Below are 57,671 nucleotides of genomic sequence, written 5' to 3'. Positions count from 1 at the left end.
ATGGTTCTGCACGGGATTGGGGACGCTATAACAATGGCGGAACGCCGCAAAACCAGTGAAGAAGATTTAGTTAAAATCAAGCAAGCCAAAGCTGTAGGGGAATCATTTGGCTATTACTTCAACGAAGGCGGCGAGGTTGTACATAAGGTTCAGACCATCGGCCTTCAGCTGGATGACTTATCAGAAATTGAACATGTCGTTGCAGTGGCAGGCGGCTCCACAAAGGCTAAGGCCATCGCTGCATACATGAAACGGGCACCATCCTCTACCATTTTAGTGACAGATGAAGGTGCAGCAAAACAGTTGATAAAAGGGTAATCCCTTTTCAAATATAAAATCTACCTTTTCAAGGAGGAAATAATCATGGCAGTTAAAGTTGGTATAAACGGATTTGGAAGAATCGGGCGCGTTGTTTTCCGTGCAGCTCTTAAAAACCCTAACGTAGAGGTTGTAGCAGTAAATGACCTTACAGATGCAAACATGCTTGCACACCTTTTAAAATATGATTCCGTACACGGAACTCTAAATGAAGAAGTAACAGTTGACGGCGATTACTTAGTAGTAGGCGGACATAAAGTAAAAGTTCTTGCTGAGCGCGATCCTGCTCAATTAGGCTGGGGAGATCTTGGCGTAGAAGTAGTAGTAGAATCTACTGGCCGTTTCACAAAGCGTGCAGACGCTGCTAAACATCTTGAAGCTGGTGCGAAGAAAGTAATCATCTCAGCTCCTGCCTCTGACGAAGATATTACAGTTGTTATGGGTGTTAACCATGAGAAATATGATGCTGCAAACCACCATGTAATCTCTAACGCATCTTGTACAACAAACTGCTTGGCTCCATTTGCAAAAGTATTGAACGACAGCTTCGGAATCAGACGCGGTATGATGACAACTGTTCACTCATACACAAATGACCAGCAAATCCTTGACTTGCCGCACAAGGACTACCGCCGTGCACGTGCAGCAGCAGAGAACATCATTCCTACAACTACTGGAGCTGCAAAAGCAGTATCTCTAGTATTGCCTGAACTAAAAGGCAAATTGAATGGTGGAGCTATGCGTGTTCCAACTCCAAACGTTTCTCTTGTTGACCTTGTTGCTGAGCTTGACAAAGACGTAACAGCTGAAGAAGTAAACAATGCTCTAAAAGCTGCTGCTGAAGGAGACCTGAAAGGCATCCTTGCTTACAGTGAAGAGCCATTAGTATCTGGCGACTACAACGGAAACCCTGCATCTTCTACAATCGATGCACTTTCTACAATGGTTATGGAAGGCAACATGGTAAAAGTAATCTCTTGGTATGACAACGAAACTGGTTACTCTAACCGTGTAGTTGACCTTGTTGACTATATCGCTCAAAAGGGACTTTAATCAAAAATATTCGTTTTGCGAAGCATTAACAAGCTGAATTTTTTCTCTGGAAAAACACCTCGACTTGTTGGATATTCAAATCGCTAGCGTCTATAATGGATAAGGGTAAAAGGGGAGCAGGGAAACATTCCCTCTCCCTTTTGTTTTAAGTAAAACTATTTAACTGGGATGGTGCTCAGCTCCGGAACCTGGAGGCTTGAATCTATGAGCCGTCAGGCAAGGCGTTCCCGCTTTTCCTGGTAAGGAGGTCCTTTTGCTATGAACAAAAAAAGCGTTAAAGATGTGGAGTTAAAAGGTAAGCGTGTTTTCTGCCGGGTTGATTTCAACGTTCCGATGAAAGAGGGGCAAGTAACGGATGAAACTCGCATCAAAGCAGCTCTTCCAACAATTGAATACTTGATGAACCAGGGTGCAAAAGTGATTTTAGCCAGCCATTTGGGCCGTCCGAAGGGTTCAGTAGTTGAAGAATTGCGATTAACACCAGTAGCAAAGCGTTTGTCAGAGCTTCTTGGCAAAGAAGTGAAGAAGGCGGATGAAGCATATGGCGATTCTGTAAAAGCTATGGTTGACACGTTAAATGAAGGCGATGTTCTGCTTCTTGAAAACGTGCGTTTCTATGCTGGCGAGGAAAAGAATGATCCTGAGCTTGCAAAAGCATTTGCTGAGCTTGCAGATGTGTATGTGAATGATGCATTCGGAGCAGCACACCGTGCCCATGCTTCAACGGAAGGAATTGCTCATCATCTTCCTGCTGTATCAGGCCTTTTAATGGAAAAAGAACTTGATGTACTTGGAAAAGCTCTTTCAAATCCTGAACGCCCATTTACAGCTATTATTGGCGGAGCAAAAGTTAAAGATAAAATTGGCGTAATCGAAAACCTGCTTGAAAAGGTCGACAACCTGATCATTGGCGGCGGATTAGCTTATACCTTTGTAAAAGCAAATGGCCATGAAGTAGGAAAATCACTATTAGAAGAAGATAAAATTGACCTTGCAAAATCGTTCATGGAAAAAGCGAAAGAAAAAGGCGTGAACTTCTACATGCCTGTTGATGTCGTGGTTGCAGACGATTTTTCTGAAGAAGCCAATATTAAAACAGTAGCAATTGAAGAAATCCCTTCTGACTGGGAAGCGCTTGATATCGGACCTAAAACGCGCGATATCTACAGCGATGTAATCCAGAATTCAAAGCTTGTCATCTGGAACGGACCCATGGGTGTATTCGAATTGAATAAATTTGCAGGCGGTACAAGAGCAGTGGCTGAGGCTTTAGCAGAAGCAAACGATACATATTCAGTCATTGGCGGCGGCGATTCTGCAGCTGCAGTTGAAAAATTCCACCTTGCTGACCGCATGAGCCATATCTCAACAGGAGGCGGTGCTTCCCTTGAGTTTATGGAAGGAAAAGCCCTGCCTGGCGTTGTTGCTTTAAACGATAAATAATTATGGTGACAGGCACCACCCGAAATTTGTCGAATATAGGACATTAATAAAAATGCATGAAAGGACGTGCAACATGCGTAAACCAATTATCGCAGGAAACTGGAAAATGCATAAAACACTTCCGGAAGCGAAAGTCTTTCTTGAAGAAATCAATGGCTTAGTGCCTGGGAAAGAGCAGGTAGATACAGTTGTATGTGCACCTGCACTATTCCTGGAGCGCCTGGTTGAAAACTCAAAGGGTTCAGATGTTGAAATCGGCGCACAAAATATGCACTTTGAAGAAAACGGCGCTTTTACTGGCGAAATCAGCCCGGCAGCTCTTGAAGACCTAGGGGTGAAATACGTAATCCTCGGCCATTCCGAACGCCGTGAAATGTTCAATGAAACAGACGAGTCCGTTAATAAAAAGACTTTGGCTGCTTTCAAATACAACTTAACTCCAATCGTTTGTGTCGGTGAATCCTTAGAACAGCGGGAAAACGGCGAGACAATGGATCTTGTAGGCTCCCAAGTTGAAAAGGCCCTTAATGGCTTAACTGAAGAGCAAGTAAAGCAGACTGTCATTGCGTATGAGCCAATCTGGGCAATCGGAACAGGCAAATCTTCTACATCTGCAGATGCGAATGAGGTATGTGCCCATATCCGTTCAGTCGTGGCTAAGCAATTTTCACAGGCTGCGGCAGATGCAATCCGCATTCAGTACGGCGGCAGCGTAAAGCCTGCAAATATTAAAGAATATATGAGCCAGCCTGATATTGATGGAGCTCTTGTAGGCGGCGCCAGCTTACAGCCTACAGACTTTCTTCAATTATTGGAGGCAGGCAAGAATGAGTAAATCTCCAGTTGCATTAATCATCTTAGATGGTTTCGCATTGCGTGGCGAACGGATGGGAAATGCCGTTGCCCAGGCAAAGAAGCCAAACTTCGAACGCTACTGGAATACCTACCCTAACGCAACGCTGACAGCAAGCGGCGAAGCAGTAGGTCTTCCGGAAGGGCAAATGGGTAACTCTGAAGTTGGCCACTTAAACATCGGTGCTGGCCGCATTGTTTATCAGAGCTTAACAAGAGTGAACGTGGCCATCCGCGAAGGACATTTTGAGAAAAACGAAACGTTCCGTTCTGCGATTGACCATGTGAAAAAGAATGGCACGGATCTTCATTTGATGGGACTTCTATCAGATGGCGGTGTGCACAGCCATATTCAGCACTTATTTGCGCTGCTTCGTATGGCCGCTGAGGAAGGCGTGAAGAATGTCTATGTCCATGGATTCCTGGATGGACGTGATGTTGGCCCGCAAACAGCAGCAGGCTACATTAAAGAAGCGCAGGGAAAAATGAAGGAATACGGAGTCGGAGAATTTGCGACGATTTCCGGACGCTATTATTCGATGGACCGCGACAAACGCTGGGAGCGTGTTGAAAAGTCTTACCGTTCCATGGTGTATGGTGCTGGCCCTTCATACAGCGATCCATTGGATTTGGTTGAAGATAACTATAAAAATGGTATCTTTGATGAGTTCATCATTCCATCTGTCATAACAGCTGAAGATGGGAAGCCGGTTGCAACGATTAAGAAGAATGATGCAGTTATTTTCTATAACTTCCGTCCGGACCGGGCCATTCAGATTTCGAACACGTTTACAAACAAAGACTTCCGTTCCTTTGATAGAGGGCCAGGACATCCTGAGAACTTATTCTTCGTTTGTTTGACCCACTTCAGTGAAACCGTTGACGGATATGTTGCGTTCAAACCGACGAACCTTGATAACACCCTGGGTGAGGTCTTGGCGCAAAATGGAAAAACGCAGCTCCGCATTGCTGAAACAGAGAAATACCCTCATGTGACGTTCTTTATGAGCGGCGGGCGTGAAGAGAAGTTCCCTGGTGAAGAGCGGATCCTGATCGACTCACCGAAAGTAGCTACTTATGACCTTAAGCCTGAAATGAGTGCTTATGAAGTGACGGACGCGTTGCTGAAGGAAATAGAGGCTGACAATTTCGATGCGATCATCCTGAACTTTGCCAACCCGGACATGGTGGGGCACTCAGGCATGCTTGAGCCAACGATCAAGGCAGTTGAAACGGTTGACGAATGCCTTGGCAAAATTGTTGACCTGATTATTTCAAAAGGCGGAAAAGCGATCATCACAGCTGACCACGGAAATGCCGATGAGGTAGTTACGTTAGAAGGCAGCCCGATGACCGCCCACACAACAAATCCGGTTCCAGTCATCGTCACACAGGATGGCGGAGAACTCCGTACAGACGGAATTTTAGGAGACCTTGCTCCAACTGTTCTGGACCTGCTTGGACTGGAAAAACCGGCAGAAATGACAGGAACTACTTTATTGAAAAAGTAATCGGTGACAGGTACCACCCGAATATTGTCGAAAATGATTTTTCATAAAAAAGGAGAGAATTACTATGCCATTTATCGAACAAGTATATGCACGTGAAGTATTGGATTCCCGCGGTAATCCAACAGTTGAAGTTGAAGTTTTAACAGAATCAGGATTCTTTGGACGCGCGATTGTTCCTTCTGGAGCATCAACTGGTGAGCACGAAGCAGTAGAACTTCGTGACGGTGACAAGTCCCGCTACCTTGGAAAAGGAGTTCAAAAAGCGGTAGACAACGTGAACAACCTGATTGCAGATGCTGTTATCGGCTTGGACGTAACAGACCAGGTTGGCATCGACCGCACAATGATCGCGTTAGATGGAACTGAAAACAAAGGCAAGCTGGGCGCTAACGCAATCCTTGGCGTATCCATGGCTTGTGCACATGCAGCTGCTGAGTCTGTAGGACTTCCTTTATACCGTTATCTTGGCGGCTTCAACGCAAAGCAGCTTCCAACACCGATGATGAACATCATCAACGGCGGATCTCATGCTGACAACAACGTGGACTTCCAGGAATTCATGATCATGCCTGTAGGCGCTCCTACTTTCAAGGAAGCCATCCGCATGGGTGCTGAAGTATTCCATTCATTGAAAAAAGTTTTATCTGGCAAAGGCCTGAACACTGCTGTAGGTGACGAAGGCGGATTTGCTCCAAACCTTGGTTCTAACCGTGAAGCTCTTGAAGTTATCATCGAAGCGATCTCTAACGCTGGCTACGAAGCTGGCAAAGACATCTACCTTGCAATGGACGTTGCTTCTTCTGAGTTCTATAACAAAGAAACTGGCAAATACGATCTTGCAGGCGAAGGCCGCACTGGTTTAACTTCAGAAGATATGGTTAACTTCTACGAAGAGCTTGTAAACGAGTTCCCAATCATCTCAATTGAAGATGGTCTTGACGAAAATGACTGGGAAGGTCATAAGCTATTAACTGACCGCATCGGCGGAAAAGTTCAGCTTGTTGGTGACGACTTATTCGTTACAAACACGAAGAAACTTGCTCAAGGAATCGAGCAGGGCGTAGGCAACTCAATCCTGATCAAAGTAAACCAGATCGGTACATTAACAGAAACTTTCGAAGCAATCGAAATGGCGAAGCGTGCCGGCTACACTGCAGTTGTATCCCACCGCTCCGGTGAAACAGAAGATGCTACAATCGCTGACATCGCTGTTGCAACAAACGCTGGCCAGATCAAGACTGGTTCCATGTCACGTACTGATCGTATTGCGAAATACAACCAGCTTCTTCGCATCGAAGACGAGCTTGGCGACTTAGCTGTATACGATGGCTTAAAATCTTTCTATAACTTGAGCAAGTAATCTTGCTTGTGCAGCCGTCCCGGGTGGGGCGGCTGTTTTTTTAATTAGATTGGCAAAGAGCTCTGAACGCACATAAACTATTTTTTAAATCTAAATGTAAAGCAGAAATGGGTAAATTAATTTAAGGACAGGATTTGATAGATGGAATCTGCCAGAGAAAATCACCAGATAGGCACTATTTAGCCGGTGCTCTTGTTCTGAGCCTTAAAATCTTATTGTTTATACAATCAAAATGTGATAAATTAATAATAATGTGATTGTACGTTTTCAGGAGGTGGCTTCATGCATACATTATTGATTACTCTTTTAGTCATTGTTTCGATTGCCCTTATTGTAGTTGTACTCCTTCAGTCTGGTAAAAGCGCAGGTCTTTCCGGTGCCATTTCAGGGGGAGCTGAGCAGCTTTTTGGAAAGCAAAAAGCTCGCGGAATTGATCTGGTTCTTCACCGCATCACGGTTGTTCTTTCTGTCTTATTCTTTGTACTTACTGTTTTAGTTTCTTATTTTGCGATATAAATGAATGCAGCGCCTGGCCTTCAGAAGGTCAGGCTTTTATTTTTCTTCGGCAGTTTTCGCTTAAGAAAGCTTTTTATTGGCATGTTCCCCCGCTGTTTGCTAAAAATAAGGAATGCAGATTCAATCAAACGTTTGATTATTAAAATTATAGGAATCATAAGATAAAAGGAGTTTTATCAATGAGAGTTGTTGCACCAAAACCGTTTACATTTGGAAATGGAAAAAGAGCAGTCCTGCTGCTGCACGGTTTTACCGGAAATACAGCAGATGTAAGAATGATGGCAAGGTTTCTAGAAACAAAGGGCTACACCTGCCATGCACCGCAATATAAGGGACATGGGGTTCCGCCCGAAGAGCTTGTTCATACAGGGCCGGAAGACTGGTGGAAAGATGTGATGGAAGGGTACGAATTTCTAAAAAACAAGGGACATAAAGAAATTGCAGTGGCCGGACTTTCCCTTGGCGGCGTATTTTCCCTTAAATTGGGTTACACTGTACCTGTAAAGGGTATTGTCCCGATGTGCGCACCTATGTACATAAAAAGCGAAGAAGTCATGTATGAAGGAATTCTGAGCTACGCAAGAGAATATAAAAGGCTTGAAGGAAAGACGGAAGACCAAATTGAGCAGGAAATGGATGAGTTCCAAAAAACACCGATGAATACATTAAAGGCACTCCAGGAGCTTATCGCGGATGTGCGCAATCATGTGGATATGATTTACTCCCCGACATTTGTTGTACAGGCACGACATGACCATATGATCAACACGGACAGTGCGAATATTATTTTCAATGAAGTGGAGAATGACTTAAAGAAGCTCAAGTGGTACGAAGAATCCGGGCACGTCATTACTCTTGATAAAGAGCGTGACCAGCTGCATGAAGATGTATATGAGTTTTTAGAAAAGCTTGATTGGGAAGAATAATAACAAAAGAAAATCTCCCTGAGGAGGGATGAAGATATGGAAAATAATATACAACAGCTGATCGACAAGCTGCTTCATTATATGAAGGATGAAGCCTATAAGCCATTGACGGTCCAGGAGCTGGAAGCCGCATTTGGAATTGAGGATTCCACAGGCTTCAAAGATTTCGTCAAGGCGCTTGTTGTCATGGAGGAAAAAGGGCTTGTTGTCAGAACGAGAAGCAATCGCTATGGCCTGCCTGAAAAAATGAACCTGATCCGCGGGAAGCTTTCCGGCCATGCAAAGGGATTTGCCTTTGTTATTCCGGAAGAGCAGGGAATGGATGACATATTTATACCGCCCAATGAAACAAATAATGCCTTAAATGGCGATATCGTTCTGGCCCGTGTGACGACTGAAAGTTCTGGCCAGAGGCGGGAAGGCACGATTGTGCGCATCTTAGAGCGCGGTGTGACACAAATTGTCGGAACGTATACGGAAAGCAAGCACTTTGGATTTGTTATTCCGGATGATAAAAAGTTTGCCAGCGACATTTTTATCCCTAAAGCAGCATCAAAAGGTGCGGTTGAAGGGCATAAGGTCGTTGTAAAACTGACCACTTATCCAGAAGGCAGAAAGAGCGCAGAAGGAGAAGTTATAGACATACTTGGGCATAAAAACGACCCGGGTGTGGATATCCTTTCTGTTATTCACAAGCATGGCCTTCCGCTTGAGTTTCCTGATGAGGTGCTTAAGCAGGCTGAAGAAACGCCGGATACGATTGATCCAAGTGAGCTTGAAAACCGCCGTGATTTGAGAAACGAAGTTATTGTCACAATAGACGGTGCGGATGCAAAGGATCTTGATGATGCAGTAATGGTTAAAAAAATGGATAACGGCAATTACAAACTTGGCGTTCATATTGCCGATGTCACATACTATGTCCGTGAGGATTCCCCGATTGACAGGGAAGCGGAAGAGCGGGCAACCTCTGTGTATTTAGTGGACCGGGTTATCCCGATGATACCGCATCGCTTATCAAATGGCATTTGCTCATTGAATCCAAAAGTGGACCGGCTTACCCTTTCTTGTGAGATGGAAATCACATCGGATGGAGAAGTAGTGAATCACGAGATTTTCCAGAGTGTGATTAAAACAACGGAACGAATGACTTATTCAGATGTGAATAAGATTTTAGAAGAGCAGGACGAAGAACTTATCAACAGATACCAACCGCTTGTGCCTATGTTCGAACTGATGAAGGAGCTTTCTCTAATCCTGCGTAAAAAGAGAATGCATCGCGGAGCCATCGACTTTGATTTTAAAGAAGCGAAGGTCATTGTGGATGAAGAGGGCAACCCGACAGAAGTCGCATTGCGCGAACGCTCGATTGCAGAGCGCCTGATTGAAGAGTTTATGCTCGCAGCCAATGAAACTGTTGCTGAGCACTTCCATTGGATGGATGTACCGTTCATCTATCGAATTCATGAAGATCCGAAGGAAGATAAGCTTAGAAGATTCTTCGAGTTTATCACCAACTTTGGCTATATCGTAAAAGGAACAGCCAATTCCGTTCACCCGCGGGCCCTTCAGGAAATCATCGAAGAGGTTCAGGGAAAACCGGAAGAAATGGTTGTCAGCACAGTGATGCTGCGCTCTATGCAGCAGGCGAAATACTTTGAAGAGAGCCTTGGGCACTTCGGGTTATCAACAGAGTTTTACACACACTTCACATCACCGATCCGCCGTTACCCGGACTTAATTGTCCACAGACTTATCCGCACCTACTTAATTGAAGGCAAGCTGGATCAGGCGACAAGGGAAAAATGGAATGTACAGCTGCCTGATATTGCTGAGCACTCTTCCAATATGGAGCGCCGTGCAGTTGAAGCAGAACGCGAAACAGATGAACTGAAGAAAGCGGAATATATGGCTGACAAAATCGGCGAGGAATATGATGGGATCATCAGCTCTGTTACAAACTTTGGCATGTTTGTCGAGCTTCCAAACACGATTGAAGGACTTATCCATGTCAGCTATATGACAGACGATTATTACCGCTATGACGAGCGCCAGATGGCGATGATCGGGGAGCGTACAGGCAATGTCTACCGCATTGGCGACGAGATTACAGTCCGTGTCGTTAATGTAAACAAAGACGAACGCTCGATTGATTTTGAAATCGTCGGCATGAAGGGCACCCGCAGACGGGAAACTCGGGAAGCGCCAAAAGTGTTCAAGACTGGCAGCACCGAGAAAAAGCCGCGCAGAGGGAAGTCTGATCAGGGCAAAGGAAACAGTTCAGGCGGTCCAAGAAAGAAAAAAGAGAAAAAGCATTACGAAAATGCGCCAAAAGCAAAGCGGAAGAAAAAGAAGCGGTAAAAGCGGGAGGGCCTTAAAGGCTCTCTCTTTCCTTCCCGGCAGGGCTCCTCGTTGAGAGGGGCACGCAATTTTGCTATAATAGAAGAACCGCTAGAGAACGGATGCTGCATTTCCTGATAACAGGAAAGGGGAGCAAAGGGGGATTCAACATGCCAAAAGGAACTGGCAAAATGGTTGCGCAAAATAAAAAGGCCTATCATGACTATGCTATAGAAGAAACATATGAAGCGGGAATTGTTCTGCAGGGGACGGAGATTAAATCGATCCGAGCGGGCAAGGTGAATCTGAAGGACTCATATGCAAGAATTCAAAACAATGAAATCTATCTTTTCGGCATGCATGTCAGTCCTTATGAGCAGGGAAACCGTTACAATCACGATCCGCTAAGGACCAGAAAGCTTCTCCTGCACAGAAAAGAAATCAGCAAGCTGATTGGTGAGTCGAAGGAAGTCGGCTACTCGATCGTTCCATTAAAAATGTACCTCAAGAATGGTTATGCAAAAGTTTTAATTGGCCTGGCGAGGGGTAAAAAGAAATATGACAAGCGTGAGGATCTGAAGAAGAAAGAAGCCAAGCGTGAAGTAGAGCGTGCTTTCCGTGAAAGGCAGAAAATGTAAATCCAGAACCTTACAATTGAAAAATCAGCTCAGTGTGCTATAATAGTAATTGTCACAGTGAGTGACACAAAACTTTAGCTCATCTATTTCGAGCTTATCCGAACGTCAGCGTGCTGAATAAGATTCTGCGCAGACCTATTATAATGGGGACGCTACGGATTCGACAGGGATAGTTCGAGCTTAGGTTGCGAGTCGAGGGGATCGGCCTCGTTAAAACGTCAAAGCCAATAACTGGCAAAACTCAAAACAACTTCGCTTTAGCTGCCTAATAGGCCTTTAGCGGTTCGCCCCTCCATCGCCCATGTGGTAGGGTAGCGGACTCACTCTTAGTGGGCTACGCCGGATTCCACCGCCTGAGGATGAAGGAAGAGAACAACCAGGCTAGCTGGCCGGACGCCCGTCGATAGGCATAAGGATCAGCGAATCGCGAATATATCGACTACACTCGTAGAAGCTTAAGTGCCGATATTTCTGGACGTGGGTTCGATTAATTATTAGTCGCCTTGTGTGGCAACACACAAGTGAAAATTCGGCTTTATCGGTGAAACCTAAGTCGCCTGACTGGCGATAAGGCAATGCCGAGCGGTATGTGGAGCAATCCAACAGCCGTGTATCGACTTATAGGCTGCCACAGAAGTGGTAGTACTAGGATGCGGAATTCTGCCTGATCATCAGGTAAATTTATATTTCGCATAATACGCCGAAGGACCTGTTAAGACAGGTTCAAGATATAGTCAGTGCCATGTCGAAAGCATGGAAGTGCACGTCCCACCGTCTCCACCAAATACATATTTGGTGGTTTTTTATTTGTCATTTTATATCTTAAAAAAGTCTTCTTCGAATAAAATCTTCAGTTTCAACTTCTCCACATCATATTTGCCATTTCTCGGAGTTACTCTATCATAATTATCAAGTATCCACAAAGCCCTGTTTCTCTTTTTATCCACTCTTAAGTAAGGTGATACTTGTTTTAGTACGAACATAACTTTTTCCTTTTGTTTAATATTCAGAGAGAAAGAATTTTTGTGAATACCCGGCTTGTAATTCTTTTTATTAATTATTGTCCCACCTGTTAATGTATGTAAATAGACTAGCAGCTCCTTATCAGTAGATGCTATTGTTATACAGGGCCGGCGATGCTCACTCGCATGCATCCTGGTTAGAGTGATTGTTCCTTCACCGTCTATAATTCCTGCAATATAAGCTGCTTCAAAACTTTCCATTTCCCATCCCCCAGTGTAAAATAAGAATATATGTTCCCTTTTTAGTATAACATAATATTTATAAATTTAAAATTCAGATAATTAGTTGACTTTCCCAATAGTGATAGTAGATAATACTTGTGAGTAATATAATGCAGACGGAGCTGTTATTTATGGGGCACAGAGGACGGAAAATAGGGGCCAGCGGGGAGCAGAGCCGCGCATTGCTTCTTGAAGTTGCCGCGGAGGAATTTGCGCAGAAAGGCTATTTTCATACAAAAATCAGCGATATTGTGAAAAGGGCAGGTCTGACCCAGCCCTCCTTTTACCTATACTTTGAAAGCAAAGATGCCATTTTCCAAGAACTGGTCGACTTGTTTCGCAGGCGGATATCTGAGCTTACTTCCAAGAGCCGTGTGGAAACTGGCGTTGATTTGTCATCATTGCCTGAACGAATAACAACAGGCTTAACTTCTATCTTTACATTTTTTATGGAAAACCAGAATTTGACCCGCATCGGTTTTTTTATGGCTTCGGATGCCGGCGAATTTAAGGAGATACTTGCTGGTCAAATTGAAGCCAACCTCTTGTCAGAACAGCAGGCAGGATACTTCAGGGAAGATGTTGATATGGGAATTGTCGCAGAGAGTCTGACAGGGATTATTGAACGCCTGACATTAACCAGATTATTTAAAGGGATAAAGACTCCAGAAGATTTAGCAAAAGAAATTGTCCATTTATTCCTTTATGGAATGATTAATAAAAGCAGCACTCAATGAAGACTTCTGAGGGGAACAGAATCTTTACGGGAGAGTGGAAAAGGGAATGGAAACCTGTGAGGGGAAAATTGATAAAGAATGGGTAGAGCTCATATTGACAGCCAAACAGCTGGGGTTAACAATTGAGGAAATACAGGACTTTATTAAACAATCCAAAAGTGGGTCTAATAAAGGCAGGATTCACGAAAATCATAAATAGCTTGATTATCCTCAGAACAATGGGAAGGATAGGAACAAATGAGGAAACTTTGGATACGGGGCACTTTTACGGGACTGCTGTCTGGAACTTTTCTGGGCTTATTTCTGAAAATGATTGAGATATCCACAGGTATAAAAGTGTACACATTGCTATTAAATGTGGATTACTTTCCGATTTTAAAAAACTATCATTTTCCCGAATTAGTCGAATTTGGATTTCATCTGATCATTTCAGTTATAGTGGCAATCAGCTTATTATTAATAATAAAAAAATACTGCTGGAACAGGACCCAAATCATCGTCCGTACATTATTTATCACCTTTTCCATAGGATTTCTTCTTTATCCGACGACTGGCTTATCTGATCGAACCCCTGAACTTACATCTTTACCTGCCCTATTTTTCTGGCTTCTAGGCCATCTGTTATATGGTCTGCTGCTTTCTTCGCTGTTTATAAAAAAGGGGAATTCTTAACTGAATTAGGGATAAAGGTCTTTTAATCCTTGTTAATATGTTTTATAGTGTTAGTAAAGATTTGTCTTATTAGGTGATGGAGTTCACCTTTAACCGCCTTTTGGCTAATGACTCCTGTCAGTTATGTGGTAACTGGCAGGAGTCTTTTTGTTTTGGGTAAACTAAGAGAAATGGAGGGTTCTGGATGGTTTATATACTGGTTGGCGCAGCAGGGTTTTTAGGTGCCTCATTACGTTACAGCATGGGTGTTTTTCTTTTTCAGGAAAGTGCGGTTTTTCCTTTCGCGACTTTGACGGTTAATCTTCTGGGAAGTTTTCTCCTGGCTTGGCTGACGACGGGCCTGATGGTTCGTTTTTCTTTGCCAGCTCATCTAAAAACAGCACTAGGAACTGGTTTTGTGGGATCCTTTACCACTTTTTCAACTTTAAGCGTTGAAACGGCAGCACTCTTTCTCGATGGAAAAACAGCTCTGGCCGTTTTGTATATCGCAGCAAGCATTTTTGGCGGATTATGGATGAGCCGATTGGGGTTTCAGGTCAGGAAAGGAGAAGAAACGGGATGAGTTCATTTCACGTTCTTCTAGTGGGGATTGGCGGTTTCTTTGGAGCAATTTCCCGGCTTTGGGTCAGTCAGTTCATTAGTAAAAGGTTTGTGTCGGGTTTCCCTGCTGCCACGCTTATTATTAATTTAATGGGTTCACTGCTTCTCGGAATCATGGTGGGCTCAGGAATAAAAGGCAGCCTTTTTATGCTTCTTGGCACAGGATTTATGGGAGCTTTCACTACTTTTTCTACATTTAAGCTGGAAGCGATACAGCTGCAATTCGATAAAAGGAAAAAGGATTTTATTCTCTATAATATATTGGGCTATGGAGGAGGAATTCTTTTGGCTTTTCTTGGTATTGAACTGGGATCCCTTTTTAGGTGAAGAGCAAGTGTTTATAGACATGTACTTAGGGAATTTTGTATGATAACCTGCCTCGAAGAATTATGTTATGATAACAAATAGCATCAAGGAGGTAATAAAATGTTTTGGGAATCTTATATAACAAATGATAAATTAGTCGATTTGGGAATCTCTATTGGAATACTTCTGCTTTTTCTCATTTTCCGCAAACTTTTTACTAAATATGTATTTGTTCTTTTATTAAAGCTGAGCAGAAAAGCGCCAAATGACTTTTTCTCTCATATATTTATTTCATTTCAGAAGCCGATTCAGTGGTTATTTATCATTATAGGAATCTATTTTTCAGTTGGCTATTTTCCATATCTAAATCAGCATAATTCCTTATTTCGAGATATAATAAGTTCTTCATTCATAATCTTGCTCACGTGGGGATTGTACAATATGGCAGCTGCATCATCTGCCCTTTTTACCAGCCTAAAGGTTAGGTACGGCCTGGAAATTGATGATATTCTCATTCCATTTATTTCAAAGGCTTTAAGGGTCGTAATTGTGGCGATCAGTTTTAGCATTGTCGCCCAGGAGTTTGGTTATGATGTGAATGGCTTTGTGGCAGGTCTTGGATTAGGCGGAGTCGCCATTGCGTTTGCAGCAAAGGATGTACTTGGCAATTTGTTTGGCGGATTCGTCATTATTACAGAAAAGCCATTCACAATTGGTGATTGGATTATGACGCCGAGTGTGGAGGGAACAGTTGAAGATATTTCTTTCCGAAGCACGAGAGTAAGAACATTCGCTCAGGCGCTTGTTACAGTGCCAAATGCTACGTTAGCAAATGAATCGATTACAAACTGGAGCAAGATGGGAAAAAGGCAAATCAGCTTCAGATTGCGCGTTACTCATGATACGACAAAAGATCAAATGGCGAATGTGGTAGGACAGATTGAGTATCTGTTAAAAAATCATCCGGATATACATCCGGAAACCATTCTTGTTACCTTTGACGACTACAAAGAAAATGGGCTCGATATATTCCTTTATTTCTTCACTAAAACAACAAACTGGGGAGAATTCCTTAAAATAAAGGAAGAAATCAACTTTGAGATTATGGACATTCTTGAAAAATGAGCGTGTTTATGTCGCTATGCCAAGCAGGAAGTTATACTTGGAACCTGAAGGCGAAAATCAGCTGAAAAAAGATTCCAGGGTGAGACAGGAATCATCCAGATAAAAAGGCGGGACCCTTGAGTCCGCCTTTTTATTTTGAAAATAGTTTATTCCACTCTTCGGCTTTCGCTGAAGCAAAAGAATCTTCTTTTACTTCTCCAGGCTTTACTCCGCTCCTCCAATGCCCAAGCAAAGGAATATCTAGGAATAAAATCAAGAGACTCCGTTAAAAGGCTTCTCCAATCTGTTAGCGGGAAGAAGGGAGGTGCGAACCGTGGAACTAAATATACATTGGATTTTTTTATTGACAATCCAAGTTCCCTCCATTAAAGTTAACTACGTTAATAGTTAAACAGTTGAACAGTTAAACGATAGAATAATCACACTGTGAGGTGAATATATAAGTGAGTGTGCAAGATATTAAGGATTTGGTCGACCGGTATATTGCCGTTTCTTTTTCTGTTGAGAAAAAGGCTGCGTCACTTGTAAAAAATCAGATTGGCAGCGATCTGACCAATGATCAGCATTTTACTCTGAGGTACATAAATCAGGCAGGCTCCTGTACTTCGTCAGAGCTTGCGGAAGTGTTTGATGTAAAAAAGAGTGCGATCACAGCCATGATTACGCGCATGTGGGAAAAGGGTCTGATTCAGCGGACACGTGATGAAAATGATCGCAGGGTAGTCTATCTGACACTTACCGAAAAAGGGAATGAGCTGTACGTCAAAGCAGAAGAAAAGATTCATAATCTTGTAGAGTCACTGATAAACAGATTTGATCAGGCTGAAATTCAGCAGTTCATTGAAACCTTTGAGAAATTGGATAAAGTATTATCGCAGTCTAACGGGCAGTGAGACTGCCGCCTCTAGACTCCTGGTAATCGAAGAATATGGCGGAAGACTAACAATCTGTGGGGGAAAAGTACCCGCTGATTGAGGTTTCACTTTATCAGAAAACAAAGCGGGGGATTAAAAAGTGTATTCAATTATTAAAAGAAAATGGCTTGTCATTGCCGTCTGGATCGCAGTGGCTGCCGGCTTATTTATGGCAGCACCAAACATGGCTGATCTGGTCCGTGATAAAGGGCAGATTACTGTTCCTGAAGAGTATTCATCCACACTTGCCGGGGATATCATGCAAGAAGTGCAGAAACAGGAAGGCGGCGGGGATGAGACCCAGGTCGCACTTGTTTTCCATAATGATAAAAAGCTCACAGGAGAAGAAATCAAAGAAGCGGAGAAAGCTATCCGGACGCTTGAAGACAAAAGTTCAGAAATGGGAATTACTGAAATTCTTACCCATTTTAATGAAGAAAGCTTAAAAGAACAGCTTGTTTCAGAGGATGGCAAGTCGATTCTTGCTTCTGTCAATGTAAGCTGGAACGATCGTGAGCCAGCAGAGCTGAGTGAAGAGCTTTATTCAGCTATTGATGATGCTGAGGTAGATCACTACTATACGAGTGAATGGCTGATCAATGAAGATCTCATGAACAGTTCTCAGGAAGGACTGAAAAAGACGGAAGGGATCACAGTCGTCTTTATTCTGGTCGTTTTGCTGCTGGTATTCCGATCAGTGGTTGCGCCAATTATTCCGCTCCTGACAGTGGGATTCACTTATCTTGCTTCACAATCTATTGTGGCATTTTTAGTAGATAAGCTGGATTTTCCGATTTCAAACTATACCCAGATTTTCCTTGTAGCGATTCTGTTTGGGATTGGAACAGACTATTGCATCCTGCTGCTTAGCCGTTTTAAAGAAGAGCTTTCCTATAATGAAAGCACAGCGGACGCCATTGTGGCAACATACCGCAATGCGGGGCGCACAGTATTTTTCAGCGGCCTGGCTGTTATGATTGGCTTTGCTGCAATTGGCTTCTCGCAGTTTATTCTTTACCAGTCAGCAGCAGCTGTGGCCATTGGTGTAGCGATCCTCTTAATTGCTTTATTTACGATTGTGCCATTCTTTATGGCGGTGCTGGGACAGAAAGTTTTCTGGCCTTCGAAAAAGAGTGCCGAGCATGGTGAAAGCAAGCTATGGGGTACGGCCGGCCGATTCTCGCTGGCGCGTCCATTTCTGGCATTGCTTATCGTGGCAGCTGTTTGTGTGCCATTCCTGGTGACGTATGACGGAGACCTTTCCTACAACTCCCTTGAGGAAATCGGCGGGGATGTTAATTCCATTAAGGCGTTTAATGCCATAGCTGACAGCTTTGGGCCGGGAGAATCCATGCCAACGCAGATCGTCTTGAAAAACGATGAGGAAATGGATTCAGCAGAATATGTAGGCCTGGCTGAAAAAATTAGCCGGGAGGTTGAAAAAACAGACTTGGTGGATACAGTTCGTTCTGTCACAAGACCAACTGGAGAGCCGATCGAAGACTTCTTTGTTGCCAAACAAGCTGAAACGCTTGAAGAAGGGCTTGGGGAAGGAAAAGATGGACTGAACAAAATTTCAGATGGCTTGAATGAAGCAAGCAGCGAACTGTCCAAATCAGAACCTGAGCTGCAGAATGCCACAAAAGGAATCAATGACTTGATTTCCGGCACCAATGAAATCAAGTCGGGTCTTGGAGAAATTCAGACAAACCTGGCAAAAATCGAAGATGGTATTCGTCAGGGATCTGCAGGTTCGGATCAAATTAAAGAGGGATTGGAAAAATCCAAGGCCGGTGCCGAAGAGCTTCTCGCTGGATATCAGCAGCTGCTAGTTGGGTATCAGTCAGCAGAAGAGGCCATTCCTTCCTTAATGGCGGGCTATAAAGAAATCCAGACGAACTTAAATCAGTTATCGGATGGCATCAGACAGGCAAATGAAGCACTGTTTGGCTATGTTGAAACAAAGGACCCTGAGTTGGCCCAAGACCCTCAATACCAAGCAATTAAAGGTCAAGTAGCTGGCCTTCAGCAGCAGCTTCCAAAAGTTTCAGAAGGTATCAATGCTGCTAATAGGGGGTTAACACAGCTGCAAAACGGCTTGGCGGAGGCAAATAAAAACTTCGGAACCGCCATATCCGGCCAAAAGGAATTAACTTCAGGGCTCCAGCAGCTTATTAAAGGAATCGAAGCCCAGCAGGCAGGACTCAATCAGCTTGCAGACGGTCAGGGACAAATCGTTAATAATTTTCCAAAGCTGACAAATGGTTTAGCCGGAATCAATGGAGGACAGGAACAGCTTCTTGCCGGATTTGGCGATCTTGGCGGACAAATCAGTCAGCTGACAGATGGCCTTGGCCAGAGTGCAGATGGGCTTGAGCAGGTATCTGAAGGACTCGGTTCTGCACAGGACTACCTGGCAGGTCTTTCAAACTCGGATAATATGGATGGTTTCTATCTGCCGCCTGAGGTTTTGGAGGATGAAGAATTTGCCCAGGTGTTTGATGTCTATTTGTCTGAGGACCGTAAAGTTATGACAATGGATGTTGTGCTTGAAGCAAATCCTTATTCTAATGAAGCCATTAACCAGGTAGATGAAATCAAGGAAGCTGTGGAAAGAGCGACAAAGGGGACTAAGCTTGAAAATGCGATTGTCGCAGTAGGCGGGATTACAAGTACCAATGCTGATTTAAGCACAATGTCTGATCAGGATTATTCCCGTACAGTCGTATTGATGCTGCTTGGCATTTCCATCATCCTTGTGTTCCTTTTCAGGTCTATCATCATGCCAATCTATTTAATTGGTTCATTGATTCTGACCTACTATACAAGTATGGCAATGAACGAAGCGATTTTTGTGAATCTGCTTGGATATACAGGCATCAGCTGGGCGGTTCCATTCTTTGCTTTCGTTATTCTCGTTGCACTTGGCGTCGACTACAGTATTTTCTTAATGGACCGCTTTAATGAATATCGTGACCTTTCAATCGCAGATGCAATGCTGTTATCCATGAAAAAGATGGGCACTGTTATTATTTCAGCTGCTGTAATCCTTGGCGGAACATTCGCGGCAATGATGCCATCCGGAATGCTGTCACTATTGCAGATCGCGTCCATCGTTCTGATCGGTTTAATGCTTTACGCACTGGTTGTGCTGCCGCTATTTATACCGGTCATGGTCAAGAACTTCGGCCAGGCAAACTGGTGGCCGTTTAAAAGAAGTGCAAATTAATTAAGTTGAGACTGTCTTTATGGCAGTCTTTTTTTGATGGTTAAATTTAAGCAGAAGCATAAAGCCCCAATTATCAGCATTGGGGCTTTCAGCTAAATCTTATGGATTTGTCGACCACATGCCGGCTGTTTTCACAAACACCCGAGGGTTCAATTTCAGCTGTGCTACCATGAATTCTGCCAGATCTTCCGGCTGCATGACTTTTTCAGGGTTGCCGTCTGTCAGGTTTGTTTCAATCGCAAGGTCAGTGGCAACCGTGCTTGGAGTTAACGCGCTAACTCGGATATTGTGTTTTCTAACCTCAAGCATCAGGGACTCTGTTAAGCCTAAAACGGCAAATTTGGATGCGCTGTATGCACTGGTGACAGGCGCACCTTTCTGGCCTGCTGTGGATGCAATGTTGATAATGTCTCCGGACTTCTGTTCAATCATTTCAGGGAGAACGGCTCTTGTAACATTATAAACACCCATTAAGTTGACTTTGATGATGCTTTCCCACTCAGCGGGAGAAAGCTCCAGAAATCCTCCAAACTTGGCGATTCCGGCATTGTTAATCAGGATATCCACAGAGCCAAGGTCTGACTTAATATGCTCGACTGCATGAGTAACAGCTTCAAGGTCGGCAACATCGGCTGCTGCAGCAGATACATTCACATCGTACTGGCTAAGTTCATCCGCCATTTTTTCCAGATTTTCAATCGTGCGCCCAAGCAAACCAATATGGACGCCTTCTTTTGCGAGCGCTATGGCTGCTGCACGGCCGATCCCTCTGCCTGCTCCCGTGATGAGAGCTGTTTTGCCTTTTAATGTATGCATCGTTTTTCCTCCTCTAAAAAAATCATTCATATACTACCAGAAAGGAGGTGAATTTCCTAATAAACCGCTTGCGCAGGTGGCACGTTTGAGGAAGCTGCAGGCATTATGATAAGATCACTTCAAATGAAAGGGGGAGATCTAGTGAAGCTCAGTGTATTGGATCAATCAGTCGTGGCGAAAGGGGATACTGCCGCTGAAACTTTTCGTAAAACAGTTAAGCTAGCTCAAATGGCAGAACAGCTTGGCTACACTCGTTTTTGGGTGGCTGAGCATCATAATTCAAATGGAATGGCTGGCTCCTCACCGGAAATTCTTATCTCACATATTGCATCAAGCACGAGTCAAATCAGGGTTGGTTCGGGCGGAGTTCTTTTGCCGCAATACAGTCCTTATAAAATTGCCGAAAACTTTAATGTTCTCCAGACATTATTTCCAGGAAGAATCGATTTAGGCGTTGGGAAATCCCCCGGAGGATCCGCATCCACCCGGCTTGCCCTGACAGATGGCGCAAGGAAAAGTCTGAATGAATTCCCGAGACAGCTTAGGGATTTGCAGGGGTTTTTGAACAAGGAGCTTCCAGAAGGACATCCTTATCAGCAAGTCAAAGCTTTTCCAGAGACTGAAGACCCTGCACTATTGTGGCTTCTTGGAATCACACATCGCGGAGCAAGGCTGGCTGCGGAAACGGGAGCTGCCTTTACCTATGGGCACTTTATCAATCCTGCCAATGGAAAGAGAGCAATGGATACATATTTCAGTCAATTCCAGCCTTCAGCAGCTTTGGCTGAACCGAAAGCAAATGTGTGTATTTTTATTGTATGCGCTGAGACACAGGAAGAGGCTGAAAAACTGGCATTGAGCCAGGATATGTGGCTTCTGGCAGTTGAAAAAGGGAGGGATACGAGATTAATCCCAAGCATAGAAGCTGAAGATATCCAGCTGACACATGATGAAAAAGAAAAAATTACTGAAAACCGCAAGCGGATGTTAGTTGGCACTCCGGCAACAGTAAAGGAAGAATTGAAGCTGCTGAGCGAAATCTACGGAACAGAGGAATTTATGGTCATTACCAATATTCATGACTTTCAAGGCAAGCTGAATTCGTACACACTGCTGGCCGAAGCTATCGGCTTAAGTGAAAATTAGTATTCACAATTCATCCACGGATTGAGGATTATTTTCATTTTGAACATCTCATTATTTCAAAATGTGCATAACTAATTCATTGATTTTTTTAATTTTTCAGAAGTATCCACAATTAAAGGCGTTTTTTGCCCGTTTCATCCACACAGCGTGGATAATTCAATGAGGCAATAGAGTTATCCACAAAAGAAATAATGATCGGAACAAAAAGTTATCCCCATACATACCCGTCTTTTTATTTATCCACATAAGTGATTGCCTGTCTCCCTATTTGTTCCTATCCGGCAATGAAGCTGTCTTAATCCTCATTCGTCATCAAAAAAGCCCGGTTTCCCGGGCTTTGATACAGCAGTTAATTAATTTCGGCTTTCCCGCTGGATACAGAGATGCGGATGTCATGTTCACCTGATCCATGCCTGCCTGAAATATCATTTTTATCCCGCTTTTCATCATCCAATTCGAAAGTGCTGCTGATATGGCCGCTGCTTGCTTTGCCTTTTAAGGTGAAGTCTGCATCATCAGGCAAATCAAGGCGGACAAAGCCTGAACTGGCTTCCACTTTAATAGAGTCAATCAGTTTGCCGACCATTATATCGAGATGTCCAGATGAGACCCCGGCGTCAAGCTTGCCCTGGTAGTTGCGGATCTTCACTTTGCCTGAACTCATATCTATATCGCCTGATCGGGCAAATAAGTGATCTGCATCCATCATTCCCGAGGAGCCTTCATGCTCAAATTCATCCGTCTTAATGTTGGCCAGGCTGACTTTTCCCGAGCTCATATTAACATCCAGGCTCTTAAGCTCGAAAGGTTTGCTCTCAGATTCACCGGCGAAATTCAAACTGCCGGAACCGATGTCAATGGACATGGATTTATTAAAATCTTCAGGAACGTAAACTTTCAGATTGCTTTTGTTATTGAAAAACTGAAAGCCATCCAGCCACTTTCTTTTGTATTCTACACGAACTTCGTTTCCTGATTTATTTACGGTAACTTTGCCTTTACCGTCTAGCTCCGCTCTAACATCATTCCTCTTTTCAGGAATAATGACTGTATCTGAGCTTGATACATCTATGCTGATATGGTCTGTCCTCTTGCTGAGAGAAGCTTCGGTACTGCTTCCTCCAAAGCTGAGCCAGCTGTTCACGCCGGTAAAGAGCAAATAGGAACAGACTAAAATGATAAAAATGGTGAAGATCCTTTTCACTATGAATCCCTGCTTTCCCTCAATAATTTCTTAATTATATTTTATGCTAATCTCCATTCATGCACATTGAGCCCCAGGTTTAATTTCAGCTAAGACCTGAGTCTTACGGAATATAATATATAGCTTTTTGTCCGGCGAAAGATGTGCAAACTTGAATATGTACACTGCAGCAGAAGTTGTAGAGAGGGGCTCTGCCTATAGTAACTCTCTAAAAAGAATTTTCTTTTCACTGCTAATATCTTATTATAAAAGGAAAAAACAGGAGAATCTATGAAAATCAAAAATGTTATTGGAAATGTCGGCAAGCCTGAGGTATGCGATAAAAAGCTGACTGCGCTTGAGCTGAAATGATTCAATCGCATATAAAGATTGTACCGATCTCAAAAGATCACGAAACTGCTGCAAAAGAATTAATATTGAAAGGATTCGAGGAACGCTCCGGATTTATTGACCATTCGTTAAATCCTGATTTGAACTGCCTTACAGAAACATACAGCGCTGAAGGTGCATTTTTTCTGGCTGGTTTAATTGATAATGAACTGGTGTGTACGGGTGCAATTACCAATGAAGGCAATGGGGAGTGCAGGCTGCAGCGAATGTCTGTAAAAGCGGTTATAAGGAGTATAAAATGGAAGCTGAGATGATCCACCTATCTAAAGAAATTTAGCGGATTTGCCTAAGGGCAAGTCCGATTTTTTTAAAAAAAGCATGCATATGAAGTGAGATGTTACATAATATATGTTATAATGTATTTGTGTTACATTGAAAAAACGATAAAGACAGTGGAAGCGGCAAAAGATAACAAAGCCAACGTCTCAGTCTCACTGTCACTTCTTTCGAATAGCAGCTTTGCACTATGCTAAAGATCCGCAATGAGCTGCTGTCATCATCTCTCCTGGCATTATCCTGTTCCTGGTGCAATAAAAAGAGATCCTCAACAAAGAAAGAACATTTTTTATAACCTATATCCTTTAATTAAATCTGAATAAAGAAGGTGATCGTATTGGCTGAATTTATTTGGCAGACTGATGCACTTATCCTGCTGGCTGCTATTCTTTTTATTATTGGAGTAATGACAACTAAATTTTCTGCACGGCTTGGCGTCCCCGCTCTTGTTCTGTTTATCGCGGTCGGAATGGGATTGGGGCAATTCATTTATTTTGATAATGCGAGAATTGCGCAGATGATTGGGGTTTTGGCCTTTATCATTATTTTGTTTGAAGGCGGACTGCAGACGAACTGGAAAACAGCCCGGACGGTCATTGTACCCTCTTTATCATTGGCAACCTTAGGTGTTGTGATTACCACCGGACTTGTTGCTGTGGCAGCAAAGTTTATTCTCGGTGTAGATTGGCCTGTCGCGGTGCTATTTGGTGCGATTGTCGGTTCAACTGATGCAGCTGCTGTTTTTGCTGTTTTAAAAGGGCAAAATATAAAGCCAAGGATTTCCGCAACACTGGAAGCCGAGTCTGGCTCCAATGATCCCATGGCAGTGTTCCTTACAGTTGCCATGATTGAGCTGATCATGATTCCCGGCTCCGGCATTTTTTCACTTGTTGGTTCCTTCTTTATCCAAATGGGAGTGGGAGCAATAGCCGGTCTCTTGTTTGGCAAGTTCGCAATATGGTCATTGAATAAAATTAACTTGGATTCAAGCGGGCTTTATCCTGTGTTTGCAACTGGCTTTGCCATGCTGACATATGGAATAACAGCTTATCTGGGAGGCAGCGGCCTTCTTGCTGTATATGTGGCGGGTATTATGATTGGGAACGCAGATATTGCTTATCGCCACTCTGTTTTCCGTTTTACGGAAGGTTTTGCCTGGATGATGCAAATTGCGATGTTCGTTATTTTAGGCCTTCTGGTCTTTCCGAATGAACTTTTCCAATCAGACATTTTGCTAAAAGGCCTGGCTCTTTCAGCACTTCTCATATTTGTTGCCAGACCTGCTGCTGTTTTCCTAACCACCATTAAAATGGGCTTTTCGATGAAAGAATTGATCTTCTTATCTTGGGCAGGATTAAAAGGGGCTGTGCCAATTGTGCTGGCCACTTTTCCGCTGTTATCCGGCGTGGAAGGCAGTCACGAAATTTTCAATGTTGTCTTTTTCGTTGTCCTGACCAGCGCTCTTATCCAGGGATCAACAATTACTTTGTTAGCTGAAAAGCTCGGTCTGACTGGGCCTGAGAAGGCTACTCCCATGCATTCCCTGGAATTGGTTTCCCTTGGGAAAGCAGATGCTGAAATGATTGAATTCGAAATCAAAGAAGATGCATTCATTGTCGGGCAAAATCTGATGGAGATTCCTTTTCCTGAAGGCTCACTTGTCAATGCAATCATTCGTAAAGATGAGTTAATTACTCCAACAGGCAACACCCAAATTGAGCAGGGAGATTTTCTTTACATCCTTACTAAGAGAAAATATAAAAGAGAGCTCAAGCTGCTGCTGAAAAAGAAAAAACCAGCTGAGACTTTGATTGAGGCAGAGGCGTAGGCAAAATAAGGAACCAGTGTGGAGAGGATCTGCACTGGTTTTTTGCATTTTCGCGGATAATGCAAGTTAAATCACGGATAAAATCAAAATTTCGTCGTTATCTTCAATTTTTCGCGGAAAAATTTTCTGTGCAGCTGCGAATGTCCAAAGTATTAGACATCCTGCCATCTGAAATGCTACCATGAGAACAGTTTCGGCCCAAAAGGTGGCAGGATGAAAAATAAAATAAAGGAAATACGAAAAAAGCTGGGAATAACTCAGAAAAGGCTCGCTCACGAATGCAGTGTAGCCAGGCAGACAATTAACTGCATCGAAAATAATAAATATGATCCCACACTGGAGCTCGCTTTTAAAATTTCTAAAACATTAAAAGTAAAGGTAGATGAATTGTTTATTTATGAGTAAATTTAATGCTGATACAATCATTACGATGAAGGATATTGTACGTGAGGGTGATTCGATCCTGCGTGAAGTAACAAAGGAAGTCACAGTGCCTTTGACTGAAGAAGATCGCGGAACGCTGATTGCGATGATGCAGTATTTGAAGAACAGTCAGGATCCTGCCATTGCAAAGAAATATGGTTTGCGACCGGGCATTGGATTATCCGCCAACCAAATTGGCCTGAACAAGCGCATGTTTACTGCTTATTTTACCAATGAAAAAGGTGAACCCCAGGAGCATTATTTAATTAACCCGAAAATTATCAGCCACTCTGTCGGTGTCATTTTTCTTCCGGAGGGTGAAGGCTGTTTGTCTGTAGACCGTGATGTAAAAGGGTATGTGCCCCGTTATGAGCGTATTAAGGTAAAAGCACATAATTTTGATGGAGAGGAAGTGACACTCCGATTTAAGGGGATTCCTTCTATCATCATGCAGCATGAAATCGACCATCTTAACGGAATTATGTTTTACGATCGAATTGATAAAAATGATCCGTTCAAAGTTCCGGAACACTCGGTTATGGAGAACTTTTAGAAGCATAGGCCATGGGTTTATGCTTTTTGTTTTATGGAAATAGAATGTGGTAAATATTTAATAACCATTTATAACAAACAATAACAAAAGGAGGATTAGGTAAATGGATGATAAAACTGCTGAAACGAATATCAGGCTAAATGAAAAGCTTGAAGATCAGATCCCTCTGGGTGAATTTTGATTATTGCTGCCTTTTGATTGCAAACCAGGTGGGGATTCGCCCTGATCGTCAGGAGAAATATGATTTTTCAGATCCTTATATTTCTTCTTCAGCAGTTCTGATTACACATGAAACTAATGATTCAGTTTCGAGCTTTGAAGACATAGAGGGTTTGAAGGCCGCACAGTCCATGACAAGCAATTATGCTGATATGGCAAAATCATATGGTCCGGAAATTGTAGGAGTAGACGGATTTAATTGTAGTGATCGGACCTTCCGGATCCGGAAAAACGACCTTGCTGCGGTGCTTAAATGTACTGGAGCAGCCTACTTCAGGCCTGCTTGCCATAGACGATCAAGTCCTCGACTTTTCTCAGAAGGTCTTGAAAAGGCAAATACCTCCCTTCAGGCGCCTTACGGGAATGGTTTTTCAGAACTATAACTTATTTCCGCATATGACTGCACTCGAAAATGTCATGGAGGGGCCGGTTACAGTGAAAGGCGAATCAAAGGAAATGGCAAAGGAAAAGGGGGAAATGCTTTTAAGAAAAGTTGGTTTAACGGATAAACCTGCCTATTATCCTTTTCAGCTTTCAGGCGGCCAGCAGCAGCGGGTAGGGATTGCACGGGCTCTTGCAATGGAACCAAAGGTTATGCTATTTGATGAGCCTACTTCGGCACTGGACCCTGAACTAGTTGGAGAAGTGCTGAAGGTGATGAAGGATCTGGCCGCTGAAGGAATGACGATGGTGGCCGTTACTCATGAGATGAGATTTGCCAGGGAAGCAGCGGATGAAATCATTTTCATGGACGGCGGTATTGTCGTGGAACGCGGCAAACCTGAACAGATATTCTCCAGTCCAAAAGAAGTGCGCACCAGCCAGTTCCTGAATTTAATTCAATAAACAGGCCTCTGCAGAAAGGCAGGGGTCAATTTTATAAAAAAAAATGCTTCCTTAACAGGAAGCGGAAAAAAGGGGGATTTACACTTGTAGGATTAGTATGTCCGGGCAGAGAAGTTCTTATTCATATTTTCTAAAAATAATTAATTGATTTAAACATATTTAAGGGTGCCCTTTTGCCGCGGGGTTTATTCCATGGTATTCGTGCTATACTGAAAATAGAATCCGGTGGGAGAGGTGTTAAAATGAAGGAAAATATTTTAATTTGTGTAAGCAATCCCAATCATGCGGAAAGACTGGCCCAGAGAGGAAAAAAACTGAAGGAAGCTTTTCAGGGAGGGGGCTATATTCTCTCCGTAGAAAACCGGAAACAGGAAGAGTTTAACTTTAACGAGCTTCAGACAAAATACTTGTTCGAAAGTTTAGCAGAGAAATACGGGCTGAAGATGCTTGCCAAGAATGCTGGGGGCAAGAAAACTGCCAGGGTGATCGCTGAAGTGGTTCAGGAGTATAATATTACCCAGATTATTCTTGGACAGGCTGTACAAACCAAGCTGGAGCGCATGGTAAAGCCTTCGCTGGTCAATGAATTATTCCAGCTGCTTGATGGGGTGGATATTCTTGTCGCAGAAGTTTCCAGAAAGGTCCATGACCCTTCTGATGATACAGATAAAGGGCTGCCGGCCCAGATCGTCAAAAAAGGCTCCGATTATCATCTAATCATTGGAGAAAGTCACGACAATGGAATAAAGGGCCTCTTCTTTAAAGAATTATCCTCCGACTTCTCAAATGGTTTTTTTGTGATACAAAGAGAAAATAGCCATGAAGTGCTGCGTATTCACGATGGTGTTGTTGATAGTAATATATTGGAAGATAAATAAGAAAGCCGGCCCGCAGCCGGCTTTTAACATATTTAAATTAAGTCGTTTACATAATATACTTTTCCGCTCTCAATCTCCTTATGCAGCAGCAGGCCGACCAATGCGTTTGCCACAGTTTCCGTATCCCTTAGCATTCCTTTCTCCTTATATTCCTGGAATTTCTCCAGATCATGAAATGCTTCCTTCGCTGAAGAACGAATGGTTCTCTGCATATCTGTGTCCATGACACCTGGGCTAAAGGCAATAATCTTATGGCTGCTTCCTGCTGTCTGCAATTCCAATGCAGCAGTTTCCGTGAACATATTTATTCCGGCTTTTGTGCTGCAGTATGCACTCCACCCCTGTATGGGCCTTTCCGCAGCGCCTGAAGTAATATTGACAATGACCATATCACTTGAAACTTCACGCAGCAGGATGTTCGAAATCATAATGGGAGCAATCAGATTAACGTGAGCATTTTGTATAAATGCCGCATGATTGAGATTCCCGGCTGTACCGATTGGATCAATGACCCCTGCGTTGTTAAATACATATACGGTCTCCGGCTGTTTTTCCTGCAATAGTGCTGTCAGTTTGCTGAAAACAGATTCAAGCTCATCCGGTGAGGACAGGTTGCAGAAATATTGAGCGTAGAATACGTGGTTCTCTGCAGCAAGTTTCGCCAATTCCGGGTTTTCGGTCCTTGATACAGATATGATTCCTGTTCCTTCAGTCATCATTCTCCTGGCAATGGAAGCTCCTAACCCTTTTGATGCGCCTGTTATAATAGCCAATTTCACTTTAATCACTCCTATTTTCTGCTTCATTATCTACTATTAAAGCAGAAAACAATTATTTTTTCCTGTATCGGCCATTGTGTTCCTGTCTGAATGCCTTCATTTCATCCTCTATTAAATTGATAATGGAGAGGGTAATTCCTGAAAACAGGCAGGCAGCCGTTATCGTGCTTATGCCAAACAGAAGGTAAAGAAAATAGGTGCTGAAAAAAGTAAACAGGAGACAATAATGACAAGCGCTAATCTTTCGCATTGACCGGCTCTGCCTTCCAGTAATAATCACTGAACACATCCGCAAATGCTTTAATGGAATTATTCAGTTCATCCAAATTATTTTCCACACCTCCGAACTCCATCAGAAGGGCCCGTTCGGAAAGATCCTGGTTGTATATGCCGTTGCCTTCACTTTTTCCTTTCACAATGACCCCCCTGCTAATTCCCTTATATTTTACTTCCAGTGCCTGGTGGAGCTCAGTAGCCACTTTTAAGTTCTGCTCATAGTTTTTGTGCTCCTTGCCGACGACAAAAAACAGTCGGGCGTATGGCTCCTGGCCAATTAATGCGGTTGTTTTCCCGCGGGGCAGCGAATCTCTGTGAATATCGATTAGGAATTTAACATCTTTATTCTCTGTCATGGCAGTTTGAACCGTTTCTCTGGACATCGTATAGGAATTTTCCCAGTTCCAGCCCTTCTTTTTCAGTTCTGCGGCTATGTTGGTTTTATCATGCTCAGCACCTATGCCTTTTCTGGCCAGTTCTTCACTAAGCTTTTTCCCGACAGCAATAACATTCACCTGTTCATTGGGACTGACGGCCTCATCTGTATTCTTTACATCTTTTAATAACGGAGCAAACGATTCCCAGCTGTGGGAATGGTAAATGAAAACCCCTTTTTCGTCAGGAATTACCGGGGGAGCAGCATTTTCCTCATTTTGGCCGTTATTCATGGCCAGTTCTTTTTCTTTTAAAAGAACTTCAAGAGGAGGGGCAGATTCCACTGGCAGGTTGGTAAAATCGGTACCCTCTCCGGCAACGGCAATACCGGTATCAAAAATCGAAAAACCAGGAAGCTCCCGGCCAAGGAACGTTCTAATATCCTGCGGCTGTGTGTTGGTTGCCAGCTTAAAAAGGGTTCCGGACAGGGAGTAGCTATCAGCAGGAGCTTCCTTATAAAAATAATGGTTTTCAGCTTTCAAAAAGTGAATGAAGAGCTGGCCGGCTTTAATATCCTTCAGCAGCACATTCATATGTGACGAAGAAAAGGCAGCCGGATAAAGCGTAATAGCCCCGGCTAGTGCCACTACGGCACAAATACTGAAAAGCCAGCTGTTTATATAAAAGAAAATAGAATGGACATTTAATTTAGAATTCATATAAATCCCTCCACTCTCTAAATATATGACGGATAAGCTGATTTAGAAGATAGGGGATTTCCTTAATATAAAAGAGGCTACAGAAGATATCACGAAAGAAGAGGACAAAAAAGTGGTCCTGAATGATCTTGCATCCATATAGTATAAAATACATATTAAAAGAAATCCTTTGTACTAAATCTTAAATGGCCTGAAAGGTCCTTTTATTTTTTGAAAAGATTTCATTGTTTTATCACAAATGGCTATTATAGTTATCTTATCAAAGAACAATATAGATAAAGAGAGGGACATTCAATTGAAAAAGATATTATTCAGCATAATGGCGGGGTTACTTGTTCTTGGCGGGTGCAGCCAATCAGAAGAAGAAAAGCCTGCAAAAAACGGTGAAGTGCCGCAAATTATTGAAGCTGTCATCGAGGTGCCTGAAACTATGAACCCTGGCGAGGAGGCAGCCCTTGCTGTCACTGTCAAACAAGGCGATGAGGCTGTAACAGATGCGGATGAGGTGAAGTTTGAAATCTGGCAGGAAGGACAAAAAGAAAACGGTGAAATGATAGAGGCAAAGCACGGCTCAGAGGGTAAATATACTGCTGATCATACTTTTACTGAGGAAGGCCTCTACTATGTTCAGTCCCATGTTACGGCAAGGAGCCAGCATACCATGCCAATGGTTTCGGTACAAGTTGGTGAAGCAAAAGCGGAGGACTCAGGAACGGGGCATGATCAGGAAAATGAGAGCCATGAAGAAGGCCACTCTCACGGGCATGGCGGTGAGGTATCCATTGAGCTGCAGGCCCCTGACCAAATCCATGCGAACGAACAAACACAATTATCTGCCTTGGTTGAAAACGAAGGGGAACCGCTGGCGGATGCTAAAGTAAAGCTTGAAATCTCACTGAATGGTGCAACACCTCAATGGGTGAATATGTCTGAAACAGAGCCGGGCAATTACACAGCCGGCCATCAGTTTACAAATGCAGGCACATACACCATCACGACACATGTGGAAAAAGGCGACGACATTCACGAGCACTCAGAAACTGAATTAACGGTGCAATAAAAACTTTTCAGCGGGGTTGATTAATATCCCCGCTGATTTTTAATTGGAGGGGGATTTTTTAATTCAGTCTTGATGGAAACATCGGACACAAAACCCCGGAAAAAGCCTCTGAAAGTCAGAACCCCTCCCCGAGCCCCAAGAGCAACTTCGATCAAGAGGACCAAAGAAACTGGCACAGATACCCCAATCCCGGTTTCGTGATAATATAAAAGGAGAGATTACAGAAAAGCAGGTGTCAGAGAGATGTCAGATACACATTTGCATTTTAATACGGGAATTGGGGTCCAAAAGCCTAATAGCATTCGGAATAAGGATATCAGCTGCCCTTTTTGTGCAAGGGAGGAGCTGATGGATATCATTGCCGTTGAGGATTCAATCATTTTGCTGAAAAATAAGTTTCCTGTTCTTGAAAACTCCTATCAGACGGTGCTGATTGAAACGGATCAATGTGACGGTGAGCTGTCGTTTTACCCTGAGGAGCATTTGGTCAAGTTAATTTCATTTGGTTTAAAGCATTGGCTGCTAATGGAAGAAAGCGGGGAATATGAGTCTGTATTATTTTTCAAAAACCATGGCCCATTATCCGGGGGAAGTATCGCTCACCCGCATATGCAGATTGTGGGATTAAAAAATATAGATTACAAGGAAAAAATTCAGGCGCAGGATTTTGAAGGGCTCCTCATTCATGAGGAAAGCGGCACGGTGTTCACTTTATCGACTTCCCCGAGAATAGGCTTTTATGAATTCAATGTGAAGCTTGCCGATCAGGATGATATTCCGTACTTTGCGAAATGTATTCAGACTGCTGCCCATTATATTCTGAATGCCTTCCCTTTCCCAAGCAATAGTTATAACTTGTTTTTCTACAAGCTGGGCAGGGAGATTTACGCGAAGATTGTTCCGCGCTATATTACAACGCCTATTTTCATCGGCTACAGCATCCCTCAGGTGCCTAATAATCTCGAGTGGATGAGAGATGATATAAAAGTGAGATATTTCAGCGGGGAGTTTAAAACCGGGTCTTAATACCCTTTGTATTCGAATAAAGAGTATCTTAGACTATGCTGAATATGGCCGTAAATATCTATTCTCAGTAATCGTAAAAATTTGAAATAATAACCATTCGCTTTTAGAAGTTGTGATTTATCTCTATAAAAAATATAATGAAATATTGTAGCGAGGAATAATGTGACGTACATATCCTATTCCTTGCGCTGTTCCGTTATGCCTTAAAAGCTAAAGGCAAATGGTTTTTGTTTTTTAAAGGAGAATGATCATGACCTCAAATCGATATACACCCCCTAAGCTGGATTGGGGCTTAGTATTAATCTTGATGCTGCTATTCCTGGTAAGTGCCATATCTATTTACAGCGCACAAACAACAGGACAATATACAGAAAACTTCCTTTTGAAGCAGGTTGTCTGGTATGCCGTTGGAACAGGAATCATCGCTGCGGTAATCACACTGGATTCCGATCAGCTGAAGAAGATTTCCTGGTATGTGTATGGCCTGGGCATTGTACTGCTTGGATTCCTGGTTGTGGCGCCAGCAAGCATAGCCCCTGTCATTAATGGGGCAAAAGCATGGTACAAGGTTCCGGGGATGGGTTCCCTTCAGCCAGCTGAGCTTGTTAAAGTGTTCATTATTTTGGTATTGGCAAAAACGATCGACGAGCATCATCAAAAAAATCAATACAAAACCATGCAGACTGATTTATGGCTGCTGATTAAATTGGCTGGATTAACAATGGTGCCCCTGCTGCTGGTTATGCAGCAGCCCGATTTAGGGACAAGCCTTGTATTTCTGGCAATCATGCTTGGCATGATCTTCATTTCAGGAATCAGCTGGAAGCTGCTGGCCCCTATATTTGGAACAGGAGCGGCTTTTGCAGGCACCATTTTATATTTTGTTTTATGGCATCCGGATATCCTTGAGAAGTATCTGGGAGTAAAGGAATATCAGTTTGCACGCATCTATTCCTGGATTGACCCCTATAATTACCAAAGTTCAACCGGATTTCAGCTGACGCGTTCTCTCCTTGCCATTGGATCCGGGGAAACAAGCGGGAAAGGATATGGAACGAGGGAGGTCTATTTGCCGGAAAGCCATACCGACTTTATTTTCAGTATTGTAGGTGAAGAATTTGGTTTTGTAGGGGCAAGCATTGTTGTCAGCCTTTTCTTTCTGCTGATTTACCATATTACCAAGATTGGCATGGAAACGAAGAACAATTTCTACACCTATATTTGTGTAGGTGTTATCAGCATGGTTACATTCCATGTCTTTCAAAATATCGGAATGACCATCGGCCTTTTGCCCATCACAGGCATTCCGCTTCCTTTCATCAGCTATGGAGGAAGCTCGCTGATGGGGAATATGCTGGCCATGGGGCTGATTTTCTCCATTCGCTACCATTATAAAAAATATATGTTCTCGACTAGTGATTAAATAGAAAGAGCGGGCTTAATACAGCCCGCTCTTACTCAATAATGCCGGTTTCTTCGACATCGACATTGCATTTTACATCAAATTCAAGCGTTTTATATTCATCCTCCCACTTTTTATAATCAAATTTCCGATGCTGTGTTTTTTTAATTTGGCCCAGCCCAACTGGATCGATTCCAAGCTCCTGAAACTGCTTCAGCAGCTTGAGGCATTCCCTTTCAACCTTTTTCTCCAGTTTTTTTTCAACGTCATTAACCACTTCTGAAGTCAGCTTTCTGCCGGTATACTCACGGATAATGCCTTCAATATTAATGTTAATGGAAGCGTGATTATCAATAATTTTAATTTTATGTTTGGATTTAATACTCTTAACAGCAGCAAGATTTCCTTTTTCTAACTTAACATCGAAATTTCCTTGACTATATTTGTCAACCAGCAGTTTAAAAAAGAACAAATCCTTTAAAGGCAGAATTTCTACCTCCTTATCCTTGTCGAAAAGGCTGACTCCAATTATCTCCACTTTATCATCCGCAATCTTTTTGATGCGGGGAAGAAAAGTATCTTTACCTGTCTCATAATAATCACGGGAGACAATGTGAAGGTTGGTTTTCGGAATATCCCGATGATCAATATTATGCTGTATCAAATTATATATGTAAGTTGAATTGCCCCTTGTTCCATACTCTCCCTTCATCACATCTTCAGCTTTATCCTCAGAGGTCACAACAAATACCCGTGCTCCTATACTTGCGTCTCTTTGAAAAGAATCTATCAAGTCATAGATCCCCTCTCTTGAAATCTCAGGTCCGAAGACGGCCACCTTTAACCCGCCTGTCACTACGGGCTCAGATGATTGCCGGGTCACATCTAATAAAAGATCTTGGCGGAGCTTTCCACTTCCTGAAAAGGTCCGGTTTATCACACTTTTATCAGGCTGGAATTCCTGAAATAATACTGTCCCTCTGTATTTGTCTTTTGAATCCTCTGCTAAATCGTAGCCAACCCCTACTTCAATGTTAATCTCATCCAATATTTCTTTGTCCACACAGCCGGAAAGCAGCAGCACAAGACAGATAAGCAGCTGTTTTTTCATTTCTTTTTCCCCTTTTTCAGCTTTTTGGTCATCATGACAGCAGCAAAAAGCAAAGGAATATAAATAAAGTTAAAAATAAATCCCATTTTACCAACATAGTCATTAAGCGTATTGATTTCTTTCCTTGTATCCAAAAAATTTATAATGGATAGCACTGCGGCTACAACAAAAAACACGCCCGCTTTCTGGCGGATATTAAAAACCCTTTTAATGAGCCTTGAGGCGATCCAGACGGATATGCACACATTAGGAAGAATGATTAAGTTCCAGTTGGCAATCCCAATATATTCAAATCGTTCAACAAAGGGCATTTCAACTATTTTCCACATTGTTAAGCTGGGCCAAATTTGTTTAGAAAGCTGGTCTTCGGAAAAATAGGCAAAGGTAATGATGGCTAAAATCGTGTATATAATAGTAGTTGTCAATACGGCAAAATGAGCCCATTTCTGTGATTTTTTTGGTTCTTTAATAAAAGGGTAGAAAAAAATGATGCTTTCAAACCCAATAAAAGCAAGGGACATATGGTAAGATGCAGTAAGCAGCTCTTTTATGGAATGATCCCAAATGGGCAGCAGATTGTAAAAGTTGGAGAATTTAATCGCCCAGCCAAATGTGAGGAGAAGGTAGGCCGGCAAAACAAGCCCAAAGAATGCGATACCCACGACTGTCCTAAATCCCCCAAAAATAATGTATACACAAAGTGCCATAAAGGCAAAGGAGAACCAGAAGGTGCTGATTTCCGGAAACATCCAAACCTGTATGACTTCTATAAATGTCCTTAGTACTGTTAAAGAAAACAGGATAAAATAGGCAATGAAAATGGCGCTGAGTGCTTTGCCAATAAAGTTTCCTGCGACGTATTTATGTGCAGTTACAATATCACCGCCAGCAGTCTCACAGATTTTATAGATCAGCCAAACAATTACATGAATGCATCCGCCGGCAAATAATATGGATATCCAGGCATCGTATCCTGCATCCATTGCAATAATCCTCTGATACCCTAATACGCCAATTCCGATTTGTATAGACATGACCATGTAAAATACTAAAAAGGGGGAAATTTGTAATCTCTCTGGTATTGGCTGTTCCTTCATCTGGTTCACCTCCATATGATAATCTCAAAACGCTCTGTGCAGATACCAGCTCCATTATTCATCAATATCTTTTTTCTTTTTTGCTTTTTTCTTGTTAAAGCGGATAGGGTTCTTAGTCCTTAAGAAAATCGGCCTTTTGGATTGTTTTTCAAATGGAAGCCGGATAAGGGCATCCTTCATATCCACCACCCGAGGGGGGTAGAGCGGTTCAAGGAATGGCCTTCCAAGTGAAGTCAGCCTGGTTAAATGAGTCAACAGTACACAGAAGCAAAATACAATTCCGAGCAGGCCCCATAACTCTGCGAAAAACAGAAAAGGAAAGCGAAGCAAACGAATAGTATTGCCCATTCTGTAAACAGGTGTTGTAAAGGAAGCGAGAGCTGCAAGGGCTACAATAATAAGCAGGACGTTACTCGTCAGGCCTGCTTCTACAGATGCAGTTCCTATTACAATTCCTCCCACGATACCGATTGTCTGGCCGACCTTCGTCGGAAGACGTGCCCCAGCCTCGCGAAGCAATTCAATCGTAAGCTCCAGAAACAGCGCTTCAAGAATAGGAGGAAATGGAATCTCCCGCCTTGATGTGATTAAAGTACTCATCAAATCCTTGGGAATGAGTTCATAATGATATGAAAGAGTTGCTACATAAATAGGTGTAATCAGAATAGAAAACGCAACCGCGAACAAACGGATCAGCCGGAAAAAAGAAGATAATATCCAATTTAAAAAATAATCTTCAAAAGAGCTGAAAAACTCAACGAGAGTGGTTGGCGTTATTAATACATGGGGTGAGCCGTCAACCACAATAGCGATTTTTCCCTCTGCCAAAATTCCCGCGACCCTGTCAGGCCGCTCTGTATCAAGCAGCTGCGGGAAAGGGGAATTGGAGTTGTCGCTAATCAGCTGGACAATATAGGAACTGTCTGTGATGGCATCAAATTTCACATTCTTAAGTCTCTGCCTGACAGTGTTTACATTATCCTCATTCGTGATATTTTCCATATAAAGTATTGCGACTGAAGTCTTTGACAGGCTTCCCAGTGTGAATTCTTCAATGATCAGTTCTTTTACAGGCAGACGTTTCCGGATTAAATTCAAATTTTGGCCCATAGATTCTACAAAGGCTTCCTTAGGACCGATAACAGAAAACTCAACCTCAGGGTGGCTGAGACCTCTGACTATTTCTTTTTGCGCAGCTATAAAGCCGAAATGTTTGAGCTCTGTCTCAATCGTCAGCATGACGTAGCCATTCATCAGCTTTTGTTCAATTAAAGAAGGGTCGTCGCAAATCTGTACATCAGCCACAGGAACAAGCTGTTTAATGTCTTCGATTTCGCTGAACTCGTCTTCCAGCAAATTAGGGAGAATACCATCCTGGATAATATTTTCATCGATTAAAGTAGCCATGAAAGTAAGTCCAAAACGCACATTCGTTTTTTGGTTATAATAAAAGATTTTTTTAAAGTCTTTGGATTTAATGAAGGATTGCTCCCATTCCTTATGCTCTACATCCTCTTTAATCCGCTTATTCTTCAACCATTTCCTCATAGGTAAATCACCATCATTTTCGGCATTACGCTTATTGTTGCCGGTTTTGGAAAACTTATGAATGGAAGGCAATAAAAAAAGGTTGGATGTCGGGAAAATATAAGGAAATAGTGAGGGCAAATAAAAAAAGGAACCTGGGTCGGGTTCCTTTTTGTCCAGCTCTGGCGCCTGGCCGCTCTAGTCCGCTGGGCAGGCGCTGAATCTAGTATATATTTGAGCTCTCATAAAAGAGGGGGTATTATGGGAGCGCAATCACAAGTTTTGCATTTACTTCACAAGGTATTTCTCAATGTCATCCAGTAGCAGGTTAGCAGCAATCACGCCTCCTGCAGTGTTCCAGATGGTGTCACTGACTTCATGAACATTGCCTTCCTGAGCTACTTTAAGGTTTTTGAATAATGGATCTTCAATCCATTCTTTTGCAAGCTTGTTTGCTTCGCCATCGCCCGTTTCATATGTGAAGTAGAATAATACATCTCCATCCATGGCAGGAATGCGTTCTTTTGTTGCATTTACCTCAGCGAAGTCATCTACATTCTGGCTTTCCGGGCGTGCAAGTCCAATTTGATCAAGAATGACGCCTGAGAAGGAGTCTTTATGGTAGATGCGAACGTCCCCATTCATGAAACGGACAATGGAAACTTCCTGGTTTAATTTATCGCCAAGGCTAGTTTTAATTTCTTCGATGCGGCTGTCATAATCAGCAAGGACTTTTTTGCCTTCTCCTTCTTTATTGAGTGCTTTGGCGTAAAGCTCGAAATTTTCCTTCCAGTCTCCGCGCAATGTTTCAGCAAAGACAGTAGGGGCAATATCATTTAATTGATCATAGATTTTTTCCTGGCGCATCTTGTTGCCGATGATAAGGTCCGGCTGCAGCGCTGCGATTGCTTCTACATTGACTTCGCTCTCTGTTCCCACAACCTGAACATCTTTCATATCATCAGCGATATGGTCATACCACGGATTTCCAGTCCAGGACTGAACGGCACCAACTGGAGTAACACCCAAGGAAAGTAATGCTTCTGTACCTTCGTTTGTCAAAATGACAACTTTTTCAGGTGCTTTATCAAGCTTAGTTGTGCCCATTGCATGCACAACTGTATAGCTTGTATCTTCTGATTTGGTTCCTTCTTTTTCCTTATCGGCTTTCTCATCCTGTTCGCTGCTATTCCCGCAGGCAGCAAGGAACAAGATTGTGAAAACTGAAAGAATGGCAAGTAAATACTTGAATTTCATTATGTACTCCTCCATTTTGCGTTGTTAATGATAATCATTTTCATTTGATGCTTTTATAGTAATGTGAACGCTTTAAATTGTCAAGAGGTAATTGAAAATCATTTTCATTTAATTTTTGAAATGATTAATGAAAATGATTTTCAAACTCATTGACAGCTAATCCTCTGTACAATAGACTGAAAATGTAACTAAACCTTATTAAATAGACGCAAGAAGGGTCTCTCTATGCTATTAAAAACAAATTCTCTGAGATGGGCTGGGCTATTTGCAGCAGCTCTCCTATTATTAGTATTAATGTCTTTCAGTATTGTATACGGATATACCGATACAACCTGGAAGATGGCAATTGATGCATTTACAAACTTCGATGGTACGAATGAACACATAATCATTCAATCTGTCCGTCTGCCGAGAGCATTGATTGCAGCGGCAGTAGGGGCAAGCTTAGCGATTGCGGGTGTCCTGCTCCAGTCATTAACAAAGAATCCTCTTGCTGCTCCTGAGATCTTCGGGATCAACGCAGGTGCCGGATTTGCAGTTGTCATTACAGTAACGCTATTTTCCATCAGTAATCTGCAGGTCTTTACATGGGTTTCATTTCTGGGAGCTGCTGTTTCATTTATATTTGTATATATTATCGGCTCTATCGGCAGGGAAGGGCTGACACCGATGAAATTAACCCTTGCCGGTGCGGCGATGAGTGCCATGTTTGCTTCGATGACACAAGGCTTTCTCGTCATTAATGAGACTGCCCTGGAACAGGTGCTGTTTTGGCTGGCAGGATCTGTGTCCGGCAGGAAGCTTGAGACCCTCGCATCTGTTTTCCCGTATTTACTGGCCGGCTGGATCTTTTCCCTCATCATTGCTGGAAAATTGAATGTCCTGTCAATGGGTGAGGACGTAGCGAAAGGGCTGGGCCTGAAAACAGGATTGCTTAAACTGGGCGCAGGCATTGTTATCGTTCTTCTGTCAGGGGGAGCGGTAGCTGTCGCAGGTCCCATAGGCTTCCTCGGCATTGTCATTCCACATTTGACCCGGGCTGTCGTTGGCATTGATCACCGCTGGGTTATTCCTTATGCAGGTCTTCTTGGCGGAATGCTCCTTCTGATTGCAGACATTGCATCCAGGTACATCATCATGCCGCAGGAAGTACCTGTTGGCGTCATGACCGCCGTCATTGGAACTCCTTTCTTTGTGTATATTGCCAGAAGGGGGTTCAATAAATAATGAAAAAATATTATAATCTGCGCCTTTTGGGCGATAAGATATCTTTTTTAGTAAACCGGAAAGCACTTATCACATTTTTATTATTGGCAGCAGCGGCTGCTGTAGTCTTCGTGATCAGCACCGGTACAGGTGAAATGAAGATCAGCCCTCTAAAGGTAGTGCAGGTATTCTTTGGCGGGGGCTCGGATATGGACAGGCTGATCATTCAGTCATTCAGACTCCCAAGAATCATCGTTGCCTTAATGGTGGGAATGGCGCTTGCTGCTGCGGGGGGAATCCTGCAGGGTATTATAAGAAATCCGCTTGCATCTCCTGATATTATCGGGATTACAGGGGGAGCATCTGTAGCAGTTGTAGGTTTTCTTGCTTTCTTTAGTAATAAAAACAATGCATTAACTGTAAGTATTAATTGGATGCCTCTTGCTGCTTTTGCGGGTGCTGCTATTTTGGCTTTCCTTGTTTATTTTCTAGCCTACAAGGATGGAGTGTCGCCAATACGCCTTGTCTTAATTGGGATTGGGCTTGCAAGCTTAATGAAGGCACTGACCACTTTGATGATGGTCTTTGGGCCAATTTACCAGGCCAGCCAGGCGAATATCTGGATAACCGGGACAGTTTACGGTTCGAATTGGGATAATGTCGCAATTTTAGTCCCGTGGACACTCGTGTTTCTAGTACTTGCGTTTATTCTGGCGCGCAATGTTAATATCCAGGAACTTGGCGATGATATTGCCATGGGTGTAGGCAGCACTGTACAGAAATACCGTTTTCTGCTGCTGATGGTCAGCACGGCATTAATTGGAGGAGCTGTCGCATTCGGCGGAGGGATAGGCTTTGTCGGCTTAATGGCTCCTCATATGGCGCGAAGGATGGTAGGCTCTGCTTTTGGCGCTTTGCTTCCGGCTTCTGCTCTGATTGGCGGAATCCTGGTCATGGCAGCCGATCTGATAGGCAGGACTTTGTTCTCGCCGCTTGAAATTCCGGCGGGGGTGTTTACAGCCAGCATCGGCGCACCTTACTTTATTTACCTGCTTTTCAAGACAAGAAACGCATAAGCTGGAAAAGCTTGAAGCTCGTATGATACAGGCAACTGGAGAGCCTATAGATATAAATATTAGGAAAAGGAGAGGGCAGAGATGACAGCAGGGCAAGCAATCGCTACAAGAGACTTAACCTTGTCATATGGAGACACCATTATTATTAATGAACTGGACCTGGAAATACCTAAAGGGGAAATCACTGTATTTATTGGTGGAAATGGCTGCGGGAAATCGACATTGCTAAGGTCTATTGCCAGGCTTCTAAAGCCGAAATCTGGTGCTGTCTTATTGGAAGGTGAGGCTATAGCCAAACTTTCCACGAAAGATGTTGCCAGAAAGATGGCGATTCTGCCCCAATCTCCTTCGGCTCCGGAAGGACTCACAGTGCTGCAGCTTGTCAAACAGGGAAGATACCCTTATCAAACCTGGCTAAAGCAATGGTCTACTGAAGACGAATTAAAAGTCAGAAATGCTTTAAAGGCAACAGGAATGGAAGAACTGAAAGACCGTACAGTGGATTCCCTGTCCGGAGGGCAGCGTCAGAGGGCCTGGATTGCCATGACTCTCGCACAGGATACAGATACCATTCTGCTGGATGAGCCAACAACCTATTTGGATATGACACATCAAATTGAAATTCTTGATTTATTATTCGAGCTGAATGAAAAGGAAAAGCGAACAATCGTCATGGTGCTTCATGACCTGAATTTGGCCTGCCGCTATGCTCATAATATTGTGGCGATAAAAAATCAAAAGGTTTTTGCTCAGGGCAAGCCGGAACATGTCATTAACTGCGGATTAGTTAAAAATGTATTTGGCATGGAATGCGAAGTGACGATGGACCCGTTATTCGGCACACCGCTTTGCATCCCTTATGGAAAAGGGCGATGTATTTTGAAGGGCAAGGGCTTTAAGGATGATTAAATTAACAGGAGAGCAGGCGGAAGCGCTCGGGCAGTTCAGACTTGCACGGGATTCAGGGAAAAGCTCACCTTTAACCATTAAAGTGGAAAATTTGCTGGACACAAGTCAAACGGGTGCATATCTGGATAAAGTGAAAAACCATTTAGGAGCACCTGATAACAAAACGGCAGCTTCTATTTTAATTAAGAGGTATGCCTTTCTGCCTGTCATTTACTTGTATTGCATGACGTCCTGGAACGTAAAATTGGATATCAGGCATGAAAATGTAACATTTGTCAGTCAGGAAAGAGAGGGGCTGTGGCTTCCGGGCTTTCGCTTTACCCGCCTTCAGGGCCAGAGTGCTGATACGGATAGGGAACAATGGAGAGAGGATGCTGTGCGCACTCTTTTTAATGGCCATATCTTTCCGCTGATCAATAGAATAGCCAGCGAAGCAAAAATCTCAAAATTAATTCTTTGGGAGAATATTGCGATTTATCTGTTCTGGCTTTACGAAAAGATTTTACCATTGGAAACACATTCGGTAAGGGCAGCTGAAGATTATAGGTTTATCCTGGAGGAAGCTTCAGGCAATTTATTCGGCTGTGAATATACCAATCCCTTAAAGAAATTTGACAGCAGGAAAATGGTGATTGAAAACACCGGCACAGCAGTAAGGCACAGGAAAACATGCTGCTATTCCTACTTGACCAGCAGCGGTAAACGATGCGGGACTTGTCCACATTCCTGCAGCAGTAAAAGGAGGAATCCTGATGAATGATCATTTGAAGGAACAGCTGGATGGCCTGCTTGAAAAATATACCGAACTCCTAATCGGCGAGGCCTCTCCGGAGTTAAAAGAAAAGGTTGAAGCTTGGGCACTTTACTCTTTTATTGCGAAATCCATGCCTCCTTTAGCCAAGCACTGGAATGATACATATCCTGATGCAAAAGAGGAAATGAAAACTCTGATAGCTGAAATAAAAAAACTGAATGAAGAGATGAGAAGCAAAAAAAAGTAAAGACATTTTGTATTTAAATAAACCGCTGCCATCAAAAGCAGCGGTTTTGTTTTTTAGGATTTTGTTATGTCGCTTTTCCTATTGCATCTGGCCATTGCCATAAGGCAATTGACTGGTATAGCCCTGAAACTGCTGATAGGACTGCTGAAGCTTCTGCTGATCTGCAGCTTCAACTTTGTACCAGCCTTTTCTGAACATGAGGTTAAAAAGTTCCCTCTGCTGGTTTTGTGTTTCATTGAATGCTGCAAGAATATCCTGATATAGACTCTGATGGCTTGCTTCATTTAAGGCCACCGAATAGGCATCTGTCATATACTTTTCAGTAGACAGAAGATCATTTGTAAAATCCCGCTCATTCATTTGCGGTGTTTTATTTACCGGGGTTTCGGGATTTTGAATCGTGTTTGGGTTTTGATTCTGGTTCATTTTCAAGGCCCCCTCCTATTGCATTCCCATAAAATTTTGCTGGCTTTGCTGATTTAAATGAACAAGCAGCTGCTCGTAGTGGCGCTGATGCATTTGTCCGCATTGCTCGAAATGTGTTTTTAGCTCCTGGTCCTGGCATTGCTGCGCGTAAAAATGTGCTTTTTTACAGGCAAGAAGGTTCCAGGAAAGCATATCTGTTAAGTAAAGGGCATCTTTAGTGGAAATGACAGCAGGAGGCTGCTGCATAATGCCCTGCTGATTCTGCATGTTCATATTTTGCTGCTGCATAATTTGTCCCTCCAATTCTAATAGCGCTAAAAATTGTTTTCGAAGATATCTTGCCTCTGAAAAGTGTTTGCTATTCTGCTGAAGATGATTTACCTATATGCATAATGCAAACTATAAATAGACCGGAGGCAGCAAACGGCTCATCGCTTATATTGATTATTTTGGCTATTTCTTTTCTTAGGTCCTTCCCTTTCAACGGTAGGACCAGCATCTCCCTGGACGCTTGCAGCACTGACTCCTGCCTTAGAAGGATCTTTTTTCATTTTTCCCATTTCTTTCACCTCCGTCACGAACTAAGAATGTTTCCTTTTTAGAGTGTCCAAAACACTTATCACAAATTGCACAAAAAAATTACAGCTGGACACCACTAAATTTCAAAACATTTTTAAATTTCCGCTTAAAATCGTTGCGTAAATTTTGCAAATATTTTATAGTTATAATTAACAGAACTCATTCAGAAGAGATGCATATTTTTTTTGAAAATAAAATGAATGAGTATTCATTCAAAAAAGCAAAAGGGGGAAATAAAGTTGATCCAACAAATAAAAAAGGCGGCAGTATTAGGCTCCGGAGTCATGGGTTCGGGGATCGCAGCCCATCTGGCCAATATCGGAATTCCAACACTGCTACTGGATATCGCGCCTCGCGAATTAACGGATGCCGAAAAGGCAAAAGGGCTTACTCTTGAAAATAAAGCAGTCCGCAATCGAATCAGTGAAGGAAACCGCCAAAAGCTGTTAAAGCAAAAGCCTGCTCCATTAACTTCCAAAAAAAATATAGCTTTGATTGAAGCAGGAAACTTTGAAGATGACATGGAGCGTCTGAAAGATGTCGATTGGATTATTGAAGTTGTTGTGGAAAACCTCAGCATAAAGAAGCAGATTTTTGAAAAAGTAGACCAGCACCGTAAGCCAGGGAGCATTGTCAGTTCCAATACGTCAGGGATATCTGTTGAAGCAATGTCAGAAGGGCGCTCGGAAGATTTTCAAAAACACTTCCTTGGAACACATTTCTTTAATCCTCCCCGCTACTTAAAGCTTCTTGAAGTCATACCTGCTAAAAAAACTTCTTCTGAAGTGCTGTCATTTATGAAGCAATTTGGCGAAGATGTACTGGGAAAAGGAGTAGTTGAAGCAAAAGATACACCGAACTTTATCGCCAACCGGATCGGCACGTATGGCCTGCTGGTTACAGTGCAGGAAATGCTCAAGGGCGGATACAGTGTCGGAGAAGTAGACTCCATAACAGGGCCGCTGATTGGCCGGCCGAAAAGTGCTACCTTCAGAACACTTGATGTAGTAGGGCTTGATACATTTATACACGTGGCAAACAATGTTTATGACCAGGTGGTCGGTAAAGAAAAGGAAGTTTTTGAAGTTCCGGACTTCATGAGAGTGATGCAGGAAAAAGGCTGGCTCGGAAGCAAAACAGGGCAAGGATTTTTCCTGAAAAAGGGCAAAGAGATTCTGGAGCTGAATCCGGAAACTTTGGAATATGGCCCGCGCCAAAAGCTTAAGACAGCTTCGACTGAACTGGCCAAACAAGAAAAAGGCACTGCGGGAAAATTGAAAGCGCTTGTATACTCAGATGATCGCTCTGGCCAATTATTATGGAACATTCTCAGTCCGGCCCTTCTCTATTCAGCACAGCTTCATGGCGAAATAGCTGATGATGTGACAGCGATAGACCGTGCGATGAAATGGGGCTTTGGCTGGGAACTGGGCCCATTTGAAACTTGGGATGCCATTGGAGTAGAGAAATCGGTTCGAAAAATGGAGGAAGCAGGCGAAGAAGTGCCGGCATGGGTAAAAGAGATGCTGGAAAAAGGCTTTAATTCCTTCTACAAAGAAGAAGAGGGCCAGAAGTATTTTTATCATAATGGCGAGTACAGATTAATCGAGGAAAACCCTAAAGTAATTAATTTAAAACAGCTTAAGAAGCAAAAAGGTGTTATTAAAAAGAATACCGGTGCAAGCCTTGTTGATATAGGCGATGGGGTTGCATTGCTGGAGTTCCATTCGCAAAGCAATGCCATTGGATTGGATATTATCCAGATGATCAACTTCGCGGTAGATGAAGTGGAGCAGAACTACAAAGGTCTTGTAATCGGGAATCAGGGCAAGAACTTCTGTGTAGGTGCCAACCTTGGGATGATTCTCATGGAAGCGCAGGATGACAATATTTATGAACTGGATATGGTAGTCCGCCACTTCCAGAATGCCATGTTGAAAATTAAGTACAGCTCGAAGCCGGTTGTTGCCGCTCCGTTTGGCATGACGCTTGGCGGCGGGGCTGAGGTATGTCTGCCTGCTGCTCATATTCAGGCATCAAGTGAAACATATATGGGACTTGTTGAAGTGGGTGTCGGCCTGATCCCGGGAGGAAGCGGAAACAAGGAGCTCTATTTGAAGCATCTTGAAAGCATGCCAAATGGTGTGGAATTTGACCTTCAAAAGGTTGCGAATAAAGTGTTTGAATCAATTGCTATGGCAAAGGTTTCAACATCCGGCGAGGAAGCAAGAGACAATAACTTCCTGAACCTGGCAGATGGCATCAGTGTGAATGGGGACCATCTCCTTTATGATGCAAAGCAGGCTGTCCTTGCACTGCATGAGAAAGGCTATAAGCCTCCTGTCCGCAAAAAGGTGCCTGTTGTCGGTGAAACAGGTTATGCAACCCTCCTGCTTGGAGCACAGGCAATGCTATACTCCGGCTATATCTCAGAGCATGATTTGAAAATAGCCAAAAAGCTTGCCTATGTAATTGCAGGCGGAAAAGTGCCATACGGTACAGAAGTTGATGAACAATATTTGCTTGACTTGGAGCGCGAAGCATTCCTTAGCCTTGTAGCGGAACCAAAATCACAGCAGCGCATGCAGCACATGCTTTTAAAAGGGAAACCATTGCGCAATTAAAGTAATAGATTGGGATATTAATAGAAAGAGAGGGAACATGATGAGAGAAGCGGTTATAGTTGCGGGTGCCAGGACACCGGTCGGAAAAGCAAAAAAAGGTACGCTTGCAAATGTCAGGCCGGATGACTTAGGAGCGCTCGCAGTAAAGGAAACCCTAAAGCGTGCAGGTAATTATGAAGGAAAAATCGATGATTTAATTATCGGATGTTCCATGCCTGAAGCAGAACAGGGGCTGAACATGGCCAGGAATATCGGAGCCCTTGCCGGACTTTCACATGAAGTGCCGGGGATAACGATCAATCGCTATTGTTCTTCAGGCCTGCAGGCTATTGCCTATGCAGCTGAAAAAATCATGATTGGCCATGCAGATACAATTATTGCCGGCGGAGCAGAATCTATGAGCCTGGTGCCAATGATGGGGCATGTAGTCCGCCCGAACGCCAAACTGGCGGAAACAGCTCCTCAATACTATATGGGTATGGGACATACAGCTGAAGAGGTTGCAAAGAAGTATGGCATTACACGTGAAGACCAGGATGCATTTGCTGTCAGAAGTCATCAGAAGGCAGCGAAAGCAATCCAGGAAGGCAAATTTGCAGATGAAATTGTACCTGTAGACGTAACGTTCAGATCTATTGGAAAAGACAATAAGCTGATGGAAAAAACAATCCAATTCAGTCAGGATGAAGGGGTCCGTGCAGATTCCACAATTGAATCACTTGGGAAACTGCGTCCCGCATTCTCGGTAACCGGCAGTGTCACAGCCGGAAATTCGTCTCAGACAAGTGACGGAGCAGCAGCAGTAATGGTTATGGACCGGGAAAAGGCAGAATCATCCGGATTGAAGCCAATGGCTAAATTCAGAAGCTTTGCCGTAGGCGGTGTTCCTCCTGAGATCATGGGCGTCGGTCCGGTTGTGGCCATTCCTAAAGCATTAAAGCTTGCAGGACTGGAGCTTTCGGATATCGGTTTATTTGAATTGAATGAAGCTTTTGCATCCCAATCCATTCAAATTATCCGTGAGCTGGGGTTGGATGAAGAGAAAGTAAATGTTAACGGAGGCGCAATTGCATTAGGGCACCCGCTGGGCTGTTCCGGCGCCAAGCTCACTTTGTCTCTAATTCATGAAATGAAACGCCGCAATCAGCAATTCGGAGTAGTAACAATGTGCATCGGAGGCGGAATGGGTGCAGCCGGAGTATTTGAACTTTTATAAGATGAATCGAAATTTGGAGAGAAGCCACAGGCTTTTCTCCGCAAAAACAGAATGGAGGAAAGTAAATGTCAAATCAAACTGAAAATCTTATCAAAGGCGGAAGCTTTTTAATCGAAGATGTTTCCTATGACCGGATTTTTACACCTGAGGATTATACAGATGAGCAGGTTATGATTGCTAAGACGACTGAAGATTATGTAGTGAATGAAGTTGTACCGCAAATTGAACATCTTGAAAACCATGAATTTGACCGTTCTGTAAAACTATTGAAGCAAGCTGGAGACCTTGGCCTATTAGGCGCAGATGTGCCAGAGGAATACGGCGGACTTGCATTAGATAAAGTAAGCTCAGCACTTATTGCAGAGAAAATGGCCCGTGCAGGCGGCTTTTCCATCTCTCACGGCGCCCATGTCGGCATTGGCTCTCTTCCGATTGTTCTATTCGGAAATGAAGAGCAAAAGCAAAAATACCTTCCTGAACTTGCTGCAGGTGAAAAACTTGCCGCTTATGCATTGACAGAGCCAAGCTCAGGTTCTGACGCTCTTGGAGCAAAAACAACCGCCAAGCTGAATGCTGAGGGCACACACTATGTATTAAACGGTGAAAAGCAATGGATAACAAATGCAGGCTTCGCAGATGTGTTCGTAGTATATGCAAAAATTGACGGCGAACACTTTTCTGCATTCATCGTTGAAAGAGAATTCCCAGGTGTATCTGTAGGGGCAGAAGAAAAGAAAATGGGAATCAAGAGCTCTTCTACCCGTACGTTAATTCTTGAAGACGCCAAGGTGCCAAAGGAAAACCTGCTGGGTGAATTCGGCAAGGGCCATGTGATTGCTTTTAATATCTTAAATATTGGCCGCTATAAGTTAGGTGTAGGAGCAGTTGGCGGAGCGAAGCGTGCATTCGAACTGGCGGTTCAGTATGCGAACCAGCGCCAGCAGTTTAAGTCACCTATCTCTCAATTTAATTTGACTAAAGAAAAACTGGGAACAATGGCTTCAAAGATTTATGCAGCGGAAAGTGCAGTGTATCGTACAGTAGGTTTGTTCGAGGACCGTATGAGCAAGCTTACAGATGAAGAAATAAAAGATGGCAAGGAAGTTGCAAAGTCAATTGCTGAATATGCCATTGAGTGCTCCATGAATAAATTCTTTAATACGGAAGTCCTCGACTACGTAGTAGATGAAGGTGTTCAGATCCACGGAGGCTATGGTTTCATGGCTGAATATGAGATTGAAAGAGCTTATCGTGATTCACGCATTAACCGAATTTTCGAAGGAACAAACGAAATCAACCGTCTATTAGTGCCAGGCACGTATCTCCGCAAAGCACTAAAGGGAGAACTCCCGTTATTCCAGAAAGCCCAGGCGCTGCAGGAAGAGCTCATGATGATGATGCCTGAAGAGCCTGGCGACGAGCCGCTTGCACAGGAAAAATATCTGGTTAAGAACGCGAAGAAGATCGGACTGCTTGCTGCTGGTCTGGCAGCACAAAAGTATGGAAAGGCTCTTGATAAAGAACAGGAAGTACTTGTAAACATTGCGGATATTATTTCGAATGCTTATGCAATGGAATCTGTTGTTCTTCGCACTGAAAAGGCCATTGAAAAAGCTGGCCTTGAAAAGAGCAAACAAAAGCTCCTGTACACTCAAATCTTCTGCCAGGAGGCATTTAACGAAATCGAGCAGGATGCAAAGGAAACACTTGTGGCAGTTGAAAACGGCGATGCACTGCGCATGATGATGTCAGCATTGCGCAAATTCACACGACACACGCCAGTCAACGTCATTACAAAGAAGCGTGAAGCATCGGAAAAACTGATCGACGCGGAACGTTTTACCGTTTAATCTGACTTAGCTCCCTTCCGATGGAGGGGGCTTTATTATTGTAAAAATAACCATTCAAAAACTTTTTCAGGCTTGCAGGAACAAATAGAAAAATGTCGAATATTAAATTGGTGATCAATGTTATGCTTTGTCATCCTTTTATGTTACTATTCAATTAAAAGGCAGCAATTTTGGATAAGCCTGAATTTGCTAAAATGGGTGGTGAAAAAATGGCGTTGACTTTTTATTGGTATCCTAAATGCGGGACATGCCGTAAGGCCAAGAAATGGCTTGACGAAGATAATCTGTCCTATGAAGAAATACATATAACAGACAATCCGCCTTCTCGAAGCGAACTTGAAGCGCTTTATAAAAACAGCGGTTTGGAACTAAAGAAGTTCTTTAATACGAGTGGCCAAAAATATCGGGAGCTCGGCTTGAAGGACAAAGTAAAAGCCTCTTCAGATGAAGAACTGCTCGATATTCTGGCAACAGACGGCATGCTGATCAAGCGTCCGCTGCTGACAGATGGAGATAAAGTAACAGTGGGCTTCAAAGAAGAGGAATATGAAAAGAAATGGTTTTCCTAATAGCTGGAAGCCATCATTAACTATGAGATCGATTTACTGATCATAAATTGAAATATTAATATGGAGGGATACATAATGAGCACACCAAAAGAATTACGTTATTCAGAAGAGCATGAGTGGGTAAAAACAGAAGATGGGAAAGTCCGCATTGGGATTACGCATTTCGCGCAATCAGAACTTGGTGACATTGTATTCGTTGAGCTTCCTGAAGTTGGCGATGAGCTAAGTGCAAACGAACCATTCGGAAGCGTAGAATCTGTAAAAACAGTTTCTGAACTTTATGCGCCTCTAAGCGGTAAAGTGGTTGAAGTAAATGAAGACCTTAACGACAACCCTGAGTTCGTAAACGAGTCTCCATATGAAAAAGCATGGATGGTTGTGGTGGAACCTTCAGATTTAAGCGAGGTAGAAAGCTTGATGACTGCTGAGCAATATGAAGAAATGACAAACGAAGATTAATTAGAGAGCCGGTTCACTTCCGAACCGGTTTTTCGTTTTTTTAGGGTATATCATGTCCAGCTGCTTCAGCAATTTTGTTCTTACCTTTAATTGCTATTTTTCTTTTACAGAGACGGGGCAAAACTATAGGTACCCAAATGCATGAAAGGAATGATTACCCATGACATTGAAGCAGCAGAAAATCGATATAACTGACCGGGTTGTCGGCAAACTTAACAATAATGGGATAGATCTTTATCTTGAAAACGAAAAAATTGGCCAAATCAGCCTTCCGGAAGGCTCTTCTTTCAACTTGTCCCATCATTTTGAAACCGAACACCAAAAAATATATCAGAATGTCTCTGTTCCGGATAAAGCGCAAGCGCGCTACACAGACTGTGACGAAGGCGGCTGGTGCTGACTACTGTAAACAGCGGAATGATTTCCGCTGTTTATTTAATAGGCTAAAGCAATATGACCGGGCATACAATGAAATAGGCCGTTTAAAGAACACGTAATAATATTTTTCTTCAAAAACATTTCCTTTTCAAAACTGGCCAAGGAATATACAAAATCAGCGCAGTCCTAACCTCCAAAATGGGCAGGAGATTCACACCATAACCGAGAATAATGAATATATTAAGATAAAAACCAATGCAATACGGGTTTTAACATTAATGCAACAGTTTCAAAATAACTCCTTTCAGGTGATGACGATGAACGATGGAATTCCGGAAAAAGTGATTATTGTCGAGGGAAAGTCAGATAAAACAAAGGTTAAAATCATTATAAGAGAGCCCGTTGAGATTATCTGCACAAATGGAACAATAAGCATTACCAAACTGGATGAATTAATTGACACATTGTTTGATAAGGATGTATATATATTGGTGGATGCCGATTCAGCAGGTGAAAAGCTGAGAAAACAATTCAAAAGGGAATTTCCAGAGGCAGAGCATCTATACATCGATAGAATGTACAGAGAAGTAGCGACTGCACCTGAACATCATTTGGCAACAGTGCTGCTCGGAGCTAACATTGACGTTTATACACAATATCTGGACAGATAAAGTAAGGATGATAAAATGCAGGAATGGTCACAGCAGGAAATTGAGGAAGCGATTAGCGGACAAGAAACGATTCTTATCTATTTGTATACGCCTATGTGCGGTACCTGCCAAATGGCAGGAAAGATGCTGGCAGTTACAGAACAATTGCTGCCAGGTCAAAAAATGGGGAAAGCGGACTTAAATTATATGCCGCAATTGGCTGAAAAATGGGGAGTGGAAAGCGTACCCTGTCTCCTCATCTTCAGAAAAGGAACTTTACACGAAAAATTATATGCTTTCCGATCCGTACCCTATTTATTGGATAAAATCAGAAGCGTCGATTAGAAGAAACCAGGAGCAAAGCAGCCTGGTTTTTTACATGTTTTAAAAAAGCCTTTTCACTATTCAAAATATATTTACAAACCCATTCCGAAAGAGTATGATACTTAGGGAATCGAAATAAAAAATCATACAGTGCAGGAAGGGATCCGCATGGCATTTTACAGGGAGTGGGCTGGTCAATTTAAAGGTTATAACCGCAACATAAAATTGGCTTTTATGGCGAATATCCTTACACAAATTGGTTTTGGGATATTCATGGTAATTTATAATTTCTACATAAGGGAGCTCGGCTACTCAGAAAGTGTTAATGGACAAATCATATCCATGACTGCTCTTGCGACAGCAATGATTCTTGTGCCGGCAGGGATCGCCAGCGACCGAATTGGCAGAAAACAAGCGATGATGTTTGGTGCAGTTGCAACAGGTGCAGTTATGCTCTTCAGAAGTATAGTTGAAATGCAGGAGCTCCTGATTTTATTTGCATTTTTAACCGGGCTGACAACAGCCTTTCTTCAGGTATCCGGCATACCGTGGCTGGCTGAAAATTCAAAGGCTGATCAAAGGGTTCATTTATTCAGTATCCATTTTGCTATAATGACGGGTGCAAATGTGATCGGGAACTTAAGCGGGGGCATCTTAACGGATGTATTTTCTTTGTTTACGGATCAGCTCACCAGCATACGCATCACCCTTCTGATTGCAAGTGTGTTTTTTATAGCCGGCTTATTTCCAATTTTGCGTTTCGCAGAGGTTTCGAAAGACCGAAAAGGTGCAAAGGGCATAAAAGGCTGGTCATTCAAAAATCTCTCTGTTAAAAATGACGGTGTTAAAATTATCGCGATGTTTGCTTTTGCTCAGCTGATGATTGGAATTGGTGCAGGACTAGTTATTCCCTATCTGAATCTATACTTCGCAGACCGCTTTGAAGCCTCCAATTCAGCTATTGGCATGATTATTTCATTAGGGCAGGCTGCCACGGCCTTTGCCATGATTATCGGACCGGTTGTGGTAAGAAAGGTGGGGGAGGTTAAAGCCGTTGTGATCCTGCAGCTCATGTCACTTCCTTTCCTGCTTTTAACCGCTTATACTGAAAACCTTTGGCTGGCTGCCATTGGATTTTTATTCCGGCAGGCGTTGATGAATGCGGGAAATCCTATACAAATGTCATTGATGATGTCAAAGGTAAATGATTCGATGAAAGGACTGGCAAACTCAGTCAATCAGATGGTGTTCAATCTGGGCTGGGCTGTAATGGGCCCGGTTTCAACAGGAATCGTCATGAGATATGGAGATTATTGGGGATATGCACTCGTATTCACCATTACAGCTTCTTTATACCTGATTGGCTCTCTCTACTTTTTCTTTGTTTTCAGAGGCTATAAAAAGACAAAAACTGCAGCAGCCGCTGTGAAAATACTATGATCTGACATATTTCTCGGGAAATGAAAAGGCAATGCCGATAAAACAGGCATTGCCTTTCTGATTTTGTCGAATGAAAAATAAAGGATTAAAGCTCTTTATTGCTGAATATTAAAGTCAATAGACCCCATTAATAGAGGTGAGGCTGTGAGGGATTTACCTGATGTATTTATCCGGGAATTAAAGGCTAAAGGGCATCTTGGATTTTTCTTAAGAAAATCAAATTTCTCTTTGCTTATTAAGGCGGGAAACACATGCATTCCTTTGAAAATTTCAAATGGGGAAATACGGAAGGCAAGCCGTACCAGTCATTTTGATGTGGAAATCTCGGGAACGGAAGAAGCTGTGCTGTCACTGATTACAGGGGAAGTAAAGCTAAGGGATGCCATTTCCCAAAATAAAATAATGATGGAAACTACTTACAGAAAAAAGTTGCTCCTCGAGTCTTTTTTCTGTTTAGGGAAAATTTCACTGTACAATACTTGACCATTTTTTAAATAGTATGATAATATCATTTTAATATTAATTAACTGAATATTCTTATCGAGAGAGGCGGAGGGACTGGCCCAGCGAAGCCCGGCAACCGGTAAAGTACACGGTGCTAAATCCAGCAGAGCAGAATGCTCTGGAAGATAAGAAGAGTCGATGCAGCCCTCTTCTTATGAAGAGGGTTTTTCAGCTTTTCGAAATGAAATACAAACATTTTTATAGAGGAGAGATAGCAATGACGGACAAACAGAAAGATTACCGATTTGAAACTATTGGAGTGCATGGGGGGCTGAAGCCTGACCCTGTAACTGGCGCGAGGGCGGTCCCGATTTATCAGAATAATGCTTATCAATTCAAGAATACAGATCACGCTGCAGATCTCTTTGCCCTGAAAGAGCCGGGATATATTTATAGCAGGATACATAATCCCACTGTCAGTGTATTTGAGGAAAGAGTAGCCCTTCTTGAAGGAGGAGTGGGTGCGCTGGCTCTTGCAAGCGGCCAGTCTGCCATTACACTTGCCATTTTAAATATCGCCGAAGCTGGTGATGAAATTGTTGCTGCATCCAATTTATATGGCGGTACTTATAATTTGTTTGCAGTCACACTTCCTAAGTATGGAATAAAGGTGAAACTGGTCGATCCAAAGGATCCGGAAAATTTCCGGAGCGCCATTACAGATAAAACAAAGGCTGTCTTTGCCGAAACGATTGGAAACCCGAGCCTGAAAATCCTGGATATTGAAAAGGTTGCCGCGATTGCACACGAAAACGGTGTGCCGCTGATTGTCGATAACACTTTTGCTACACCTTATCTTTGCAGGCCTATCGAACATGGTGCTGACATTGTTATACATTCTGCGACTAAATGGCTGCTCGGCAATGGGACAACAATGGGAGGAATTATTGTAGACGGCGGAAAATTTGACTGGAATTCCCCTAAGTTCCCGGGCTTTACAGAGCCGGACCCGAGCTACCATGATATTGTCTATAGCGAAGCAATTGGCGAGGCGGCTTATATTATCAAAGCACGCGTTCAGCTGTTAAGAGACTTAGGGCCTGCGATGAGTGCGCAAAGTGCATTTCAGTTTACTTTAGGCCTTGAAACTCTGCATGTGAGAATGAAGGAGCACGTTGCTAATACGAAAAAGGTAGTGGAATATCTGGAGGCGCATCCAGCCGTTAATTGGGTGCTTTATCCAGGTCATGAAAGCCATCCGGACAAAGAATTGGCAGATAAATATTTGCCTAAAGGAGCAGGCGCTGTGGCTGTATTTGGAATTGCAGGCGGACGAGAGGCTGGAGCCAAGCTGATCAATAACCTGCAGCTATGGGCACACGTGGCTAATGTAGGGGACGCAAAGAGCCTGATTATCCACCCTGCAAGCACCACTCACCAGCAGCTGGATGAGGAAGGTTTAAAAGCTGCCGGAGTGCCGGAGGACCTGATTCGGATTTCAATCGGCATCGAAAATGCAGAAGATTTAATTGAAGACCTGGAACAGGCGATAGAAGCAGCTGCAGGTCTCACATCGCTTGCTGCAAAAGCGTAAAGGAAAATTTACCATTCGCTTTTTTCCGAAAGTTTGAAATTTCATCGTTGACACCTTTTTAATGGCTATGATACGATAGCAAACGTAATTAAAAAACTGCTTAATTCATTTAAAGTATTAATTTAATATAGAACGTTACGCTCTTATCAAGAGAGGTGGAGGGAAGTGCCCTATGAAGCCCGGCAACCGTCAATTAGTTGAAATGGTGCCAATTCACTCAAAGCATTGCTTTGATAGATGAGAGAAAGGACTAAATTTTTTTATGCCTTTCTGCTCATGTGCAGAAAGGCATTTTTGCTTTTGCGCATGAAAGTCTATATGGAGTAAAAAAATAGGGGAATAGAAGCAGTCTATTAATTATTATCTGTATCTTTCGATAAATGAGGTGACTATCACGTTGATTTCTATAAAAGATGTACAGAAGATTTTCTCTTCAAAAAACGGCCAGGTAAAAGCAGTTGATGATGTAAACCTGGAGGTAAAAGAAGGAGAGATTTTCGGTGTTATCGGATATAGCGGTGCAGGTAAAAGTACCTTAATCCGCATGCTTAATGGGCTGGAGCTTCCTACCCATGGCAGTGTTACTGTAGCAGGCAATGAGGTTTCAAAGATAAAGGGAAGCAAGCTAAGAAAAGCGCGTCAGGAAATAAGCATGATCTTCCAGCATTTCAATCTGTTATGGTCGAGAACAGTAAGAGAGAATATTGCATTTCCGCTTGAAATTGCTGGTGTTTCCCGGCAGGAAAGGCTCAAAAGAGTAGATGAGCTCATTAAACTCGTCGGTCTCGAAGGAAGGGAAGATGCCTACCCTTCTCAGCTTAGCGGCGGTCAAAAGCAAAGGGTCGGAATTGCCAGAGCCCTTGCCAACAATCCAAAAGTGCTGCTTTGTGATGAGGCGACATCTGCCCTTGATCCTCAGACAACAGATTCCATTTTGGAGCTGCTTGTAGATATCAATGAGCGGCTGGGCTTAACCATTGTCCTTATTACACATGAAATGCACGTAATCCGTAAAATCTGCCATCGGGTTGCTGTTATGGAAGGCGGCCGAATTGTTGAAATCGGACCTGTATTGGATGTCTTTAAGAATCCAAAAGCTGTGATTACAAAGCGATTTGTTCAGCAGGTGACAGAGCCTGAAGAAACGAAGGAAACGATTGATCATCTGGTCGATTTGTATCCAAAAGGAAAAGTAGTCCAATTAGGATTTGTCGGCGAATCAGCTGAACAGCCATTGATTACAAACCTGATCCGGAATTTCCAGGTAACCGTGAATATCCTTCAAGGAAAGATTTCTCAGACGCAGAATGGCTCTTACGGTACCTTATTCATCCATGTTGATGGAGAAGCAGAGGAAGTTGCAAAAGCCATCGAATTTATTCACTCTCAGCAGGTGGGCGTGGAGGTGATTTCCAATGCTTAACGAATGGTTTCCAAATGTACAATGGGATTCCATGTGGGAAGCTACAATGGAAACTCTATATATGACAGCCATTTCTGTTCTCGCAACCTTTATTTTGGGAGCAGTTCTGGGGCTGCTGCTCTTTTTGACCTCGAAGGGGAATATCTGGGAAAATGCAGCAATCAATAAAATTATTTCTGCTTTCGTCAATATATTCCGTTCGATTCCATTTATTATCCTTATTGTATTACTGATTCCATTTACGAAGTTTTTGCTTGGGACAATGATTGGGGAGGATGCAGCATTGCCTGCATTAATTATTGGTGCTGCCCCGTTTTATGCCCGAATGGTGGAAATCGGCTTGAGGGAAATTGACAAAGGGGTAATTGAAGCGGCCAAGTCAATGGGCGCAAAAACAAGCACGATCATCTGGAAGGTTCTGCTTCCGGAATCAATGCCCGCCCTTGTTTCGGGAATAACCGTGACAGCCATCGCGCTGGTTGGCTACACAGCAATGGCTGGTGTAATCGGT

56 protein-coding genes, 1 other RNA gene, 3 pseudogenes and 3 riboswitches (1 of these 63 running past the window's edge) are annotated in these 57,671 nt (G+C 43.0%); of the genes and pseudogenes, 48 read left to right on the top strand and 12 right to left on the bottom strand.

Features of this window, described 5'->3' with window-relative positions; all coding sequences use genetic code 11:
* The 11 genes from BFI01S_RS06155 to ssrA form a co-directional block, all read left to right on the top strand.
* Window positions 1-318: the final stretch of a sugar-binding transcriptional regulator gene (locus BFI01S_RS06155; RefSeq protein WP_061791835.1), read on the top strand. The gene continues 705 nt to the left of window position 1, outside the view; the window shows 318 of its 1,023 coding nt (coding positions 706-1,023); its start codon lies off the left edge, out of view; its stop codon occupies window positions 316-318.
* Window positions 319-363: 45 nt separating this feature from the next.
* Window positions 364-1,371, top strand: a complete 1,008-nt coding sequence (gene gap / locus BFI01S_RS06150) for a type I glyceraldehyde-3-phosphate dehydrogenase (RefSeq protein WP_061791818.1) — start codon at window positions 364-366, stop codon at window positions 1,369-1,371.
* Between the two features lie 258 nt (window positions 1,372-1,629).
* Entirely contained in the window at window positions 1,630-2,814 is a 1,185-nt protein-coding gene (locus BFI01S_RS06145) for a phosphoglycerate kinase (protein ID WP_061791817.1), read from the top strand.
* 73 nt (window positions 2,815-2,887) lie between these two features.
* Entirely contained in the window at window positions 2,888-3,649 is a 762-nt protein-coding gene (gene tpiA, locus BFI01S_RS06140) for a triose-phosphate isomerase (protein ID WP_061791816.1), read from the top strand.
* Complete coding sequence (gpmI, locus tag BFI01S_RS06135) at window positions 3,642-5,177, top strand: 2,3-bisphosphoglycerate-independent phosphoglycerate mutase (protein ID WP_061791815.1); 1,536 nt, start codon at window positions 3,642-3,644, stop codon at window positions 5,175-5,177. The genes tpiA and gpmI overlap by 8 nt, the downstream gene beginning before the upstream one ends.
* A 64-nt stretch (window positions 5,178-5,241) precedes the next feature.
* Window positions 5,242-6,537, top strand: coding sequence for a phosphopyruvate hydratase (gene eno, locus BFI01S_RS06130; protein ID WP_061791814.1), 1,296 nt, complete (start codon window positions 5,242-5,244; stop codon window positions 6,535-6,537).
* A 282-nt stretch (window positions 6,538-6,819) separates the two neighbouring features.
* Window positions 6,820-7,053, top strand: a complete 234-nt coding sequence (secG, locus tag BFI01S_RS06125; protein ID WP_061791813.1) for a preprotein translocase subunit SecG — start codon at window positions 6,820-6,822, stop codon at window positions 7,051-7,053.
* A 179-nt stretch (window positions 7,054-7,232) separates the two neighbouring features.
* On the top strand, window positions 7,233-7,979 hold the full coding sequence (locus tag BFI01S_RS06120) for an alpha/beta hydrolase (protein WP_061791812.1): 747 nt from the start codon (window positions 7,233-7,235) through the stop codon (window positions 7,977-7,979).
* A 36-nt stretch (window positions 7,980-8,015) separates the two neighbouring features.
* Complete coding sequence (gene rnr / locus BFI01S_RS06115; protein WP_061791811.1) at window positions 8,016-10,340, top strand: ribonuclease R; 2,325 nt, start codon at window positions 8,016-8,018, stop codon at window positions 10,338-10,340.
* Window positions 10,341-10,489: 149 nt separating this feature from the next.
* Window positions 10,490-10,957 (top strand): SsrA-binding protein SmpB, encoded by a 468-nt coding sequence (smpB, locus tag BFI01S_RS06110; RefSeq protein ID WP_009331807.1) that lies wholly within the window; start codon window positions 10,490-10,492, stop codon window positions 10,955-10,957.
* A gap of 153 nt (window positions 10,958-11,110) precedes the next feature.
* Window positions 11,111-11,447: a transfer-messenger RNA gene (ssrA, locus tag BFI01S_RS06105) on the top strand.
* A 325-nt stretch (window positions 11,448-11,772) separates the two neighbouring features.
* Here the strand turns inward: ssrA and BFI01S_RS06100 are convergent.
* Entirely contained in the window at window positions 11,773-12,180 is a 408-nt protein-coding gene (locus BFI01S_RS06100) for an LAGLIDADG family homing endonuclease (protein WP_061791810.1), read from the bottom strand.
* Window positions 12,181-12,311: 131 nt separating this feature from the next.
* Between BFI01S_RS06100 and BFI01S_RS06095 the strand changes: the two genes are divergently transcribed.
* The 8 genes and pseudogenes from BFI01S_RS06095 (at window position 12,312) to BFI01S_RS06065 (ending at window position 19,784) form a co-directional block, all read left to right on the top strand.
* Window positions 12,312-12,938, top strand: coding sequence for a TetR/AcrR family transcriptional regulator (locus BFI01S_RS06095; RefSeq protein ID WP_235831115.1), 627 nt, complete (start codon window positions 12,312-12,314; stop codon window positions 12,936-12,938).
* Window positions 12,939-12,984: 46 nt separating this feature from the next.
* Window positions 12,985-13,137: an anti-repressor SinI family protein gene (locus tag BFI01S_RS22320; RefSeq protein WP_082804477.1), complete on the top strand. Its 153-nt coding sequence runs from the start codon at window positions 12,985-12,987 to the stop codon at window positions 13,135-13,137.
* 38 nt (window positions 13,138-13,175) lie between these two features.
* Window positions 13,176-13,610: a hypothetical protein gene (locus BFI01S_RS06090; RefSeq protein ID WP_061791809.1), complete on the top strand. Its 435-nt coding sequence runs from the start codon at window positions 13,176-13,178 to the stop codon at window positions 13,608-13,610.
* Between the two features lie 63 nt (window positions 13,611-13,673).
* Window positions 13,674-13,734, top strand: a riboswitch (Fluoride riboswitch).
* Between the two features lie 60 nt (window positions 13,735-13,794).
* Window positions 13,795-14,172, top strand: a complete 378-nt coding sequence (locus BFI01S_RS06085) for a fluoride efflux transporter FluC (RefSeq protein ID WP_061791808.1) — start codon at window positions 13,795-13,797, stop codon at window positions 14,170-14,172.
* Entirely contained in the window at window positions 14,169-14,537 is a 369-nt protein-coding gene (gene crcB, locus BFI01S_RS06080; RefSeq protein ID WP_061791807.1) for a fluoride efflux transporter CrcB, read from the top strand. The genes BFI01S_RS06085 and crcB overlap by 4 nt, the downstream gene beginning before the upstream one ends.
* Before the next feature lie 99 nt (window positions 14,538-14,636).
* Window positions 14,637-15,744: pseudogene (locus BFI01S_RS06075) on the top strand (mechanosensitive ion channel family protein).
* 340 nt (window positions 15,745-16,084) lie between these two features.
* Window positions 16,085-16,534 (top strand): MarR family winged helix-turn-helix transcriptional regulator, encoded by a 450-nt coding sequence (locus BFI01S_RS06070; protein ID WP_061791806.1) that lies wholly within the window; start codon window positions 16,085-16,087, stop codon window positions 16,532-16,534.
* Between the two features lie 121 nt (window positions 16,535-16,655).
* Window positions 16,656-19,784, top strand: coding sequence for an MMPL family transporter (locus tag BFI01S_RS06065; protein WP_061791805.1), 3,129 nt, complete (start codon window positions 16,656-16,658; stop codon window positions 19,782-19,784).
* A gap of 99 nt (window positions 19,785-19,883) precedes the next feature.
* Here the strand turns inward: BFI01S_RS06065 and BFI01S_RS06060 are convergent, their stop codons facing one another.
* A complete protein-coding gene (locus tag BFI01S_RS06060; protein WP_048008430.1) occupies window positions 19,884-20,600 on the bottom strand; it encodes a 3-ketoacyl-ACP reductase in 717 nt (238 codons plus the stop codon).
* A 141-nt stretch (window positions 20,601-20,741) separates the two neighbouring features.
* Here BFI01S_RS06060 and BFI01S_RS06055 point away from each other — a divergent pair, with 141 nt between their 5' ends.
* A complete protein-coding gene (locus BFI01S_RS06055) occupies window positions 20,742-21,746 on the top strand; it encodes an LLM class flavin-dependent oxidoreductase (RefSeq protein ID WP_061791804.1) in 1,005 nt (334 codons plus the stop codon).
* Window positions 21,747-22,095: 349 nt separating this feature from the next.
* Here BFI01S_RS06055 and liaG read toward each other — a convergent pair whose 3' ends face one another.
* The gene (liaG, locus tag BFI01S_RS06050) at window positions 22,096-22,950 is read right to left on the bottom strand and encodes a LiaG family protein (protein ID WP_061791803.1); all 855 of its coding nucleotides are present in this window, start codon (window positions 22,948-22,950) and stop codon (window positions 22,096-22,098) included.
* Window positions 22,951-23,297: 347 nt separating this feature from the next.
* Here liaG and BFI01S_RS06045 point away from each other — a divergent pair, with 347 nt between their 5' ends.
* The 7 genes and pseudogenes from BFI01S_RS06045 to BFI01S_RS06020 all read left to right on the top strand — a co-directional run bounded on the left by BFI01S_RS06045 (window position 23,298) and on the right by BFI01S_RS06020 (window position 28,363).
* A complete protein-coding gene (locus BFI01S_RS06045; protein WP_174521683.1) occupies window positions 23,298-23,594 on the top strand; it encodes a hypothetical protein in 297 nt (98 codons plus the stop codon).
* A gap of 359 nt (window positions 23,595-23,953) precedes the next feature.
* On the top strand, window positions 23,954-25,444 hold the full coding sequence (locus tag BFI01S_RS06040; RefSeq protein WP_061791802.1) for a potassium/proton antiporter: 1,491 nt from the start codon (window positions 23,954-23,956) through the stop codon (window positions 25,442-25,444).
* A 213-nt stretch (window positions 25,445-25,657) separates the two neighbouring features.
* Window positions 25,658-25,849, top strand: coding sequence for a helix-turn-helix transcriptional regulator (locus tag BFI01S_RS06035; protein ID WP_061791801.1), 192 nt, complete (start codon window positions 25,658-25,660; stop codon window positions 25,847-25,849).
* A complete protein-coding gene (gene def, locus BFI01S_RS06030; RefSeq protein ID WP_061791800.1) occupies window positions 25,842-26,420 on the top strand; it encodes a peptide deformylase in 579 nt (192 codons plus the stop codon). The genes BFI01S_RS06035 and def overlap by 8 nt, the downstream gene beginning before the upstream one ends.
* 194 nt (window positions 26,421-26,614) lie before the next feature.
* A pseudogene (locus BFI01S_RS22315) lies at window positions 26,615-26,926 on the top strand (transporter substrate-binding domain-containing protein); the annotation flags it as partial.
* A pseudogene (locus BFI01S_RS06025) lies at window positions 26,835-27,485 on the top strand (amino acid ABC transporter ATP-binding protein); the annotation flags it as partial. The pseudogenes BFI01S_RS22315 and BFI01S_RS06025, both read left to right, overlap by 92 nt.
* Before the next feature lie 242 nt (window positions 27,486-27,727).
* Window positions 27,728-28,363, top strand: coding sequence for an adenine nucleotide alpha hydrolase family protein (locus BFI01S_RS06020; protein WP_061791799.1), 636 nt, complete (start codon window positions 27,728-27,730; stop codon window positions 28,361-28,363).
* Between the two features lie 32 nt (window positions 28,364-28,395).
* Here the strand turns inward: BFI01S_RS06020 and BFI01S_RS06015 are convergent, their stop codons facing one another.
* The gene (locus BFI01S_RS06015; RefSeq protein ID WP_061791798.1) at window positions 28,396-29,142 is read right to left on the bottom strand and encodes a (S)-benzoin forming benzil reductase; all 747 of its coding nucleotides are present in this window, start codon (window positions 29,140-29,142) and stop codon (window positions 28,396-28,398) included.
* A 236-nt stretch (window positions 29,143-29,378) separates the two neighbouring features.
* A complete protein-coding gene (gene spoIIP / locus BFI01S_RS06010) occupies window positions 29,379-30,512 on the bottom strand; it encodes a stage II sporulation protein P (RefSeq protein WP_061791797.1) in 1,134 nt (377 codons plus the stop codon).
* A 295-nt stretch (window positions 30,513-30,807) separates the two neighbouring features.
* Here spoIIP and BFI01S_RS06005 point away from each other — a divergent pair, with 295 nt between their 5' ends.
* The 3 genes from BFI01S_RS06005 to rodA all read left to right on the top strand — a co-directional run bounded on the left by BFI01S_RS06005 (window position 30,808) and on the right by rodA (window position 34,021).
* Complete coding sequence (locus tag BFI01S_RS06005; RefSeq protein WP_235831114.1) at window positions 30,808-31,572, top strand: FixH family protein; 765 nt, start codon at window positions 30,808-30,810, stop codon at window positions 31,570-31,572.
* 243 nt (window positions 31,573-31,815) lie between these two features.
* Window positions 31,816-32,598: a DUF4931 domain-containing protein gene (locus BFI01S_RS06000; RefSeq protein WP_061791796.1), complete on the top strand. Its 783-nt coding sequence runs from the start codon at window positions 31,816-31,818 to the stop codon at window positions 32,596-32,598.
* Window positions 32,599-32,848: 250 nt separating this feature from the next.
* A complete protein-coding gene (gene rodA / locus BFI01S_RS05995) occupies window positions 32,849-34,021 on the top strand; it encodes a rod shape-determining protein RodA (protein WP_035329332.1) in 1,173 nt (390 codons plus the stop codon).
* A gap of 31 nt (window positions 34,022-34,052) precedes the next feature.
* On the opposite strand, the gene BFI01S_RS05990 is transcribed toward rodA, so the two are convergent.
* The 4 genes from BFI01S_RS05990 to BFI01S_RS05975 form a co-directional block, all read right to left on the bottom strand.
* Complete coding sequence (locus BFI01S_RS05990; protein WP_061791795.1) at window positions 34,053-35,111, bottom strand: Ger(x)C family spore germination protein; 1,059 nt, start codon at window positions 35,109-35,111, stop codon at window positions 34,053-34,055.
* Window positions 35,108-36,208: a GerAB/ArcD/ProY family transporter gene (locus BFI01S_RS05985; protein ID WP_061791794.1), complete on the bottom strand. Its 1,101-nt coding sequence runs from the start codon at window positions 36,206-36,208 to the stop codon at window positions 35,108-35,110. Before BFI01S_RS05985 ends, BFI01S_RS05990 begins: the two co-directional genes overlap by 4 nt.
* A gap of 54 nt (window positions 36,209-36,262) precedes the next feature.
* Complete coding sequence (locus BFI01S_RS05980; protein ID WP_061791793.1) at window positions 36,263-37,756, bottom strand: spore germination protein; 1,494 nt, start codon at window positions 37,754-37,756, stop codon at window positions 36,263-36,265.
* Window positions 37,757-38,023: 267 nt separating this feature from the next.
* Window positions 38,024-38,992, bottom strand: coding sequence for an ABC transporter substrate-binding protein (locus BFI01S_RS05975; protein WP_061791792.1), 969 nt, complete (start codon window positions 38,990-38,992; stop codon window positions 38,024-38,026).
* 225 nt (window positions 38,993-39,217) lie between these two features.
* Between BFI01S_RS05975 and BFI01S_RS05970 the strand changes: the two genes are divergently transcribed.
* From BFI01S_RS05970 to BFI01S_RS05950, 5 genes are all read left to right on the top strand, one after another.
* A complete protein-coding gene (locus BFI01S_RS05970) occupies window positions 39,218-40,219 on the top strand; it encodes a FecCD family ABC transporter permease (RefSeq protein WP_061791791.1) in 1,002 nt (333 codons plus the stop codon).
* Window positions 40,219-41,274, top strand: a complete 1,056-nt coding sequence (locus BFI01S_RS05965; protein ID WP_061791790.1) for a FecCD family ABC transporter permease — start codon at window positions 40,219-40,221, stop codon at window positions 41,272-41,274. Before BFI01S_RS05970 ends, BFI01S_RS05965 begins: the two co-directional genes overlap by 1 nt.
* 81 nt (window positions 41,275-41,355) lie before the next feature.
* Entirely contained in the window at window positions 41,356-42,183 is an 828-nt protein-coding gene (locus tag BFI01S_RS05960) for an ABC transporter ATP-binding protein (protein ID WP_061791789.1), read from the top strand.
* Window positions 42,176-42,943 carry an IucA/IucC family C-terminal-domain containing protein gene (locus tag BFI01S_RS05955; protein WP_061791788.1) on the top strand — a complete coding sequence of 256 codons (768 nt, stop codon included), beginning with the start codon at window positions 42,176-42,178 and terminating at the stop codon, window positions 42,941-42,943. The genes BFI01S_RS05960 and BFI01S_RS05955 overlap by 8 nt, the downstream gene beginning before the upstream one ends.
* Window positions 42,936-43,184: a YusU family protein gene (locus BFI01S_RS05950; protein WP_061791787.1), complete on the top strand. Its 249-nt coding sequence runs from the start codon at window positions 42,936-42,938 to the stop codon at window positions 43,182-43,184. Before BFI01S_RS05955 ends, BFI01S_RS05950 begins: the two co-directional genes overlap by 8 nt.
* A gap of 78 nt (window positions 43,185-43,262) precedes the next feature.
* Here BFI01S_RS05950 and BFI01S_RS05945 read toward each other — a convergent pair whose 3' ends face one another.
* The 3 genes from BFI01S_RS05945 to BFI01S_RS22305 form a co-directional block, all read right to left on the bottom strand.
* Window positions 43,263-43,610 carry a spore coat protein gene (locus BFI01S_RS05945; RefSeq protein ID WP_061791786.1) on the bottom strand — a complete coding sequence of 116 codons (348 nt, stop codon included), beginning with the start codon at window positions 43,608-43,610 and terminating at the stop codon, window positions 43,263-43,265.
* Window positions 43,611-43,625: 15 nt separating this feature from the next.
* On the bottom strand, window positions 43,626-43,898 hold the full coding sequence (locus BFI01S_RS05940; RefSeq protein ID WP_035329342.1) for a hypothetical protein: 273 nt from the start codon (window positions 43,896-43,898) through the stop codon (window positions 43,626-43,628).
* Window positions 43,899-44,038: 140 nt separating this feature from the next.
* Complete coding sequence (locus tag BFI01S_RS22305; RefSeq protein ID WP_076258846.1) at window positions 44,039-44,170, bottom strand: YuzL family protein; 132 nt, start codon at window positions 44,168-44,170, stop codon at window positions 44,039-44,041.
* Window positions 44,171-44,431: 261 nt separating this feature from the next.
* On the opposite strand from BFI01S_RS22305, the gene BFI01S_RS05935 reads away from it, so the two are divergent.
* From BFI01S_RS05935 to BFI01S_RS05875, 13 genes are all read left to right on the top strand, one after another.
* Window positions 44,432-46,813, top strand: coding sequence for a 3-hydroxyacyl-CoA dehydrogenase/enoyl-CoA hydratase family protein (locus BFI01S_RS05935; protein ID WP_061791832.1), 2,382 nt, complete (start codon window positions 44,432-44,434; stop codon window positions 46,811-46,813).
* 40 nt (window positions 46,814-46,853) lie between these two features.
* The gene (locus tag BFI01S_RS05930) at window positions 46,854-48,029 is read left to right on the top strand and encodes an acetyl-CoA C-acetyltransferase (protein WP_061791785.1); all 1,176 of its coding nucleotides are present in this window, start codon (window positions 46,854-46,856) and stop codon (window positions 48,027-48,029) included.
* Between the two features lie 65 nt (window positions 48,030-48,094).
* The gene (locus BFI01S_RS05925; RefSeq protein WP_061791784.1) at window positions 48,095-49,879 is read left to right on the top strand and encodes an acyl-CoA dehydrogenase FadE; all 1,785 of its coding nucleotides are present in this window, start codon (window positions 48,095-48,097) and stop codon (window positions 49,877-49,879) included.
* A 209-nt stretch (window positions 49,880-50,088) separates the two neighbouring features.
* Window positions 50,089-50,448: an arsenate reductase family protein gene (locus tag BFI01S_RS05920; protein ID WP_061791831.1), complete on the top strand. Its 360-nt coding sequence runs from the start codon at window positions 50,089-50,091 to the stop codon at window positions 50,446-50,448.
* 75 nt (window positions 50,449-50,523) lie between these two features.
* Entirely contained in the window at window positions 50,524-50,907 is a 384-nt protein-coding gene (gcvH, locus tag BFI01S_RS05915; RefSeq protein WP_009331744.1) for a glycine cleavage system protein GcvH, read from the top strand.
* Window positions 50,908-51,067: 160 nt separating this feature from the next.
* A complete protein-coding gene (locus tag BFI01S_RS05910) occupies window positions 51,068-51,307 on the top strand; it encodes a YusG family protein (RefSeq protein WP_048008459.1) in 240 nt (79 codons plus the stop codon).
* A gap of 295 nt (window positions 51,308-51,602) precedes the next feature.
* A complete protein-coding gene (locus BFI01S_RS05905; protein ID WP_061791783.1) occupies window positions 51,603-51,956 on the top strand; it encodes a toprim domain-containing protein in 354 nt (117 codons plus the stop codon).
* A 15-nt stretch (window positions 51,957-51,971) separates the two neighbouring features.
* Complete coding sequence (locus tag BFI01S_RS05900; RefSeq protein WP_061791782.1) at window positions 51,972-52,280, top strand: thioredoxin family protein; 309 nt, start codon at window positions 51,972-51,974, stop codon at window positions 52,278-52,280.
* A gap of 147 nt (window positions 52,281-52,427) precedes the next feature.
* The gene (locus BFI01S_RS05895) at window positions 52,428-53,699 is read left to right on the top strand and encodes an MFS transporter (RefSeq protein WP_061791781.1); all 1,272 of its coding nucleotides are present in this window, start codon (window positions 52,428-52,430) and stop codon (window positions 53,697-53,699) included.
* A gap of 144 nt (window positions 53,700-53,843) precedes the next feature.
* The gene (locus BFI01S_RS05890; RefSeq protein WP_061791780.1) at window positions 53,844-54,182 is read left to right on the top strand and encodes an SCP2 sterol-binding domain-containing protein; all 339 of its coding nucleotides are present in this window, start codon (window positions 53,844-53,846) and stop codon (window positions 54,180-54,182) included.
* 51 nt (window positions 54,183-54,233) lie between these two features.
* Window positions 54,234-54,335, top strand: a riboswitch (SAM riboswitch).
* A gap of 85 nt (window positions 54,336-54,420) precedes the next feature.
* Window positions 54,421-55,737 carry an O-acetylhomoserine aminocarboxypropyltransferase/cysteine synthase family protein gene (locus tag BFI01S_RS05885; protein ID WP_061791779.1) on the top strand — a complete coding sequence of 439 codons (1,317 nt, stop codon included), beginning with the start codon at window positions 54,421-54,423 and terminating at the stop codon, window positions 55,735-55,737.
* Between the two features lie 140 nt (window positions 55,738-55,877).
* Window positions 55,878-55,981: riboswitch (SAM riboswitch) on the top strand.
* Between the two features lie 153 nt (window positions 55,982-56,134).
* On the top strand, window positions 56,135-57,160 hold the full coding sequence (locus tag BFI01S_RS05880; protein WP_061791778.1) for a methionine ABC transporter ATP-binding protein: 1,026 nt from the start codon (window positions 56,135-56,137) through the stop codon (window positions 57,158-57,160).
* The coding region (locus BFI01S_RS05875) for a methionine ABC transporter permease (RefSeq protein ID WP_061791777.1) at window positions 57,153-57,671 on the top strand (519 nt) is incomplete at its 3' end. The genes BFI01S_RS05880 and BFI01S_RS05875, both read left to right, overlap by 8 nt.

The sequence above is a fragment of the Cytobacillus firmus NBRC 15306 genome (assembly GCF_001591465.1).
In the GTDB taxonomy this organism is placed as follows: domain Bacteria; phylum Bacillota; class Bacilli; order Bacillales; family Cytobacillaceae; genus Cytobacillus; species Cytobacillus firmus.
Note: the sequence above shows the minus strand (reverse complement) of the source record. Positions and strands in the feature narration are given on the sequence as shown.

Bases quoted from the DNA above. Each gene is read 5' to 3' on its own strand.
- gap (WP_061791818.1), top strand. From the start codon at position 364: ATGGCAGTTAAAGTTGGTATAAACGGATTTGGAAGAATCGGGCGCGTT.
- BFI01S_RS06145 (WP_061791817.1), top strand. From the start codon at position 1,630: ATGAACAAAAAAAGCGTTAAAGATGTGGAGTTAAAAGGTAAGCGTGTT.
- tpiA (WP_061791816.1), top strand. From the start codon at position 2,888: ATGCGTAAACCAATTATCGCAGGAAACTGGAAAATGCATAAAACACTT.
- gpmI (WP_061791815.1), top strand. From the start codon at position 3,642: ATGAGTAAATCTCCAGTTGCATTAATCATCTTAGATGGTTTCGCATTG.
- eno (WP_061791814.1), top strand. From the start codon at position 5,242: ATGCCATTTATCGAACAAGTATATGCACGTGAAGTATTGGATTCCCGC.
- secG (WP_061791813.1), top strand. From the start codon at position 6,820: ATGCATACATTATTGATTACTCTTTTAGTCATTGTTTCGATTGCCCTT.
- BFI01S_RS06120 (WP_061791812.1), top strand. From the start codon at position 7,233: ATGAGAGTTGTTGCACCAAAACCGTTTACATTTGGAAATGGAAAAAGA.
- rnr (WP_061791811.1), top strand. From the start codon at position 8,016: ATGGAAAATAATATACAACAGCTGATCGACAAGCTGCTTCATTATATG.
- smpB (WP_009331807.1), top strand. From the start codon at position 10,490: ATGCCAAAAGGAACTGGCAAAATGGTTGCGCAAAATAAAAAGGCCTAT.
- BFI01S_RS06100 (WP_061791810.1), bottom strand. From the start codon at position 12,180: ATGGAAAGTTTTGAAGCAGCTTATATTGCAGGAATTATAGACGGTGAA.
- BFI01S_RS06095 (WP_235831115.1), top strand. From the start codon at position 12,312: ATGCAGACGGAGCTGTTATTTATGGGGCACAGAGGACGGAAAATAGGG.
- BFI01S_RS22320 (WP_082804477.1), top strand. From the start codon at position 12,985: ATGGAAACCTGTGAGGGGAAAATTGATAAAGAATGGGTAGAGCTCATA.
- BFI01S_RS06090 (WP_061791809.1), top strand. From the start codon at position 13,176: ATGAGGAAACTTTGGATACGGGGCACTTTTACGGGACTGCTGTCTGGA.
- BFI01S_RS06085 (WP_061791808.1), top strand. From the start codon at position 13,795: ATGGTTTATATACTGGTTGGCGCAGCAGGGTTTTTAGGTGCCTCATTA.
- crcB (WP_061791807.1), top strand. From the start codon at position 14,169: ATGAGTTCATTTCACGTTCTTCTAGTGGGGATTGGCGGTTTCTTTGGA.
- BFI01S_RS06060 (WP_048008430.1), bottom strand. From the start codon at position 20,600: ATGCATACATTAAAAGGCAAAACAGCTCTCATCACGGGAGCAGGCAGA.
- BFI01S_RS06045 (WP_174521683.1), top strand. From the start codon at position 23,298: ATGATTCAATCGCATATAAAGATTGTACCGATCTCAAAAGATCACGAA.
- BFI01S_RS06035 (WP_061791801.1), top strand. From the start codon at position 25,658: ATGAAAAATAAAATAAAGGAAATACGAAAAAAGCTGGGAATAACTCAG.
- def (WP_061791800.1), top strand. From the start codon at position 25,842: ATGAGTAAATTTAATGCTGATACAATCATTACGATGAAGGATATTGTA.
- BFI01S_RS06020 (WP_061791799.1), top strand. From the start codon at position 27,728: ATGAAGGAAAATATTTTAATTTGTGTAAGCAATCCCAATCATGCGGAA.
- spoIIP (WP_061791797.1), bottom strand. From the start codon at position 30,512: ATGAATTCTAAATTAAATGTCCATTCTATTTTCTTTTATATAAACAGC.
- BFI01S_RS06000 (WP_061791796.1), top strand. From the start codon at position 31,816: ATGTCAGATACACATTTGCATTTTAATACGGGAATTGGGGTCCAAAAG.
- rodA (WP_035329332.1), top strand. From the start codon at position 32,849: ATGACCTCAAATCGATATACACCCCCTAAGCTGGATTGGGGCTTAGTA.
- BFI01S_RS05990 (WP_061791795.1), bottom strand. From the start codon at position 35,111: ATGAAAAAACAGCTGCTTATCTGTCTTGTGCTGCTGCTTTCCGGCTGT.
- BFI01S_RS05985 (WP_061791794.1), bottom strand. From the start codon at position 36,208: ATGAAGGAACAGCCAATACCAGAGAGATTACAAATTTCCCCCTTTTTA.
- BFI01S_RS05980 (WP_061791793.1), bottom strand. From the start codon at position 37,756: ATGAGGAAATGGTTGAAGAATAAGCGGATTAAAGAGGATGTAGAGCAT.
- BFI01S_RS05975 (WP_061791792.1), bottom strand. From the start codon at position 38,992: ATGAAATTCAAGTATTTACTTGCCATTCTTTCAGTTTTCACAATCTTG.
- BFI01S_RS05970 (WP_061791791.1), top strand. From the start codon at position 39,218: ATGCTATTAAAAACAAATTCTCTGAGATGGGCTGGGCTATTTGCAGCA.
- BFI01S_RS05965 (WP_061791790.1), top strand. From the start codon at position 40,219: ATGAAAAAATATTATAATCTGCGCCTTTTGGGCGATAAGATATCTTTT.
- BFI01S_RS05960 (WP_061791789.1), top strand. From the start codon at position 41,356: ATGACAGCAGGGCAAGCAATCGCTACAAGAGACTTAACCTTGTCATAT.
- BFI01S_RS05955 (WP_061791788.1), top strand. From the start codon at position 42,176: ATGATTAAATTAACAGGAGAGCAGGCGGAAGCGCTCGGGCAGTTCAGA.
- BFI01S_RS05950 (WP_061791787.1), top strand. From the start codon at position 42,936: ATGAATGATCATTTGAAGGAACAGCTGGATGGCCTGCTTGAAAAATAT.
- BFI01S_RS05945 (WP_061791786.1), bottom strand. From the start codon at position 43,610: ATGAACCAGAATCAAAACCCAAACACGATTCAAAATCCCGAAACCCCG.
- BFI01S_RS05940 (WP_035329342.1), bottom strand. From the start codon at position 43,898: ATGCAGCAGCAAAATATGAACATGCAGAATCAGCAGGGCATTATGCAG.
- BFI01S_RS22305 (WP_076258846.1), bottom strand. From the start codon at position 44,170: ATGGGAAAAATGAAAAAAGATCCTTCTAAGGCAGGAGTCAGTGCTGCA.
- BFI01S_RS05930 (WP_061791785.1), top strand. From the start codon at position 46,854: ATGAGAGAAGCGGTTATAGTTGCGGGTGCCAGGACACCGGTCGGAAAA.
- BFI01S_RS05925 (WP_061791784.1), top strand. From the start codon at position 48,095: ATGTCAAATCAAACTGAAAATCTTATCAAAGGCGGAAGCTTTTTAATC.
- BFI01S_RS05920 (WP_061791831.1), top strand. From the start codon at position 50,089: ATGGCGTTGACTTTTTATTGGTATCCTAAATGCGGGACATGCCGTAAG.
- gcvH (WP_009331744.1), top strand. From the start codon at position 50,524: ATGAGCACACCAAAAGAATTACGTTATTCAGAAGAGCATGAGTGGGTA.
- BFI01S_RS05910 (WP_048008459.1), top strand. From the start codon at position 51,068: ATGACATTGAAGCAGCAGAAAATCGATATAACTGACCGGGTTGTCGGC.
- BFI01S_RS05905 (WP_061791783.1), top strand. From the start codon at position 51,603: ATGAACGATGGAATTCCGGAAAAAGTGATTATTGTCGAGGGAAAGTCA.
- BFI01S_RS05900 (WP_061791782.1), top strand. From the start codon at position 51,972: ATGCAGGAATGGTCACAGCAGGAAATTGAGGAAGCGATTAGCGGACAA.
- BFI01S_RS05895 (WP_061791781.1), top strand. From the start codon at position 52,428: ATGGCATTTTACAGGGAGTGGGCTGGTCAATTTAAAGGTTATAACCGC.
- BFI01S_RS05885 (WP_061791779.1), top strand. From the start codon at position 54,421: ATGACGGACAAACAGAAAGATTACCGATTTGAAACTATTGGAGTGCAT.